Genomic DNA, 54475 nt, shown 5'->3' on the forward strand with positions numbered 1-54475 from the left:
TGCAGGTATTACTCAAATCAATGAAAGTGTAGCTCATATAGAAAGTGTAACTCAAGATAATGTGAAGATTGCTAATGATAGTTCTGTGATTTCTGATACGGTTAATAGTATTGCTAAGAATATTCTTGAAGATGCTCGGAAGAAGAAGTTTTGATATTAAAGCATAAGTAATTTTTATACTTTTAAATCAAACCTTAAACTTGAATTTGGGTTTAAGGTTTGGGTGTTTGGGGTGTTGTGTTTATTGTTTTACCTTGCTTTCAAGCATTGTTTTAAAATCTTTAATTGAATTTGTGATATTTGGGCTTATGCGAAGTAGGGTATGCACTTTTTCATAAACATATAAATTGTTATTTTTATAGGCTTTTGTGTGTTTTAAGATAGGATTTTGATCAACTAAAGCTTTTATATCAGTAGCTTGAAGCCCTATGATTAAAAGGTCTGGGTCCTTATCAAGTATATATTCGCCTGAGATCATCGGTCTTTGAATATCACTTTTTGGGGTAAGGTTTTCAATGCCTAAAAGTCTTAAGATATCAGCAATCATAGAATTATCTGAAAATGCCATTAAAGGATTGCTTGAGAAAAGAAAAATGGCATTTTTATGAAGCGGACTTTTGCTGAGTTCTTCAAGCTCTTTTTTGGTTTTAGCAATTAAAGCTTGTCCTTCTTTGACTTTGTTAAGATATTTGGCTAAAGTTTCTATGTTTTTATACATATCATCAAGCCTTGAAGCTTCCATATATAAGGTTTTTACGCCTAAATTCTTTAATCTTGGCTCCAAAGCTAAAGAATACGAGCTTAAGATAACTAGGCTTGGTTCAAGAGCAAGGATTTTTTCAACTGAAGGATTTGAAAAGCTTCCTACGCTTTCAAGTTTGCTTGTTTTTTCGGCTGGATAGATATTGCTGTGTTGAAGGCTTGCTATGCCTTTGATGCTTTCTTCAGCTCCTAGCATATAAATGATTTCTATGCTGGCTGGATCAAGTACAACTAAACGCTCTTCTTTGGCAAGTGCAAAGCTAAGCAAACATGTTAATATACAAAGTATTTTTTTCATCATTTTTCCTTTAAAGGTAAGATATAGGGTTGATTATTTTGAAGCAAAACTTCACAATTTAAATCATAAATTTCTTTTAAAATCTCTTTTGTAAAAAGTTCTTTTGTGCTACCTTTATAACGAAGCTTTCCTTCTTTTAAAAAGATAATTTCATCACAAAACATAGACGCAAGATTTAAATCATGCAAGATAGCCACCACAGTGATCTTTTGCTTTTTAAGCAAATTTTCACACAAGCTTAAAAGCTCGATAGCATAGTTCATATCAAGGGCTGAGGTTGGTTCATCTAAGAGTAAAATTTGAGGCTTTTTCAGCAAGGCTCTAGCTAAAAGCACCCTTTGAAACTCGCCACCGCTTAAAGAAAGTATATTTCTTGTAAGAAATTTTTCAATCCTTACTTGCTCGGCAACTTCTTGCATTTGCTCTAAATCCTGCTGAGTATAGCTTGCAAAAGCACTTTGTAAAGCAGAATAACGTCCCATAAGCAAGACATCTTGAACAAGTAAAGGCATCATGAGTTCTGATTTTTGTGGCACAAAGCCTATGATTTTTGCAAGCTCTTTTATACCATAATCTTGCACTTTTTTATCAAAAAAATAAATACTTCCACTACTTGGCTTTAAAATTCCAAGCATATTTTTCATCAAAGTGCTTTTACCAGAGCCATTTGGTCCTAAAATTCCAAAAAAAGCACCTTCTTCAATCTTAAAACTCAAGCTTTCAAGCAAGGGTTTATGCTCATAGGCAAAAGATAAATTTTCTATATTTATACTCATAAAAACCGCCTTGCTTTAAGAGCAAGCATTAAAAAAATCGGTGCTCCAAATAAAGAAGTGATAATGCCTATAGGGATTTCAACAGGAGCAAGAGCTGTCCTTGCTAAACAATCGCAAAAAAGCAAGAAAAGCCCACCAAGTAAGGTGCAAAGCGGTAAAACAAGGATATTGTTATAATTTTTAAGCATTAAACGCACGATATGAGGCACGATAAGCCCCACAAAGCCTATAAGTCCGCTAAAAGCTACGCCAAAAGCAACCGCTAAAGATGAAACAATGAGTAAATTTCTTTTCACTTTGCTTGCATCAACGCCTAAATTTCTTGCTTCATCATCACCGCTTAAGATAATGTTAAGTTCGTTTTTATGAGCGTAAAAATACAATAAACAAAAACACAAAGGCACAAGCAAAATAGCTATCTTATCCCAGCTTGCAAGCCCTAAATAACCCATAAGCCAAGCCATAACCTTAAAGCTGTTTTCGCCTATATAATACACAAAAAATGAAGTAAAAGCTCCTAAAAATGATGATACAGCTATACCGATGATGAGTAAAGTGGCTATGCTTGAGCGTTTAGACATTTTAAAGATAAGCAAAGCAAATAAACAACAGCACGCAAAACCAAAAAATCCATAATAATAATCAGGCACCTTAAGCATATAGGCTAAAACTGCCCCAAAAGTCGCAGCTGAAGCTATGCCGATGATATAAGGATCAGCGATTGGGTTTGAAAATATAGTCTGAGTTACTGCTCCAGAGCTTGCTAAGAGCATACCGATGAGTATAGCCATGACAAGACGGGGCATTCTGGATTCAAGGACTATTGTTCTTAGTTTTGAATCCTCATCAAAAAGCGCAGCGACAATCTCTGTAAAGCTGGCTTGTGATTCACCAATGTTTAAGGCAATAAGAAAAATGACTATATAAGCAAAGATAATGAAAATAAAGCTTATAAATAAACGCTTAGAAATCATAAAAACCATTCTTAGTTGTGATTTGTTTTATCAATTTAAAACAAAGTATTTATCAAAAATATCTTTCAAATACTTCGTTTTCTATCGAAATTTAAAGCCATATTCTAACCTTATTTTCTTTAAAATTTTCTTAGTATGATATTTAATCGCAATATATTTTTTAAGCAAAGATTTTTAAGCATATATTAAAGCAATACTAGCTATCATTTTTTGATAAATTTAATTTCTAAAAAGGAGAAAACAATGAGCGTTGAAAGCATTATTTCGCACATGAATGATCATCACAAAGAAAATCTTATTGATTTGTGTAAAAAATTTGGTGCTGTTGAAAAGGTAGAAGATATCAGCCTTAAAAGTGTGGATTTAGAAGGGCTTGATATAGTATATAATGGTGGTGAAAAACTTCGCATAGATTTTCCTGTTAAAGCAAAAGATGAAGAGGCTCTTAAAAATGCGATTATCGAGCTTTGCAAGAGTGTAAAATCAAGCGTTGATTATACAGCAGTGAAAAAAGAACTTGATGAGTTTAAGGCTGGTTTTGGCTCGATTTGCCTTGCAACTATCAATGCTAAGGGTGAGGTTGAGTGTTCTTATGCGCCGCTTATTCAAAGTCAAAAGGGCGATTATATCTATATCAGCGAAGTTGCTGAACACACTTCAAATATCAAAAACAATCCTAACAATGTTGAAGTGCTTTTTTTAGAAGATGAGTGTAAGGCAGCTTCTGTAATCTTAAGAAAAAGACTTCGTTATAGAGTAAAAACTGAATTTATCGAAAGAGGCGCGGACTTTGATATCATCTTTGATGAATTTGAAAAAAGAAATGGCAGTGGCGGTGGGATAAAAATTATCCGCGAAATGCTTGATTTTCATCTTGTGAAACTCACTTATCAAGAAGGAAGCTTTGTAAAAGGCTTTGGACAAGCTTATAAGATAGACACAAAAGGCGAGCTTATGCACCTTAGCGGTAAAACAGGTGTAAATCCTCATAGAAAAGCTCCACACGGAAGTAACCCACACACTCATAATCCACACAAATAAAATCAAAAGGCTCATCAAAGAGCCTTTTAAAAGCTTGTATAAACTTAGAGTTTTATTTATTTAAATTGTTTTTCTATTTTCCTATAAATTTCTTTGCTTTTTCCCATAAATTAATACCGAGTTTTTTGGCTTCTTGAGTGTTAAAGTCTTTATAACGCTCGCTTGTGAGTTGTTCTAAATCGCTAATTTCTTTTTTAAAGATATTGATTTTGCTTTGGGCGAGTTTGCCAAAATCGTTAATTTTAGGATTTTTCTTAAGATCATTAAGCATAAGCAAGAGTTGTTCTCTACTTTCGCTTGCAAGTCTTTTGAGTTTTGCAAACAAAGTATCAAGCTCATTTTCAAGTAAATTTTTGATAATGCTTTGCACCGGTTCATCGCTTTTCTTTGCTTCAAGCCTTAAAAGTGTGATAAAATCGTATTCTATATCGATAAGCTCTTTTTCTTTGTTGCTTAAATCCTCTTCAAGTGTGCAGTAATTAAAGCTAGTTTTAAATTTTTCTATACCTAAAGCTATGCCTTCTTGCGTGCCTTTAACCACGCCTATGCAAAGTTCTTTAGCATAGTTTTTAGATTCATTAGCTAACTCAAATGCTGTATTAAGCACGATTTGTGTGCTTTTTAAAATACGTTCTTTTTCAAATTCAAGCTCACAAATAGTTTTATAAACTAAATTTTTAGCAATTTCGCTTGATTCAAGTTCTATATCATCACCCTTTTCTAAAGTTGTTATAAAGGCACTTTCAGCTATTTCTCTTAAAATTCCAAGCATTTCAGCCTCAAATAAAAAAGCATCATTTAAACTTGTGGAAATTTCTTCTTTAAAGTCCGATTTTTCTATGCTTTGTTTAAGTTCATAAAAATTTTGACTGATGGTGTTTTTAATCACATTTTTTTGCTCTTCTATCTTTGCTCTAAGCACGCTCATTTCGTTTATATGCTGATATAGCTTTTCCTCTTCTTTTTTCACTTTAGCACGAATTAAGGCTTTGATTAAAGAGGTTGTATTTTCATTGTTTAAAAGCTCAAGCTTTTTCAGCACCTCTAAAAAATCAAACAAAAGCTCATCTACCTTTACTTTTTCATCGTTTAATTCTTTAAAAGTAAGATTATAACCCAAATCCTCGATAAGTTCATTTGCCTTATCCTTGTGTCCTGAAAGTGTGTTTTCAAATATAATTAAAGCATTTTTCATTTTTTTCCTTTTTATAGCACAAATTTAGCCCTTGCCTTTAAAGCTGCAAAAAGATCAAGCCTGTCTTTTTCACTATCAACAAAAACTCGTAGCAAAAAGCTATGATATGTATCATTTTTACTTGCGTGTGAAAATTTGCAGCTAAACTCTCTTTGCCCTAAAAGCTCTTGACAAATTGCATTTGCATTTACGCCTTTTTCAAAGATGATTTTATACTCCCAAAAAGTAGGATAATCAATCTCTGGCTTTTGATCACATGCGTTTAAATTCACCACTCTTGCCACCTTTTTTATACTCTAAAACAATATTTGAAATTTCCATACTCTTATCTATGGCTTTAAGCATATCATAAATGGTTAAAAGCCCTATACTTACGCCACTTAAGGCTTCCATTTCAACCCCTGTTTTACCTTCGCATTTTACGCTTACAAAAAGCTTAAAAGCACACGCTTTTTCATCTTCTTCTATATCTACTTCAACACCACTGATATTTAAAGGATGGCACATCGGGATAAGTTCGCTTGTCTTTTTTGCTCCCATAATCGCAGCAATGACAGCTGTTTCAAGCACAGCTCCTTTTTTAACAGCCTTTGCTTTTACTGCTTGAAAAGCTTCTTGACTTACTTTGATCACTCCACTTGCTCTAGCTAGCCTCGAGCTTATCTCTTTTTCAGCAACATTAACCATTTTTGGTCTGTTATTTTCATCTAAATGACTCAGCTGCACTCATAACCTTTTTTTTGAGATATTTTTAAAAAGATTATAGACAAATTGAGTAAAAATTTAGCTAAAATGAGCGAAATATTTTTCATAAAAAAGGGGAATTCAATGAGAGAATTTGAAGATGATGAATTTGAAGACTTAGATGATCAAGATATTTTATCGTATGAAGATGAAGATGATTATCTAAGAAGTGAGCATTCAAGAAATTATAATTACGATGAGGACGATTATAATTTTGACGATGAAGATTATGATGATAGTTATGAGATGGAATAAAGCTTAAATAAAGTTTGGCTTAGATATAATTCAAACTTAATTCTTTTTAAGAAAAAAAGAAAGGGCAAATTCCTATGAAAACAAAAACACTCAGCAAAAAAGAAATAAAAACATTAGGGCTTTCCTCGCTAGGAGGCACTTTGGAATTTTATGATTTTATAATTTTTGTCTTTTTTGCTTCTATTATTTCAGAACATTTTTTTCCACAAAGTCTAAGTGATACTTGGAAGATTATCAATACCTATGGTATATTTGCGGCTGGGTATTTAGCGCGTCCTTTGGGTGGCATTGTTATGGCTCATTTTGGCGATAAATTTGGGCGAAAAAATATGTTTATGCTTTCTATCTTGCTTATGGTTATTCCTACTTTTGCACTTGCTCTTGTGCCAACTTTTGAAACTATTGGTTATGCTGCACCTTTGTTTTTGATCTTTGTGCGAATTTGTCAAGGTATAGCTGTGGGTGGAGAATTGCCCGGTGCTTGGGTTTTCATACACGAACATGCTCCTGATAAACAAAAAAATACTTATCTTGGCTTTTTAACCGCTTCTGTAACGGCTGGAATTTTGCTTGGAAGTTTGGTGTATTTGCTTACTTATATGATTTTTGAAAAAGAAGCCATTGAAGAATGGGCTTGGCGTGTGCCTTTTGCTTTGGGTGGGGTTTTTGGTATCATCTCTGTATATTTGCGTCGTTTTTTAGAAGAAACACCTGTGTTTCAGCAGATGAAACAGGATAGTGCTTTAGTGACTTTCCCGCTTAAAGAAGTGTTTAAAAGCTCAAAATTTGGCGTTGTTGTGTCTATGCTTGTAACTTGGGTTTTAACCGGTTGTATTTTGGTTTTTATCTTGCTTATGCCAAATTTCATCAGCAAAATGCCGAGTTTTAATCTCGATGCTTTTGAAAAAACTTATTTTCAAATTTCTGGGCTTGTTTGTATAGTCAGCGGTATCATCTTAAGCGGAGTAATCTCTGATAAAATCAAACCATATAAGGTATGTATAGCCTTTAGTATCGCTTTTGGGGTGTTTAGCTTTTTGTTTTTTAAAGAGTTGTATTCAAGTTCGCCAAGTCAAGTCAGCACGATAGGGCTTTATTGCTTGACTTGTTTTAGTGCCGGGATTATGAACTTTTGCCCTGTGTTTATGAGTGATGTGTTTAAGCCTCACATTCGCTTTAGTGGAATTTCTTTTGCGTATAATATCGCTTATGCTATAGCAGGGGGCTTTACGCCTCAACTTGCCGCCTTTTTCCATGGCGTAGCTCTTAAAGATCCTGAAAGCTTGATGAGTTATGGTTTAAGTGCTTATGTGCTTGTGCTTGCTTTTGTTGCCTTTGGCACTTCGTTTTTAATGCGTAGGGTGTATGAAAAAGCTTAATAATACCCCACGCATAAACTTGAAGTGATTTTGATCTTTTTTTCAAGTGGAGTAGGGCTAAAAAAATGGCATTTTTCTATATAAATATAATGCTTATAATCAAGCCCTAAGAAGTCATAAAAGGCTTTGAGATTGACAAATTTAATCCCGCAAAGCTCTTTGATTTCAAGGAGCTGATAGATCGAAGAGTTATTTTTTGCTACTAAATGAGAGGGCGAAAGCGTAGTGAAAGAACAAAACGCACTTGCTAAGACAAAGCCATTTAAGTCATCACAAGCTTTTAACGCTTTGGTGTGTTTTTTGAGTATGCAAGATTTGTGTAAAAAAATCGTCCTTGTGCCTTGATACCTTGCTATGCTCGCATTTTTCCAGAATTTAAAAGCATTTTTTGAAATACCAGCTATTTTGTGAAATTGTGCATTAAGCACATATTCATCTAAAAAAGCATTTGGGGGCAGTATGAGGCTAGTCATTGCCCTTTTTTAATCAATAGGCTTATTTAAATTAGCTTTAGCAAAATCAGGAAGCTTGGCGATAAAATGTTCCATATTGAAATTTATACCTTGATTTTTAGCTTCTTTAATCAAATTTAAAGCCGCATTTACCCTATAAGGCGAGCCACCATTATAAGGTGCAAAGATGTTATTAGCAATAGCCAAAGCATACGCACTACGTTTGATCTCTCCATCAGCTGAATGAGGCGTATTAGCAAAACATACGCTTTCAATCAACGCTTCATCAAAATCCCAGCGGTGAAACAAAAAGCCCAAAAATGAGATATGATCAACACCTAAAAAATTATCTTCAACCACAACGATATTATGAAAATCGTTTTGTTTTAAGGCATTATAAAATTCTTTTTCTTTGTGGTTTTGGATTAAAAAATTTGCAAACACCATCATACCAAATCGCAAAAGCATAACACAAGGTACGAGCAGATATGAAAGTTTTTTATCTTCTTCTAAAAGCCAGCTTGAAACAAATTTAGCCTCTTCGTTACAATTTTGCAAGAATTTGTTTGTATCAAGCCCATAAGGACTCATATCAACTTTGAAATTCCCTTTGATAGAATCAGCAGTAACAATATTTTTAATATTTGTTACTCCAAGCAAATTCACAACTTGTTGAATAGTTGTAATCTCTCTTGAAAAGCCATAAAATGGCGAATTTGCAAGCTGTAAGAGTTTGGCAGTAACCAAAGGATCACCAGAAATTATCTCAGCTACCCTATCAATTTTCATATTTGAGCCAGCTTCATCTATATAGCGTTGCAAATCTCTAACCGTTTGTGGTAAAGGCGGTAAGTGTTCTACGCTTTCAAGCAAGGCTTGATTCATATCTTGAATTTGATCCATTAAACTTTATCCTTATAAAATATGGTGTGATGATAATTTTAAGCTTTTTTGCTAAATTATAGCTTAAAAAAGAGTGAGAATTTATAAAAAATATCAAGCTTTTTGATACTCTCATTAAAACATATAAAACAACTATGCTTCACACACTTTTTAAGCAAAAAATAAAAATATTTTTTTAAGCTTTTATATCTAAATTTGAGTTTGGTTTTTGCCAAGCCTCGATTTTAAATTTATTTTTATTTAAAGCCTTTTCAAGTAATTCTTCATTTATGCGTTTAATCTGTTCAAAAAGTATTTCTAAAGGATTGATCATACCCTTAGCCATTTCTTCTCTTTGCTTTTTTTCTTCTGCAAGCTGGGCAGTTCGCTTTTGCTCCCACTGGGCATATTTATTTTTAAGCTCAGTAAAATCGCTTGTATTATTTAAAATTTGAAAAGATTCACTATCTGAGATTGGATTAGTTAAATTAATCTGCTCGTGAAAAGCCCAAGCTTCTTTAACGCTTACATTTTTATCAAGACCTTCTATCTTACCCCAAATCGTCGTCTCACCTTCTCTTACCTCGCTGATATGATTAACTATGCCAACTAAAAGTCCGCCTTTGGTGATAGAGCCATCGCTATTGGTGTATTTATCTCCATTTGCGTTTATAAACACCCCTGCACCTTCTTGTCCGCCATTATTATTACCAAAAATATCAGTAGCAGGCCTGTCTTGATTGCTTTTATAAAAAAGCGAGGTGGTGGCTGTGGTGTATTCCCAGTAATATACTGGCTTTCTATTCATATCAGCAAATTTATAATCCTTGGAACTTTCATACACCTTAAGCACTTCAAGGCTTTGGCGATCAAAGTCTATGCCTTGAGGAAAACTAGCAATCTCATCAAGAGTAAAGCTATTTTTAGCATTAAACGCATCTTCACCTATAACTTGAGTTAAGAGTTTATAAGCATTAGCTATAGTTTTGGCTGGATCAACGCTTATAAAATCCCTAAAAGGAGCAGTTGTTTCACTTCTGTTTAAAGACTCCATAGTTGAAGAGTGGATTTTTATATCTTTTGGGATACCTGCTGCTTCATTAAATTCTTCAGTAAAATAACCATCTTTATCTACAGCATAGCCTAAAACTTCTTTAACACCGGTATTTTTAGAGGCTGAAACCTCTACTTTTACATCACTTGAACTTGTTTTATTAAGCGTGAGATTTGCTTTCACACCAGCAAGAGGGTTTGAGTTGTAAGAATGAAGCGAGTTAAGCATTATTATTCCTTTGTGAGTTTCTTCCTTAAAAACTACATCGGCATTTTGCAAAAGAAATGAATATAAAAGTGAAATTTTTACTTTAGCAATGAAGTGTTTTGAAAATTTACATTCAAATTTAAAGTAAAACTGAAGCTTAAATTATAATAAAAAGCAAAGCTTTGTTTAGCCTTGCTTTTTAACCACCTTTACTCGATCTATGGAATTTCCATCCATTTTTTTAACTTCATAATAACAAAACTCGTCCTCCAGCCTATCGCCCACCACAGGCAAACGCCCAAGCAAGTTAAATACATAGCCACCTATAGTAACTTGTTCTAAGTCCTCTGGATAAGTGATGAGTAGGAGTTCTTCAACTATTTCTATCTCGCATCTTCCTTTAAAATCATAAATTCCATCGTTAAGCTTTTTATACATTTCATCATCATGTTCGCTTTGTATATCGCCAAAGATTTCTTCCATGATATCTTCCATAGTGATAATTCCAGCTGTTCCGCCGTATTCATCAACAACTAAGGCTGTGTGATTTCTTTCTTGATTCATACGCGCAAGCACCTTTGAAATGCTGATATTTTCAGGCACAAGAAAGATAGGACGCACAAGCTCATTAAGGCTTTTTTTCTCCCCACAAAGCTCATTTTGCACCAAATCCCTAATGTGTATCATACCCAAAACATTATCTTTAGAGCCATCTATATAAGGAAATCTTGAATGCTTGCTTTCAACAATGATCTTCATATTTTCTTCATATGATTTACTCTTATTTAAACAAATCATATCTTTTCTAGGACTCATAATCTCTTTTGCTACCGTGTCGCTAAAATCGACTGCATTGCGTATGAGTTCGGTTTCAAACTCATCTAAAACCCCACCTTTTTGACTTTCACTGGCAATAATCTTAATCTCTTCTTCGCTGTGTGTAAGCTCGCTTTCACTAGCTGGACGAATTCCAAGCATTTTAAGACATACAGCAGCAAGAAAATCAAAAGTTTTAATAAAGGGCAAAAACACGCACCAAAAGATATGCAAAGGACGAGCCACCCAAAGCACGCTTTTATCAGCCACAGCTATAGCAACACTTTTTGGCACAAGCTCACCCACCACCACATGTAAAAGTGTGATAAAAGTAAAAGCGATTACAAAAGCGATAGTATGAAGCAAGGCACTTGGCAGATGAAAGACAGATAAATAATACTCAAGCAAGCTTGCAACAGCTGGCTCGCCTATCCATCCAAGCGCAAGCGAGCTTAAAGTAATGCCAAGCTGACAAGCACTTAAATAAGTATCAAGTTTTGAAGAAACTTCTAAAGCTTTTTTCGCATTTGGTTTTTTTTCTTTGACAAGTTCTTCTAGCTTTGAGCGGCGAACTTTAACAATGCTAAATTCAGAAAGCACAAAAAAACCATTTAAAAGCACGAGTAAAAATGCAACGAGAATCATAGTAGTAGAATAACCAAAATTTGGCACGAGATTTAAATTCTGACTGGGGTCCAAAAAAGCTCCTTAAAAAAATGATTTGTAAATTATAGCAAATTTAAAACAAATTTTGCTTAAAATCACAAATTTGCACTCAAACTTCAAGTATATTAAGAAAATCATCTTATACTTTTATGATAAATTAACTCAAGAAAGGAATAAAAATGCCAATAGTAACGATTAAACTCTCAAAACCAGAGTTAAGTAAAGAGGACAAAGAAAGCTTGATCGCTGATATAACAACGCTTTTAAGCACAAAATATTCAAAACCAAAAGAAAGAACTGTGGTGATGATAGAAGATATTGAGCCTTGTGATATAGGTTTTGGTGGTGAGAGTGTGGCAAAGATACGCTCAAAGGGCTAAAAATGAGCGAGTTAAAACTAGGCGATAAGGCTCCTGAGTTTAGTCTTGTTAATCAAGACGGCACTGAAATTTCGCTTAAAGATTTTAGTGGAAAAAAGGTAGTTTTGTATTTTTATCCTAAGGATAACACACCCGGTTGCACTACTGAAGCTTGCGAATTTAGTGAGCTTTTAGGAAATTTTGAGGATAAAAATGCTGTAATTATAGGCATAAGCCCTGATAATCCTAAATCCCATGAGAATTTTGTAAGTAAATTTAAACTGAAGCATATTTTGCTTTGCGATGAGGATAAAAGTGCAGCCAAAGCGTATGGGGCTTGGGGTTTAAAGAAAAATTATGGCAAAGAATATGAGGGCATTATACGTTCGACTTTTATTATAGACGAACAAGGTAAAGTCTTAGCTATTTATAAGAATGTGCGCGCAAAAGATCATGCGGCTAAGGTTTTAGCTGATTTAGCAAAGGCTTAAATGCTAGTTCATATCTGTTGTTCTGTGGATAGTCATTATTTTATGAGTGAGCTTCAAAAAGCCTATCCAGATGAAAAACTCATCGGTTTTTTTTATGATCCAAATATCCATCCCTACAGCGAATATGAGTTGCGTTTTTTAGATGTAAAAAGAAGCTGTGATAAGCTAGGTATCAAGCTTTTTAAGGGTGAGTATGATTATGAGGCTTGGCTAAAAGCAGTAAAGGGTTATGAAGATGAGCCTGAAAAGGGTGCAAGGTGTGAAATTTGCTTTGATAAGCGTATGCAAGAAAGCGTGAAATTTGCTGTAAAAATAGGCGAGAAAAAGCTTACAACCACGCTTTTGACAAGCCCAAAAAAAGACTTAGTTCAACTACAAAATGCTTTACAAAAACAATGTTCGCCCTTTGGTATAGAGTTTTTAGCCCCTGATTTTCGCAAAAATGGTGGCACACAAAGGCAGTTTGAGCTTGCTAAAAATGAAATGCTGTATCATCAAAATTATTGTGGTTGTTTATATGGGCTAAGCAAACAAAAGGAAAATAAGCCTTTTATCGATGAGCTTATGAGTCCTATCACAAAGCAGGTTTTACCAGCAAGCATAGAAGCAAGGATAAAGCTTTATAAAAAGGTGCAAAGCCTTGAAAAAAAAGGTGTGAAATTTAAACTTGAGCGAGAGAAATTTTTAAATTACCGCTTGTTAAAAGCTGGTATAAGACTTGATAAAAAGCCTTTACAAGCTCATTTTTTGTTTTATTCGCATTTTAAAAATGCTTATACAAGATTTTTACAAAATGAGGCTTTAAGCGGAACTTTTTCAAGTCCTAAAGATGAGCTTCATTTTTGGGATTTTAGCTTTTTTAATGCTCTTTGTAAGTATAAGTTTAAAAGTTTTGAAGACTTTTTAAAACATCCCTTAAGTATAGAAGCTGAGGTTAAAATTCGTACAAAAATACTAGGAAATTATAATCTTAGCCCCATTATCATCACAGAGCATTTGCCACAAGGTAGGATAGAATTGAGTGCAAAAAGCGAGATTTATTTTGATGTGCGAGAAAAAATTGTTTTGCTATGAGCTTGCATAAATTTAGTATTTTCTGTATTTTAAAAAGATTTGGTGCTTTTGCTAAGGGTATTTAAGACAAGAATTTTAGCTATTTTATAGTGATGATCCAGTCCATCTTTGCCCTTTAAACCGATAAAGTATTTATCACCTAAAGCAGAATACACTTTGACATGACCAAGTTCGATAAAGCCTTCTTCTTCCTTGCAGTATTGGAGTTTTTCACACTCAAAGCTTCCTTTGAGTCTAGGATCAACAAAAATCTTTAAGACTTCGAAATTTCCATATCCTGAAATCCTTGCAACCGTATTTTTAGCAAAGCATATCATAACAAGCAAACTTAACAAAGCTATAAAAATACCAAATTTAAACGCATTGATCTTTTCATACAATAAAGCTTGGATAAAAGAGCAAACAAAAGCTATGCCTAAAGCCAAAGCAAAAAATAAGGCTCCACTTAAGCCAAATACAAGCAAAAGCGGCATAAAAACAGTTTGTCCAAGACTTGGAACAAAAGAAAGCTGAAGTAAAAAATACGCATAGAAAAATAAAGCCCCTATAAGATGAGTGCTTAGTAAAAGAGCGCTCATAAAGCTCATAGGCTTTCTTTTAGCAAAATGTTTTATGCTTTTATAGTGTGTTTTGAGCTCTTCTGTATAGGCTAAAGCTCTTTTTTTATAGATATTCATACAAGCTCTACCCAAAAAGCTTCAAGGAGTTTAAAGGCTGCATTTTGCAAATCCTCATCAAAACTTGCTGTAGCATTTTTGTGTAAGACTAGCTTAGTATTTAATCCAGCATTAAAAGCTAAGATGATATTGTGAAAGACGCAAATATGTGAGACAAGTCCGCCAAATTCGATTTGTTCGTATTGCTCTTCTTTTAGAAATTGGGCAAGTTCTAAGGAGCCAAAAGTATGCTTTTCAAAGATTTTTTTTGCTCTTTGTTTAAAAGGCTCACAAAAACTTGGCACATCATGTCCTTGAGTGCCTTTTAAGCAGTGTTTTATAGGTAAATTTATACCTTCTTTTGTGTTAAGATAATTTTCATCGTGCGTATCAAGCGTGATGAGTATATCTCCATCAAAATTTTCAAGCAAACGCTTGATCTCATCTTTTAGCTTAGCTGCTTTTTCAAAGCCTAAAGCCCCGTCGATAAAGTCATTTTGATAATCCACTAAAACAAAGGCTTTTTTCATTTTTACTCCTTAGCCTGCCAAAAGCTTTGATAATGCACATTTTCAAAGGCTTTTTTAAGACTTACAAAAAGCTTAGGATTTTCTTGTTCAAGTTTTGCTAAAAGGGCTTTTGCTTCTTCTCTAGCGTGAGGGTATTTGACATTTTTTTCGCTAAGTTTTAAGCCCGGACAAAACTCATTACCTATGACTTGCAAATCATTTGCTGTGGCATTATCACGAAGTTGTCTTTCACGCACAAAAATCAAAGGACGGATCACACTAATACCTCTTTGAGCCTTGTAAATAGGACTAAGCGTCCTTAAAGCCCCATTATACATAAAGCTCATAAAAAAACTTTCAGCCGCATCATCAAGATGATGAGCAAGAGCAAGCTTATTAAAGCCTCTTTCTAAAGCATAAGTGTAAAGTGCGCCCCTACGCATACGTGAAAAATAACTACAAAAGCTTGAGTTTTTGCGTATGCTCTCGCCTGAAATTTCATAAATATTGCTTTCAATAATGCTGTGCTTGATGTCATGTTCTAAACAATGAGCGTGTAAATGTGAATAATCCTCACCCATACCATAGCTCAAAGTCGCTGTTTCAAACTCAAACTTAAAAGGAGCATGTTTTTGCATACGAGCTAAAAGATGAGCTAGAGCCAAAGAGTCCTTGCCTCCACTAAGTCCAAGTAAAACCTTATCGCCTTCCTCGATGAGCTTAAATTTAGCATTAGCTTGTCCGACTTGGCGAATGAGTCTTTTGCTAAGATTGATCATAATTTATCGCAGATTTTAAGCACGAACTCAGCTGAAGTTTGAGCTGATTTAACCACAAATTCATCAAAATCAAACTCAGCCTTTTCCCCAGCCTCATCACTCATCGCCCTTAAGATAAAGCAAGGTACTTTTAAAGCTTCACACACTAAAGCAACACTTGCTCCTTCCATCTCGCAAGCATCAGCATTGAAAATCTCTCTGATCTTGTTTTTTTTCACTTCATCGCAGATAAACTCATCCCCAGTGGCGATAATGCCCTCATGAAGCTTTATGCCAAGCTCTTTTGCTACTTCTTTGGCTAAGGCATTTAGTTTTGCATCGGTTTTTACAAAGACTTCATTACCCGGCACAAAGCCTAAAGGATGTCCAAAAGCTGTAATGTCAAGATCGTATTGACAAAGCTTGTTTGCAACGAGTAAATCGCCTATTTTAAGCTCAGGATTAAAAGCTCCTGCAACGCCTGTAAAAAGTAAGGTTTCAGCCTTAAATTTTTCTATCATCACACTTGCTGAAAGAGTGGAATTAACCTTGCCTATCTTTGAATACGCTAAAATGAGCTCATGGTTTTTGTATTGTGCAAGATAGTAGCTATTGTTTGCATAATCAATCTTTTCATAATTTTGAAGTTTTTCTAAAAGCGGACTAATCTCTTCTGGCATAGCCCCTAAAATAGCAATTTTCATTGTCCTATCACCTTTATGATTTCATCAAGTTCGTTTAAATTTGTAAAAGAATATGTCTCTTTACTTGTATTTTTTTTGTTTAAGCCTTTTAAAATAGCACTTGAAAACTCTATAAAAAAGTCCGTATTTGCCTCGACATTTTTTATACTTTGTTTATACAGCACCGGCTTTATAAGCTGCTCGCTCAGTAAAGTTAAAGCCTCATCTTTGCTTGTATAAGGCTTGGCATTTGCATTTGAAATTACTGGTTTAAAGCTTGATGAAAGGCTATTTTCAAGCAAGGCTTTAAATTTCACACTAGCTTCTTTTAAAAGCGGACAATGACTTGCCACGCTCATATTTAAAAGCATAGCCCTTTTTGCCCCAGCTTTTTTAAACTCAGCCTCATAAGCTTGTAAATGCGCTTTCATACCAGCTACGACGATTTGTCCGTCGCAATTGTAATTTGCTGCATAAATTTGCTTGTTTTTTGCCAAGGCATCTTGACAAAGCTCTTCGACTTTTTCATCACTCAGCCCTAAAACTACAAGCATACCAGCTTCTATCTTATCGCAATCTTCTTGCATAAATAAAGCTCTATTTCTTACCAAAGAAAGCGCGTCAAGAAAATTAATGCCGCCTTGAACGCTAAGGGCTGAAATTTCACCCAAAGAATGCCCCAAAGCACATTCACACTCTAAATCAAGTCTTTCTTTAAAAGCAAGATAAGCCATTAAAGAGCTTAAAACTATAGCTGGCTGGGTAAATTCGCTTTTATTTAAATCCTCATTTGGCTCAAAAAGCAAGTGTTTAAAATCAAGCTTACAATGATCGCTTGCATTTTGCAAAAGCTCTTTAGCTTGAGCGCAATTTTCATAAAAATCCTTAGCCATGCCAAGAGTTTGTGAGCCTTGTCCTGCAAAGATAAAAACAGCTTTCATCAAACTACCTCAGTGGCAACCGCAACCACCGCCATGTCCGCCGCAGCATCCTCCGCCACCATGATGATGATCATGATCATGTCCCCCACAACCACAACTTCCACTTCCTGCTATAATACCAGTTAAAATTTCATCTTCGCTAGCTTCACGTGCATCAAGTATATTAAGACTAAAAAGCAAATCCCTGCCTGCATAAGCGTGATTATAATCAATCACAACCTCATCATCTTTAATATCTTTTACTATAACCCGCACGGTGCCACCATCTTCGCTTTCGCCAAAAAGTTCCATACCTACTTTTAAATCAATACCAGCAAATTGCTCTTTTGGTAAGGTTTGCACTGCACTTTGATCATACTCGCCTAAAGCCTTATCTTTTTTAATGATAACATCAGCCTCACTAGGACAATCAAGCTTAGCAATTTCTTCTTCTAAGCCCTCTAAAATTTGCCCCTTTCCAAGTATAAAAGAAACAGGAGCTGAGTGTAAGTTTGACTCTAAAAGTTCTCCTGTGTTGGCGTCTTTAAGTTCATAAAACATTGAAACTACGCTATTTTTAGCTATTGACATTTTTTCTCCTTTTGATTTTATTTTCTATTTGGTGCGGCTTTAGCTTCTTTGCTTTGTGGATAGTCCTTTTTCAAAGCTTGATAAAAGCCATTTGCTGCTTTTGTATCGCCCACTTTATCAAGGCTAATGGCTGTATGATAAAGCAAGGTTGGCATATACTTTGCTTTTGAATATAACTGAGCACTTTTTTTATAATAATTTATCGCGTTTGCATAACGTTTTTTCTTGTATTCTATCTCGCCTATATGAAAATTTGATAAGGCCGGCTTGTAATTTTTTTCGATTAAATACTCAAATTTTACTTTTGAGTTTTCATAATTGTTTTTATTGTTAAATTCTTTTAAAGCAAGCTCTAAAAGCTCGTCTAATTCTTTTTTCTTCCAAGATTCATCATCTTGTTTTTTTTGTGTAGTTGGTATTACTTGTTTGCTTTTATTTTCATCTGTTGATGAAGTTATTTGCGGTGTTTGACTTAAATTTTGATCTTGTGTGTTTTGGTTGATATAAGTATCCATAAGCTGACTGAGTTCGCTTAGAACTTGTTTGATTTGCTTGTTATTTGCTTCTTGAATTTTTCGGCTTTCTTCAGCATAAACTCGAAGTTTTTGGAGTTCTTTGCTGAGATTTTGTTCAAGTTGAGTGATTTTGGTATTTGTTTTGCTGTATTGCGAGTTAATACCTTCTAGAGTGCTTTGGATGCCTTCTATTTGTTCATTGACTGAATTTATCCTTGCGTTGTTTTGCAGATAATTGTTATTGAGTGTATCAAGCTTGTCTTTTAGAATTTTTTCGTTTTGTGTAAGTCCATAGCCAGAATTATTATTAATGTTTCCTGCGTCAAAAGCTGAAGTTTCAGCTAAGGCAGCACTAAAAAGAGCTGCCAAAGTTAGTAGTATTTTTTTCATTGTAGTTTAAAGATTAGAGTCCAACTTTAATCTCTGCACGACGATTTAGTGCGTCACATTCTGCTGTTCTTTCAGTACAAACTGGGTTAGTTTCGCCATAGCTTTTTACTGCAATTTGTTTTGAATCAAGACCTAAAGTAACTAAAGCTCTTTTTACAGCATTTGCTCTTCTTAAACCAAGCGCTTGGTTGTATTCATCAGTTCCCCACTCATCGCAGTTTCCTTCAACTGTAATTTGAGCACCACCTGCTTGACCTTTAAGTAAATCAGCACCTGCATTTACAACAGCTTGCATATCTGATCTGATGTTGTATTTGTCAAAATCAAAATAGATTTTTCCAAGTCCGCTCGCAAGAGAACCAACACCACCAAAAGTATCGTTACCACCAGAAGCAGCACCGCTAGTACCTTGTGTGCTACCTGTTTGGGTAACTGAAGGTGATTTTTTAGTTGCTTGGCAACCACTAAGAATCATTGCAAAAACTGCAACTGAGATTAAGAGAATTTTCTTCATCTTTTACCTTTCATAAAGTTTTGTTAAGTGCGTTAATTATAACTAAAAAATATTAAATTTGAATAAAATTTACCAATCAATCGATTGAATTTTCCCAACCTTGAGTGGAAAATGAAAGGATTTATTGGCATTTACGCGGATTATCCCTAAAGCTGTTTGATTACCAAGATATTTGATAAACACTATACTTCCACCATCGCTTGAAAAACGAGGGAATAAATTCTTGCCATTTGCTGTAAGTTGGCGGATATAATCACTTTCTGTACTCATTAAATAGATATTAAACACGCCTCTTTGTTCCATCTCACGACTTGAATACACGATATAGTTTTTGTAGGTTGAAACAGCTGTATTGTTACGCCCGTGAAAAACAACTTGCTCGGCATTCGATCCGCCTATTTTTTGCATAAAAAGGTTTGGATAACCCAAACGATCGCTTACAAAAATTACTTTTTGATCATTTTCGATGAAATTTCCATTTACATCAACGCCTGAATAATTTGTGATTTTAATCAAACTCTTTTTTTTAAGATCGTAAAGATATACATCGGGCTGATCTTGTGGTGCCATAGTAACAAGGATTTTATTTTCATCTTCACTCACATCGCTTGCGACGATCATACCTCCGCTTGAAAGTATCCTTGTGGCTTTGTTTGTGTTAAGATCATAACGATAAAGTGTAGGGATATTATGATCATAAGCAGTGTAGTAAAATGCAGTTTGAGCTTTGTTTGCCCATTTTGGAAAGAGGTTTAATCCGCCTGCTACAACGACTTTTTGATAAGTAAGTGTATAATCAGCCATGATAATTTGGCTTCTTTTTGAGCTTGAAGTTTTAGCAATCAAAATTTTATGATCCATCCATTCAACCGGAGCTAAGCCTAAGGTATTAACCGAGTCTTTAATGCTTGTGTGAGCCAGGAAAGGATAGAGCTCAAGACTTGGCACTGAGTAGCTTTTGTTACTTTTTTCTGTGCCATCAGCTTTAATCTTTACTCTTAAATTTAAAGTATTGCCACCTTCTTTGTTTAGTTCGTATTCAAGCAGATAATTGCCTTGTTCATTACCTCTTTCAAGCACTTCAAAATTTGAGCTGATTTTTAAATCATTTAAGATGAGATTATAAAAATTTCTTTTTAAGCTTGTGTCACTAAGTGTTGAGTTATCTTTGATGATGATTTTTGGTAAAACAGTGCCTTTATTGACGATAGAAATAGAGGCTTCATCAGCTGCAAAAAGAGCTGATAAGATCAAAAAGAAAAGTCCAAAGATTTTTTTCATTTTTTCTCCTTAATGTTGCTGCATACTGATTTCATCGCTTATAGAAGCTGTATCTTCGTATCTTTTTGAATTTGGTGGATACGCGATAAACTTACCTTTTAAATCTTCTAAAAAAAGTTCAACTTTTGCGTCAAATTCAGCATTGCCACTTTTTGAAACTGAAGTATATCCAAAAATTCCGTTACTATCTATAAAAAAATGCACGATTACGCTAAAATTTCCGCTCCTTGGATAAAGCAACCAATTTTCTTGCATTCTTCTTGCAATCTTACCCAAAAACTCATCATATACTCCTGTCATCTGCTTTTGTGAGCTTTGTCCTATCTTATCGCTTTGATTGATGAGTGAGTCATTGAGTTGCTTTACGATATTTGAAGCGCTTGTGCTTGTGGTGGTTGTCTTGCTTTGGGATTTGCTAGATGATTGCACCTTAGAGCTTTGCTCTTCTTGATAATCTTTGACATTGCCAAACAAAGAGCTAATATCACTTGCTTTTTGGGTGTCTTCTTTTGTCTCAACGGCTTTATTTGTCGTTTCTTTAAGTTGTTCTTCTTCTATTTTGGCTTGTTTCTCGGGATTTGATTGTGTGTTTTGTGCGGGTGTAGCTTGGTATTCGCCAAGTTCTACATCAACAAAGCTATTTGCTATATCAGTGTATTTTACACTTTGTTTGGCTTCTTCACTGAGTTTAAAAGCGATAAAAAAAACAAGAGCCATATAAACGATTAAAGCGAGCAAAAAAGCGTTAAATGATCCTACACCATAATCTTTCAAAAGCTACTCCGTTTGTAAAGAAACCTTGTTAAAGCCTAAGTTTTTTACCACCCTTAAAACAAAAATCACATCATCATATTTAAGTTCTTTGTCAGCTCGTATAAAAACAGGCTCATCAAGTTTAAATTGTGGTTTGAGTATGGCTAGGTTATCTGCAAAACTTACAAAGTTAAATTTTTTTTCATTGATAAAAATTTCTCTTTTGCCATTTACAGCAATGATAAGACTTTTAAGCGTTGCTGTTGAATTTGTCTTTTGCGAGCCTTTTGGGAGATTGATGTTTTCTTCATAAGTAATACTTGGTGCAGTGACCATTAAAATGGCAAGTAAAACAAGCATAATATCAACCAAAGGTGTGATATTGAGTTCTGGTTTTTCATCAAGAAATGACAAAGTTATGCCTTTGCAAGAATTTTTATTTCGCTATCAATGACGCTCATAAGTTCAAATGCTTTTCTTTTTATGCTTAAGTGAAAGCTATAAGCTGGTATAGCCACGAGTATCCCACAACCTGTAGCAACGAGTGCTTCGCTTATTTTTGGAGCGATGATACTTAAAGAGTTTTGAGTGCCAAGTCCACCAAAGGTTTCAAGTATAGATACAACCGTTCCAAAAAGCCCTATAAAAGGAGAAGTTGAAGCGATGATAGAAAGCCAAGTTAGTCCTACACTTGCTCTTTTTTCAGCTAAATTTTTATAAATTTCAAGGCGATTTTTTTCATTTTCCGGGCATTTTCTGAGTATAGATTCGGTTTGAGAAATATCTTTGTTTCCCATAAGTAAGTATTCTAAACTTCCTTTTTCTTTATTGATCCAAACGCCTAAAAAAGTCGATCGAGCAAATAAAATAGCAAAGCTTAAAATAAAATAAAAAGAAAGCCAAATTAATACTATGTAAGTGATAAGGCTTGATTCATTAAAAAAATGTATGATGGACGCCGTATTGATCACTTACTTTACCCCTGCTTTGCTGTCTATGTTTGCAAAAGTAGAAGCTAGAGCCACGCTATCAGAACTTGCTGATCGAAGAAGTTCTTTAGCCGCATTTAAATTTTGTGCGATTTCGCTGTTTTCATCTGCATTAATGGCTACTGCACCTTTGGCTAAAACAGTGGTTTTAAACTCATTCACTTCTGCATAACCTGAATCAACAGCGATTAATTCATGCTTAGAATCAGCTTTTTCTATATCAATCACCCCAGCTTTTAAAGATGAAATGAGAGAAGCATGCCCTTTAAGCACGCCAAACTCACCCTCGCTTCCGGGCAAAACTACACAACGCACTTCACCCTCATAAATCATACCCATAGGTGTTACCACCTCTAAATGCATTAAATCACTCATGCTTAGCCTTTAGCTTTTTCAGCCTTTTCAATGGCTTCATTGATGTTACCTACCATGTAAAATGCATTTTCTGGCAGGTGATCGTATTTACCTTCTAAAATTCCTTTAAAGCCAGCTATAGTATCTTCAAGGCTGATATATTTACCAGGGCTACCTGTGAACACTTCAGCCACAAAGAAAGGTTGAGAAAGGAATTTTTCTATCTTTCTTGCTCTTTCAACCACAAGTTTATCTTCTTCGCTAAGCTCGTCCATACCTAAGATAGCGATGATATCTTGCAAGTCCTTATACTTTTGAAGCACAGATTGCACTCCACGAGCGACTTTATAATGTTCTTCGCCGATGATATGTGGATCAAGCACACGAGAAGTTGAATCAAGCGGATCAACAGCTGGATAAATTCCTTTTTCAGCTATAGCTCTATTAAGAACGGTTGTAGCATCAAGGTGAGCAAAAACGGTTGCTGGGGCTGGGTCAGTTAAGTCATCAGCTGGCACATAAACAGCTTGAACTGAAGTGATAGAGCCCTTTTTGGTTGAAGTAATTCTTTCTTGGAATTTACCCATTTCACTTGCTAAGGTTGGTTGATAACCCACAGCTGAAGGGATACGTCCAAGAAGCGCTGACATTTCAGAGCCTGATTGAGAAAATCTAAAGATATTATCGATAAACATAAGCACATCAAGTCCCATTTCATCTCTAAAATACTCCGCCATAGTAAGCCCTGTTAAAGCGATACGATTTCTAGCTCCTGGTGGTTCATTCATTTGTCCGTAGCAAAGGGCAACCTTATCTAAAACATTACTTTCTTTCATTTCATTATAAAGGTCATTTCCCTCACGAGTTCGCTCACCCACGCCTGCAAATACTGAATATCCGCTGTGCTTAAACGCAACATTATGGATAAGCTCCATGATAATAACGGTCTTTCCAACACCAGCACCACCAAAAAGTCCGACTTTTCCACCCTTAGCATAAGGAGCGAGCAAATCCACAACCTTAATGCCTGTTTCAAAAATTTCACTTTTTGTGCTTTGTTCTTCAAAAGGAGGTGGGTCTCTATGTATGCTCCAATGCTTATCAAAGCTTAATTCTTCGCCCTCATCTATAAGATCACCAGTTACATTGAAAATTCTGCCTAAAACTTTTTCACCAACTGGCACGCTAATAGGTGCTCCTGTAGCTTCTACTTCAAGTCCTCTTACAAGTCCTTCTGTCATATCCATAGCGATAGTTCTTACCCTTTCATCGCCAAGATGAGCAGCGACTTCTAAGACGAGTTTGTGTTTTTTGCCACCTAAGTCATAATTTACAATCAAAGCTTCATTAAGCTGTGGCAGATAATCACTAAAATCAACATCAACCACCGGTCCTAAAATTTGTGAAATCAATCCTTGCTTACTCATTCATTTCTCCTTATTTCATTGATTCAACACCACTGATAATTTCTATAAGTTCAGTAGTGATACTTTCTTGTCTTGCTTTATTATAGGCTAAATTTAAGTTTTTAACCATTTCTTTGGCATTTTTACTCGCATTATCCATAGCCTGCATTCTTGCACTATGCTCGGCTGCTAAAGAGTCAATTAAGGCAAAATACATATTGTATTCAAAATAGGTTTTCATCAACTCTTGCATTAATTCATCACCTTCTGGCTCAAGCTCTAGAGCTGAGTTTGAAATTTGACTTTCATCTTGCACTTTTAAAGGCTCAACCGGAAGCAAATGAAGCTCTTTAAGCTCTTGAGAGATCATATTTTTATAGCCATTATGTATGATGATGACTTGATCAGTTTCTTTGTTTAAGAAGTCATTTACTACTTCATTAATCACCTCACAAGCCCTTTCATAGCTTGGATTTGAGCTTAAATGTTCATAAGTTTTTAAAAGCTCGATACCTTGAAAGCGAAAAAATTCAACGCCTGTTTTTCCAACGGCTCGCAAACGAACTTCTATACCTTTACTGCGGTATTCTTTCATCAGCTCATTAACACTTTTAATGGTTCTTGAGTTAAAGCCACCACAAAGCCCTTTATCTGCTGTGATAAAGATAATATCTAGCTTTTTCACAGCCCTTTCTTGAAAGAATACAAAGCGTTCATCATCTTTTGAAATTTTGCTGATATTTAAAGAAATTTCAGCTAAAACTTCATCGATTTTTTGTGCATAAAACTTACTGCGTCTAGCCGCTTCTTCTGCTCTTTTAAGCTTAGCTGAAGAAACAAGCTTCATCGCTTTAGTTGTTTTTTGCGTGTTATTGACGCTTTTTATCTTTCTTTTTATCTCTTTAAGACTAGCCATAAAATGCCTTTATATATGACTTGATTTATATTCATTAAGCGCTGTGCTAATCTTTTCTTCAAGTTCTTTATCCAAAGCTTTTTTAGAGCGAATTTGCTCAAAAATTTCTGGATATTTTGCTTCGATGAAAGAATAAAGCCCAGCTTCAAATTCATTGATTTTATTTACCGGGATAGAATCAAGTATGCCTCTTGTTCCAGCAAAAATAAGCACTACTTGTTTTTCAACAGCCAAAGGAGAATACGGAGCTTGCTTAAGAATTTCAACCATTCTTTGCCCTCTTTCAAGCTGTTTGCGGCTTGATTCATCCAAATCACTTGCAAACTGAGCAAAAGCTTGAAGCTCTCTGTATTGAGCTAGATCAAGTCTTAAGGTTCCTGCAACTTGCTTGATAGCCTTAATCTGAGCTGCCCCACCCACACGAGAAACTGATAAGCCTACATTTATCGCCGGACGTACACCTGAATTAAAGAGGTCTGTTTCAAGGAAAATTTGTCCATCAGTGATTGAAATAACATTGGTAGGAATATAAGCTGAAACATCTCCAGCTTGAGTTTCAATGATAGGTAAAGCTGTTAAACTGCCAGCACCAAGTGCGTCACTAAGCTTTGAAGCCCTTTCAAGCAATCTTGAATGTAGGTAAAAAACATCGCCTGGATACGCCTCACGACCTGGAGGACGGCGTAAAATCAAAGACATTTCACGATAAGCCACAGCGTGTTTTGAAAGATCATCATAAATGATTAAAGCATGACGAGCATTATCTCTAAAATACTCACCCATAGTCACACCAGCATAAGGAGCGATGTATTGTAAAGCCGCAGAATCAGAAGCACCAGCACTTACAACTATAGTATAATCCATTGCCCCATGTTCTTCAAGCCTTTTGACTACTTGAGCAACATTGCTTTGTTTTTGTCCTATAGCAACATAAATACAAATAACATCTTGTCCTTTTTGATTGATAATAGTATCAATTGCAACGGTTGTTTTTCCAGTTTGTCTATCGCCGATGATAAGCTCTCTTTGTCCTCTACCGATTGGCACAAGAGCATCTATGGCTTTAAGTCCAGTTTGTAAAGGCTCATGAACGCTTTTTCTTGCCATGATACCTTTGGCTTTTTCTTCGATAAAGCGAAACTCACTTGCCCCAATCGCACCTTTTGCGTCTATTGGCTCACCTAAAGCATTAACCACGCGTCCTATCATCGCATCACCAACTGGCACGCTCAAGAGCTTTTTGAGGCGTTTAACTGAAGAGCCTTCTTTTAAGCCCTCGCCCTTACCAAGTATAACCACACCAACACTTGCTTCTTCAAGGTTAAGTGCCATACCTTTTTCGCCATTTTCAAATTCAACCATTTCGCTTGCCATGACATTTTTAAGTCCATATACTTTTGCCACACCATCGGCTATTGAAATGATCTTACCTGTTTCTTCAATCTCAAGATTTAAATCAAAATTCTCAATCTTTTCTTTGATGATAGAGCTAATTTCATCAGCTTTAAGTTTCATACACATTCTCCTTTATAGTGTTTTGAGTATATAATCACTCATTTTTGTTTGCAAACTCTGTATAGAAAAAGAAATTTCATATCCTAATTCTTCAAGACTTATTTTTATCCCTTGAGTTTTAGTGATTTGATTTTCTAGTTTTATACTTACCTTAAATTTTTCGCTTAATTTTTTTTCCAAATCGTTAATTTTGTTTTGTTCTAAAGCTTGTTCAGAATACACTATGCCCGTATAAATTTGAGCTTTTAAAGCTTCTTGCTTTCGTAGTTCTTCAACTATTTTTGGGATAAGTGTAAGTCTTGAATTTTGCGTTAAAAGGCGGATAAAATTTTCAAAACTTGGTTTCACGCTTTGAAAAAAAGACATTATAATTTCTAGCTTTTGACCTTTTTTGTATTCGCTTGATTCTAAAATCATTTTAAATTTAGGTAGAGCAAAAGCTGGACTAAGCTGTGATAAAAGCTCGTAAAATTCCTTAGAATCTTTTCGTTCTAATATGGCTTTGGCGTATTTTTTTGCAATTAGATTTTCCATTGTTAAGACACCTTTTTAAGCATGATATCTAAAATTTCATCTTGCTTTAGTTTGCATTCGCTAAACATTTGATTTAAAGTTTTAGCAATAACTTCTTTTTGCATTCTTCTTTGCTCATACACTTTTTGTTCTTCAAAATGCTTTTCAAGCAAAGCTATATCATTTTTTGTATCATTTTTTAGTTTGATTGCTAAAAGTTCAGCTTCTTTTTTAGCTGTGTTAATAGCCACAATAGCTTCTTTTTTTGCATCTTCAAGTTTTTTGATCGTTTCAAGCTTTTTGTTTTTACTTTCTAGAACTTTGTTTTGAATTTCTTCTAGTCTTGTTGCGATTTTAGAGATTCTATTGTTATAAAATTCTTTTGCTGGGCGAGCGAGAAAATAAAATAAAATAGCCGCAAAGATCAAAAAGTTAATTGTTCGAGGAATTATATCATATTCCCCACTTCCGCTTGGTGCAGCAAAAAGGGCAAGGGGTAAAAAAGCCAATGCAAAACCTATCTTTTTCATCATTTTTCCTTAGTGTTTATATATTTTTTAAATTATTCTTCAAAGCTTCTTGCCATGCTGGAAGACTAATTTTTAATTCTTGTTCGAAATTTGCTCTATCTTGAGCAAGCTGAGCGTAAAAAATTTGCATTTTTTGTTCAAGTTCTTGCTTTTTATTTTCAAGTTCTTTTTCAGCTTCTTGCTTTGCTTCATTGAGTGCTTTTTGTTTTATAGCATTAATTTCTTCTCGTGTGCTTTGTTTGATTTTATCAAATTCATCGTTGAAATTTGACATTTCTTCTGAGTTTTGCTTGACTTTTTTTTCATCGCTTTCTATAGACTTGTTTCTTTGATCAATAAATTCAAGCAAAGGCTTATAAAGCAGGCTGTTGAGTATTATAATCATAGCCAAAAAAATGATAAAAGTAGCGAGCATTATGGATAAACGAACATCATCAAACATCTTTTGCCTTTTTAAAAATTTTGAGTTAATTTCAATATTGTATCTAAAAAATATTAAATCTTATGTAAATTTATTGTAATAATTTGTTTAATTGTTTAATTTTTTCAAGATCGCTTAAATAAAGTGTGATTTGTTCGTGCTTTGCTTTGTGTGAGATATTTAGCTTTTTAAGTTTGATTTTGAATTTTTCAAGTTCTTGGTTAAGCTCTTGATCTATTTCGTGATTTGTTTCATTTTTTTTCATTTTTTGTGCTATTTTTTCAGCATCTCTTACGCTTAACTTTTGTCCTAAAATTGTATCAATAAGCAGTTTTTCATCTTTGTTGTCAAGTCCAACCATGATTTTGGCATGTCCTTGAGAAATTTTGCCTTCAGCGATAAGCTTTTGAGTATCTTTACTAAGCTGAAGCAATCTCAAAGTGTTTGTGATCTGTGAGCGTGATTTATGCACCTTATTTGAAAGCTCTTCTTGGGTGATCTTATAATGTTCGATTAAGTCTTTGTAAGAATTCGCGAGTTCTATAGGATTTAAATCTTCTCTTTGTATGTTTTCGATTAAGGCAAGTTCTCTTAATTTTTCTTCTTCTACTTCAGCAACCAAAGCCTTAATTGTAGGCATTTTTAGTCTTTGACATGCCCTAAAACGGCGCTCTCCAGCGATTAAAACATAGTTTTCGTTTTCTTTTTTAAAAACGATGATGGGTTGAAGCAGCCCATAAGTTTGTATGGATTTAGCTAAATCATCTAAGGCATCTTCATCAAAATGCTTTCTTGGCTGGTAAGGATTTGCACTGATAAGTTCAAGGCTGATTTCTTCAACTCTGCTACGATCAAGTCCGAGTTCTTTGCTATAAGCTTCATCAACATCACCTAAAATACTGCTTAAACCTCTACCTAAAGCACTTCTTTTTGCCATTTTTTATCCTAATATAGAATACGCTAAGTTTTGATACGCAAGCGAGCCGGGTGATTTGATATCATAAAGTATGATAGGTTTGCCAAAACTTGGGCTTTCAGCTAATTTAACATTGCGTGGAATGATGATAAAATCATTCTCATCACCATTAATCGTAAAAAGCTGCTCTTTGAAATTTTGTTTTAAGTCCTCAACTGTATCCTTAGAAAGGTTGTTTTGAGAGCTATACATAGTCGGTAAAAAGCCTCTGATTTTAAGCTTTGGATTGATACTTTTTTTGATGATTTTAATGGTATTAAGCACCATAGCTACGCCCTCAAGAGCATAAAATTCACATTGTATAGGTATGATCACGCTATCACTTGCTGCAAAAGCATTCACGGTGATGCTTCCAAGTGCTGGGGGAGAGTCAATGATGATAAAATCATACGCATCAATGACTTCTTTAAGTTGATTTTTAAGCACGATTTTACGTTCTATGCTTTCATCTTTGGCAAGCTCTTGTTCTATGCCTACAAGTCCTATATTTGAAGGAGCTAGATCAAGTTTTGGAAGTTCAGTTTTTAAGATAATATCACTGATTTTTTTGCGTCCTGTAAAAACATGATAAATATTGTATTCGTAATTATTTCTATTAAATCCAAGTCCTGTTGTAGCATTTGCTTGAGGATCAACATCAACTAAAAGCACCTTTTTTTCGGCTACTGCTAAACTTGCTGCTAAATTTATCGCTGTTGTGGTTTTGCCTACGCCACCTTTTTGATTGGCTATGGTAATGATCTCACTCATCTTAAACTATATATCCTTTTATTGTCAAGTAAAATGCTTCCGTCTTCATAAAGCAAAGCCTCTTTTAAAGGGAGTTTTTTGCCTTCATGATGAACGCTAAATGGTTTTGATTTTTCAAATTCTATCACATACTTGCTAAAAATTTGCTTCCATAAAATTTTTTTTTGAATTTCTTTGATAAAAAGTTCTACAAAGTCCTTTAAATCAATATCTATATCCAAAAGTCCAGCCCCAGCTGGAGCAGTTTTGATGTTTATACCCACACCAACAACGATGAAGTCTTTTATCCTTGCACTCATCATACCGCCGATTTTTTTATCAGCTATATAAAGATCATTGGGCCACTTCAGCCAAATTTTTGAGCCTTGCTCACTTAAAAGCTCTTTTAAAATAAAGCTAAAATAAATACTTACTGAAGATAAAGGCAAATCCTGAGGTAAATCCTCTAAACTCAAGCAAAAATTTAAGTGCAAATTGCCTTTTGTGCTATGCCATTCATTTTCCCTGCTGCCTATGCCTCCGGTTTGCTCTAAAGCATAAAGGGCTAAGTTTTTATTGATTGTAGCATTTCGCACCGCTTCGCACATATAAAGATGTGTTGAAGCTATACTTTCAATACAAATAATCTCCACTTTTCAACCTTTTTCCATTAAGATAAGTTCTTGCATCAAGCACTTTTTTACCAGCTTCTTGAAGTTTTTTTATCCTTAAAACTCCATTTTTACATGCTAATAAAAAAGCATCTTTTTCTAGACTTAAAATTTGAGCGCTTTGGTGCTTTTCATCTTCGCTAACAAGCTCTATTTCAACGAGCTTTAAGCCATTGTTTAAAAAAATTTGAGGCCAGTTATAAAAGGCAAGATATTGTTGATAAATATCCCTTGCTGTTTGCTCTTTTATATCAATAAGCCCATCTTCTTTTTTGATTTTCGTGCAAAAGCTAGCCTTGCTTTCATCTTGAATTTGTGGGTGAAGGCTTTGAAATTCATTTAAGGTTTTTACACAAAGCTTTGCGGCAAGTTCGCCTAGCTCTTCAAAGACAAGCAAGGCATTTTTATCTTTAATATCACATTCAAAGCTTTGTAAAATAGCACCTGTATCAAGTCCTTCGTCCATAAGCATAGTGCAAACCCCGCTTTTTTCATCGCCGTTTAAAATTGCACTTTGTATAGGACTTGCCCCGCGGTATTTTGGTAAAAGCGAGGCGTGTAGATTGATACAAGGTGCAAGCTCTAAAATGCTTTTTGGCAAGATTTTTCCATATGCAGCCACAACGATAAAATCAATATCTAAGCTTCTTAACACCTCTTGAAAAATCTTATCTTTAAGACTTTTTGGGGTTAAAACCTTTAAATTATGCTTTAAAGCAAGTGTTTTTACCGCACTTTGAGTAAGAATTTGCTTTCTGCCTACAGCCTTATCTTGCTGAGTAATGACAGCTAATATATTAAAGCTAGTTTGAATAAGTTCTTCTAAAATCCTTGCTGCATACTCTGGAGTTCCCATAAATACTATGTCTTTACTCATTTTTTTCCTTTATAATCCACACCCCAAATTCGCATCGCTTCAATGATAGGTTCAAGCGATAAACCAAGTTCAGTAAGCTTGTATTCAACCTTTGGTGGAATTTGAGCATAAATTTTTCTTGTGATGAGTTTATCTTTTTCTAAGTCTCTAAGTTGCAAGGTTAAGGTTCTGTGCGTAACACTTGGCATTAGGCGTTTGAGTTCATTAAAACGTTTTTTTCCTCCAAAAAGATAAAAAAGTATCACGGCTTTATATTTTCCACTGATTAAGCTTAAAGTTGTCTCAATAGGGCAGGTTAAAGTATCGCATAATAATTCTGTGTTTTTCATCATTTTCTTTGACATTTTTAGCCTTTTTTTAAAAGAGTTTATTTTAGCATAAGTTCCTTAAAATAAGCCTTTAATAAGATATAAATTTTATACCTAAATAAAATTTATATCCTTGTGTATCTTTTTTGTGCGTTCTTGTTTTTTATATCTTGGCTTGCTATAATTAAAAACTTAAAATATTTAGTTTCACAAAGGAGAAATAATGCGTTTTTTAGACAATGAAAAAATCATTGAGTTTTCAAATTTTCGCCACGCATGCAATAGCAACGGCTTTGATGGCACAAAAAAACTCAGTGAAAAAGATTTAAACACTCTTTTAGAGGTGGCTCGTTTAAGTCCGAGTTCTTTTGGTTTTGAGCCTTGGAAATTTCTTGTGATTAAAGATAAGGCTTTAAGAGAAAAGCTTGAACCTATAGTTTGGGGTGGGGTTGATGCCTTAAAAAATGCAAGTGATTTTATCATTATCTTAGCACGAAAAAATATCGATATGAAGCCAGATGGCGAGCATGTTAGACATATGATGCAAGATGTGCAAAAATTACCTGATGAAATTCAAAAGATTAAAAGCGAATTTTACACGAATTTCCAAAAAAATAATTTTCGTATCTTTGGTAATGAAAAGGCGGTGTTTGATTGGGCATGCAAACAATGTTATATCGCACTTGGTAATGTAATGAGTGCAGCAGCTTTGCTTGGGCTTGATAGCCTTGCCATAGAGGGCTTTGATCAAGAAGGCGTTGAAAAGCTTTTAGCTGATGAAAAGCTCATTGATAGCACACATTTTGGGGTAGCTGTTTGCCTTGCTTTAGGTTATAGGGCAAATCCTCCAAAACGAGCAAAAACAAGACAAGATTTTGAGGCTGTCGTGCAGTTTATTTAAGTAAGACTTGAAATTCAAAGAAGTTTTTTCGGCTTCTTTGAATTTTGCTTTAAAAAGTTTAAATTTATGATATGAATCCACTTGCAAGAACCCTGTCTTTATCGTAAAAAACAGCCATTTGTCCGCTTGCAAGCCCATATACTTCTTCTTTGAGTTCTATTTTTGCACTGCCATCATCTGCTATTTTTACCACACAAGGCGTGGCTTTACTTCGGTAGCGGATTTTTACTTCACAATCAAGCTCTTTTGCGTCTAAGAAAAGATTGATTTTATCAAGCTCAAATTCCTTGACTTTAAGCTCTTCTTTCTTGCCGACTACGATTTGATTTTTATCTGCGTTGATTTTTAAGACAAAGTGTGGCTCATGCGCGCCCTTTACTTCAAAACCACGTCTTTTGCCTATAGTATAGTGCATATAGCCTTCATGCTTGCCTACGACTTTACCGCTGCTATCAAGTACTTCGCCGGGAATTTTGGTATCCATGAATTGCTCTAAAACTTGCACATAAGTATCCTCAACAAAGCAAATTTCAGCACTTTCTTTTTGTGTCGCAAAGCTTTGAAGCTCTTTTATGCTTGCTGCATAAGCTTTAACTTGTTCTTTTCTTTGCTCTCCTAAAGGAAAGATAAGATAAGGCAGGGCGTCTTTATCAGCTGAAGCAAGAAAATAACTTTGATCTTTGCTCTCATCAACAGCTACTTTTATAAAACCATCTTCAATACGCGCATAATGTCCTGTAGCAAGTTTTTCACAGCCTAAGCTTTTTGCAAATTCTAAAAGCTTACCAAGCTTGATAAAGCGGTTACACCACGCACAAGGATTAGGTGTTTTACCTTCTTTATAGGTATTAACAAAGGGCATATATACAGCCTTTTTAAAGTCTTCTTGCAAGTCTAAAATGTGGTGTTTTATACCTAAAAATTTTGCTACTCTTTCGACTTTGGCGATATTTTCTTCATGATAACCGGGCTTGCCATGCAACTTCATATAACAGCCCTCAACCTCATGCCCTTGTTTAAGAAGTGTGTAAGCGGTTATGGTGCTATCAACTCCTCCGCTCATGGCGACTAAAATTTTCATCATTTTCCTTTAATTTTTTGATAATCAAATCCAAGTCGTCAAGTATCTCATACTGAAAAATATCATCATTTGAAATCATTTCGTTTTTAAGCAAAGAATGCCTGACAAACTCATCAAAACCCTGCCAAAATTCTTTCCCAACAACAAAAATAGGAACTTCTTTAAAACCAAGTTGCTTTAAGGTTAGCACTTCAAGAAGCTCATCAAGTGTTCCATAGCCGCCGGGGAAGATCACAAAAGCAATGCTCTTTTCAATAAGAGCCATTTTGCGAATGGCTAAGCTTTTAAAAGTCATATTATATCCTAAAAAGTCGTTTAACTTTTGCTCAAATGGTAAAAAAATATTAAAACCTATGGATTTTTCGCCTTCTAAGCCAAGTTTGTTTTTAGCATAAAATGCCCCTTCATTGGCACCCATCATTATGCCACCACCTCCTCCGGTAATGACACTAAAACCTTCTTCAACACATTTAAAAGCTAAATTTTTAGCCTGCTCGTAGTAAAAACTGCCTTTTTTCAGACGCGCTGAACCAAAGAAAGTTATGGGCTTGTGAAGTTTTATGATAGAGTTGAATTGCTCTAAATCATCATTGATATAATCTGTCATTTTTTACCTCTTGCGTTAAAAAATAAGCGTTGATTGTAGCTAAAAATTTATAAAAAATCATTAAAGGGCTTTTTGAATTTTAAAATAAAAATTTATAAGTAAGAAAACAAATCTTTAAGTTTTAATCATTTAATATTTATTTATAAGTTATTTTTTAAGTTTAATTGTCTATAATCTACATTTTAAATTTTTCACAATAAAGGCGATAAATAATGCTTTGGGCGATATTTAGGGCAAATTCAAGAGTTCTAAAAGCTATTTTTGAGTTTTACAAACAAGGTTTTGCAAACCTTACTCTTGGAAAAATTTTGTGGAAAATCATTTTTGTCAAGCTTTTTGTTATCTTTTTTGTCTTTGAAATGTTTGTCTTTGATGATAATTTCAAAGCTTTGTATAAAAGCGATGAGGAAAAAACACATTTTGTGCTTAAAAATTTACTGCAAGAGGAGTAGTGATGGCTGAATTATCAAGTGTGGATTGGAGTAGGGCTCAGTTTGCTCTTACTGCTTTATATCATTTCATCTTTGTGCCTTTGACTTTGGGGCTAAGCTTTATTTTAGCGATTATGGAGACTATTTATGTTAAAACGAGTGATGAAAAATGGAAAAAAATCACTCAATTTTGGATGGCTTTATTTGCCATAAATTTTGCTATAGGCGTGGCTACTGGCATTATTATGGAGTTTGAGTTTGGCACGAACTGGGCAAATTATAGCTGGTTTGTGGGCGATATTTTTGGTGCGCCTTTGGCAGTTGAGGGCATAATGGCCTTTTTCTTAGAGGCGACTTTTTTTGCGGTGATGTTTTTTGGCTGGAACAAGGTTTCAAAGGGCTTTCACTTGCTTTCTACTTGGTGCGTGGCTATAGGTTCAAATTTATCAGCCTTTTGGATACTTGTGGCAAATGGCTGGATGCAATACCCTGTAGGCATGGCTTTTAATCCAGATACAGCAAGAAATGAAATGCAAAATTTCTTTGAAGTGGCTTTAAGTCCAGTTGCTATAGCTAAGTTTTTACACACTATAGGCAGTGGTTTTGTCATCGCTGCTTTGTTTGTTATGGGTGTTTCTGCGTGGTTTTTGCTTAAAAAACGTTTTATAAGCGAGGCTAAAAAAAGCCTTGTAGTAGGGGCTAGCTTTGGTTTTGTGTGTTCTATATTTTTATTTTTTAGCGGCGATGAGAGTGCGTATAGGGTGACTCAAACTCAGCCTATGAAGCTTGCGGCTATGGAAGGTATTTATAAGGGCGAGCACAGAGCTGGGCTTGTGCCTTTTGGGATTTTAAATCCAAACAAAACATTGGGCGATAATGAAAATGTCTTTTTGTTTGGCTTAGAAATCCCTTATGCACTTTCCATCTTAGGAAATCGTGATCCAAATTCTTTTGTGCCGGGTATTGAAGACTTAGTTTATGGCAATAGTGAAAAAGGCGTGGTGCCTATGCAAGAGCGAATTGATAATGGCAAGCTTGCTTTAAATGCTCTTAAAAATTATCAGCTTGCTAAAGAAAATAACGATACTAAGGCTATGAGTGAGCATAGAAGTATTTTAGAAAAGAATTTTAAAGACTTTGGCTATGGCTATTTTGATGATGCTAAAGAACTTGTGCCTCCTGTGACACTTACCTTTTATAGTTTTCACTTAATGGTAGCTTTAGGAAGCTTATTTTTCTTGCTTTTTATCGTAGTGCTTTATCTTTCAATGGCAAATAATATAGAAAAATTCCGCAAGATTTTATGGGTTTGCGTGTTTTTTGTTCCGCTTGGCTTTGTTGCAGCTGAGGCTGGCTGGATAGTCGCTGAAGTAGGACGTCAGCCTTGGGCTATACAAGATCTCATGCCAGTTGGCGTTGCGGCTACAAATTTGGGTGCTGTAAATGTGCAAATTTCATTTTGGCTTTTTGCTGTGCTTTTCACAGCCTTGCTTGTGGCTGAACTTAAAATCATGCTTACTTATATCAAAAAGGGGTTTTAAATGTTTTTTGGCTTAGAACTTAGCGGACTTCAGATGTATTGGTGGCTTATAGTAAGCTTGCTTGGTGGGCTTTTGGTGTTTATGTTTTTTGTGCAAGGTGGGCAAACTTTGATTGATAGCTTGTCAAAAAGTGAACTTGAAAAAACTATGCTTGTGAATTCTTTGGGGCGTAAATGGGAGCTTGGTTTTACTACCTTAGTCATGTTTGGTGGGGCTTGTTTTGCAGCTTTTCCGCTTTTTTATAGCACGAGTTTTGGTGGGGCGTATTGGGCTTGGCTGGCGATTTTGTTTTGCTTTATTTTACAAGCTGTAAGTTACGAATACCGCAAAAAAGCAGGCAATGTCTATGGCTCAAAAACTTATGAAATTTTCCTTAAAATTAATGGCTTTTTAGGCGTTTTTCTCATAGGTATAGCCCTTTCTAGTTTTTATAGTGGTTCGCATTTTAGCTTAAATGAACACAATTTCGTGCAGTGGCAAAGCCCTTTTAGAGGACTTGAATTGCTTTTAAATCCTTATAATTATCTCTTAGCTTTAGCTTTGGTATTTTTAAGTAGAGTTTTAGGGGCAAGTTATTTTATGAATAATATCTTAGATGAAGAGTTAAAACTTAGAGCAAGTAAGGCTGTGCTTGTGAATGCTCTGCCTTTTTTGCTTTTTTTTGTGGCTTTTTTGGGCTGGATTTTTACTAAAGATGCTTTTTTTATGGCTGAAAATAATGAGATTGTGATGAAGCCTTTTGGGTATTTTTTAAGCTTTATCTCATGCTATGGGCTTTTTGTGCTGTTATTTTTAGTAGGACTTGTTTTTGTCGTGCTTGGGCTTTGGCTTAATATCTTTATCAAAGCAAGATGTGGGGTGTGGAATTTAGGTATAGGCGTGGTTTTAGTTGTTTTTGCACTTTTAGCTAGTCTTGGAATGCAAAATGCCTTTTATCCATCCTTAAGCGAGCTTCAAAGCTCGCTAAACATTAAAAATGCAAGCTCAAGTTATTATACACTTAGCGTTATGGCTTATGTGTCTTTGCTTGTGCCTTTTGTTTTAGCTTATATCTTTTATGTGTGGCGCGCTATGGATAGGGTGAAAATCACAAAAGAAGAGATCGCAAACGATCATCATACGTATTGAAAGGAAAAATTATGGAAGGCTTATTTTTACTAGCTTGGCCCCTTGTGATATATCTAAGTTATAAATTCATAAGGCTTAATTTAAATCAACTAGATAAAATGGAAAAGCTTGAAGAGCTTGAAAACAAAAAAGAGGCTTGAAAATATCTATTTTCAAGCTTTGACTTAGGGTTTGATTTGATATTTGATTGATTTATGCAATTTAAGCTTTACTTGTGTAGAGCTTAAATTTTTGTTTATATTTTTTTGATCTTATCTTACACTCCTTCAAAAAATTCTTGTATATCAACTTCTAAAATTCTGGCGATTTTAAGCAAATGTTCTATATTAAAATGCTGATTTTTATGATAAATCTCAGCACAAGAAACAACGCTAACTGATTTATGCCCCATTGCAAGACTGAGTTCAAGCTGAGTTAAACCCTTAGCAATTCTCGCTTTTTTAACATTTGCTCCTATGATTTTATGGGCTGAGGCTATGTAATCATCTTTTAAATTTGTGATTTTATTGCTTTTTAAATCTTGCATATTCTAACTTGTTATTATAAGTTTTTTTTAATTTTATTTTGATATGATTTCAATTTCAACTTGTTATAACAAGTTAAATTTTTAAAAGGATTTATAGATGGTTAAAAAAATTCAGTTTTTTGTTTTTGTTTATGCAGCTATAGGGTTGTGTTTGTCTTATTATTGGTATTCTTATGAGCCTATGTTTCTAGCAAGCACCGGTGATTTTCGAGATTTTAATGATGTGATGACAAAGGTGGCATTATTGTGGCCTATGTATTTGTTTGAGTATATTGGTTCATAAATATGTTTAAAAAGAACATTATAGTTTCAAGTGCAATTTTATTTTTTATTGCTTGTGGTGAAAAAGATGCACTAAAAACAGATATGATTAAGTATTGCGAAATTCAATTTGTGTTGAAGCCTTTTTGTAAATGTTTAGTTGATGAAAAAATGGCAAGAATGAGTATAGATGAGCTCAATAAAGCTAGAAAAAGCAAAAACATAAGCTATGAAGCAAAAAGACTTTTTGATAAGTATGGCATGCGTGATGAAGAATTATACAAATGCACTAAAAACATTAAAGGTTTTTCATGATGGTTTATAAAGCAAGAAAAATTATTTTGCCTATGATTATTGGGCTTATACTTACTGCTTGTAGCGATCCTAAGGCAGATTTTGTTAAGGAATTTACAGAAGGATGTAAATTTGGCGTCAATGCTGGAGAAAACGCAGAGGCAGTTTGCAGTTGTTCAGCCGAATTTTTAGCTTCTCTTTTTGAGGAAAAAGACTTTGAGCTTATGCAGAAATATCAAAAAAGAATGCATATACCGCAATCAGAAGAAGAGCTTGCTGAAAAGTCTTATATTATGCAAAAAATGGATTATATAATATACACCAAAAATCCTCCACCAGGGCTTAAAAAGAAACTTGAACAATTTTTAAAAAAGTGTGTTGCTGAAAAAAATAAAATATCATAAAAAGTAAAATTGGAGAAAGCTATGAAAAATTTAAGCGAATATTTTGATCCATTTATTAAAATGGACAAAATCTATATAAAGCCTAATATTCCTCAAAAAAAGCTTATAAACGCTATTAATTCTTATGCAAATGGAGTGAATCCTGATGAGATTGAAATTTTGATTGACGATAATGTTTTTGGAAGTGCTAAAAATGGTGCTGTTATAAGCAATGCTGAATTATATGTTAAAGCTAGCTTTGAAGAAGCTACAAAAGCCAAACTTTCTCAAATTCAATTTTTTGAAATAAAATCAAGCTGGGCTGGAAATGATCTTTATATCAATAATAAAAAAGTAGCTGAATTTGTTCAAGCCTCAAAAAAAGACTTAATTGAAACTTTTAGAATAATAAATTTATATCTTAAAGATTATCATAAGTCTGAACAATTGGATCAAAATTTAAGTTTTGCAGATAAAAAATTTCAGCAAAACACTACACAACAAACCCATAGCTTTCAAAAAGCAAATTCTTTGTTTAAAACCTATCATGATGATAGGGCAATAACAAATGCTTTATTGCAAACAGATCATTTATTTATAAAAGGTTTGGATTTATTTATAAATCCTAGCACTCAATCTGAAAAGCTTAGAATGAACACAAGGACTTTTATAGAAAAATCTTTTGTTCATATTTATAAAAATTACTTAGAAAAGCAAAATAAAATCGAATTAATGAATGATGGGGCAACTCTTGAAATTGTGCAGTATATATGCGTGATTTTGCGTTTGGAGCTTTTAAGAAAAAATTGCAATGTAGAAAATGTTGATGTGGTAATATTAGAGGCGCTGAAAGAAGTTTATAAAGATGAGGAGTTTGCAAATTTTAGTTTGTGTATTATACAAAATTATATGGAGTGCGAAGAATATCAATTTAATAACGATCTAAAAGAAATGTTTATAACATTTATTTTTCGTATGTTCTTCACAAATTTATTTCAAGATGTGGCTTATACATTAGAAGAAGTCTATGAGAGAGAGGAATTTATTCAATTTTATACTGCTCGTTATGGTGAAAATTTTGATATAAAGATTTTGTTAGCAGAGATAAGAGCTTATATACCTGACTTTACCTTTGATACAAAGATTAGAACAGATTTAAAATATCTTTGTGATGAAATAGCTGATATTTTATTATATTCTAATGCTCGCAATTTCTAAGTAAAAATTTTCAAAGGTAGCAAAAACCACCTTTGAATTTTTTAATTTCAGTGCAAGGCTTCATTGAGCTTTACAGCTTTTTTGTTTAAAGCGACTATAATCTGTCCTGTTTGAGAGTTCATTCTAAAATGAAGCCCGTTAAGATTGGCTAGCTCTAAGCCTTTGTAAAGTTCTTTATCAAAGCTAAAATTTGGGTTGAGTTTGGCAAGCTCATCTTTATCTTTTAGGGCGATTTTTGTGCCTTCAAGCACGGCTATGCCAGCATCGACTATACAATTATCCCCCAAAGGTATGCCTGTAACTGAGTTTGCTCCAAGCAAGCACGCTTTTCCTACGCTGATAGCATTGCCACTTGTGCCACTTAGCACGCCTAAGATAGAGGCTCCACCGCCCACATCAGAGCCTTCGCCCACAACTACGCTTGAGCTAATGCGTCCTTCAACCATGCACGCTCCTGTAGTGCCAGCGTTAAAATTCACATAAGCAGCTCCGGGCATTATAGTCGTGCCAGCTGCTAAACTTGCTCCCATTCTAACCTTGGCTGTATCAAGCACTCTAGTGTTATCCTCTGGGATAATATGAGCTAAAAATCTTGGGAATTTATCCACAAAATCGATCTTTGGATAAGTTTTGCTAAATTTCAACTCAAGTTCGTTTTTGCGCAAATACTCAAGCTCTATAGGCTTATCATCGCTCCACGCTACATTAGCTAAAAGTCCAAAAGCTCCGTTTAAATTTAAGCTTCTTAAAGGAGCTTTTTTGCTAGAAAGCAAATAAAGCTTTAAATACACGCTTTCAACACTGCGAGGCTCTTTATCCTCAAACAAGCACACAAAAGCAAATTCATTGGCTTTGAAATGCTTTTTTGCAGCTTTAAGCACATCGATATTTAAATGCCCTTCCTCGTCCTTAAAAGGCTCAAAGCAAGCTAGAGCAAAGTCAATATCCTTTTCCTCAAGCACGCCTACAAATTCACTTGAGTTAAAGTCTATTTCTTGTCCTTTTTGCATAAAGCTTTCAAGCAAAATCGCAGCTGAACCGTAATTTTGCTCAAAATTTATATGTGCAAAGCGAGCTTGCAAGGTTTTTTCAGTATTAAGCTGTCCCTTATCAAGCACGGCTACACCAAAGGCTATAGGCTTTTTATAGCCTTTTTTTTGTTCGATTTGTTTGATGAATTGCAAGAAATCATCTTTTGTTTTTATATCCATGTTTTTTCCTTTTTTTGAAGTTATTGCGAGCAAGCAGGTGCTGCATTTGGCACGGGTTGCACGGCAGCATTATCTGCTAAGCCTTCTTTTTGCACCTTTTCTAAAAAGTCCCAAAGCTTATGAGCTGCCTCATCGTAACGTTTTGCACTTAAACTATCGCTTTGATAAAAGCTTACTGGTTTGCCCTCGTCTCCGCCTTGTCTTACGCTCATTTCAAGTGGAATTTGAGCTAAAATTTCACAATTATGCTCTTTAGCAAGTGCTTGTGTGCCTCCTTTGCCAAAAATTTCATAAATTTTGCCATTATCAGGGCATAAAAAGCCACTCATATTTTCGATGATACCAGCTATAGGAATATGAAGCTTTTCAAACATATCTAAGGTTCTTTTACTATCATCAATAGAAACAAGCTGAGGCGTAGAAACACAAATCCCAGCACTAACAGGCACGCTTTGAGCGAGGCTGATTTGCGCATCGCCAGTTCCGGGTGGCATATCAAATAAAAGCACATCAAGCTCGCCCCAAAGCACATCGGTTAAAAGTTGCTCCACTGCCTTCATAATCATCGCTCCACGCCAGATAAGTCCTTGTTCTTTAGCAACAAGCACTCCCATACTCATCATTTCTATCCCATAAGCAAGTATAGGTTTTATTTTATTACCCACAAGTTCTACTTTTGCGTTATCTTGCCCCATCATTCTAGGGATATTTGGACCATAAATATCAAGATCAAGCAAGCCTACTTTTTTACCCATTTTAGCTAGATTGATGGCTAAATTTAAAGTCGTGGTTGATTTGCCAACTCCACCTTTTCCGCTTGAAATCATCACGAAATTTTGAATTTGCGGGGCTATGTTTTTGCCACTTTGGGTGTTTGACTTTTCTTTAGGTGGTGCTGGGTGCTTGATCTCAAGTTTAAGCTCTTTTAAGTTTAAGTCTTTTAAGGCTGCCTTGATATTTGTGTCAAGTTCTTTGATAAAGTCTTCATTAGCTGAAAAAATTTCTACTATAAGGTTTAAAATGCCATCTTCATAGTCGATTTTTTTTACACAATTAAACGCTAAAATATCCTTAGAAAAACCCGGATATTTCACGCTTTTAAGTTTTTCTTTGATTTTTTCTATCATTTTTTTCTCCTCATTTTGCATTTGAAATTTTACTCAAAAAAAATAAAATTTAGCTTTGTAATAGTGTATAATATAGTAACATTAAATTTTTATTCAAGGACAAAGTGTGTTAGAACTTTCTTTGATAATGCTTGCTGCTGGGGATTCTACGAGGTTTAATCTCCCTACAAAAAAGCAATTTTTACGCATAAAAAGTGATCCTTTGTGGCTGTATGCTACAAAAAAACTCAGCTCTTTTTATACTTTTAAACATATAATTGTTACTTCTGGTAATATTTCTTATATGAAAAAGTTTGCTCCTCATTATGACTTTGTTCAAGGTGGAGCAACAAGAGCGCAGTCTTTAAAAAATGCACTTGAAAAAGTGCAAACACCTTGGGTTATGGTTAGTGATGTCGCAAGGGTTGATATACCACAAAGTCTTTTTTTAAGGCTTATTGAAAATGCTTTACACGCTGATTGTATCACACCTGCTTTAAAGGTGGCTGATACAGCTTTGTATGCAAATGATGAGGCTTTGCAAAGAGAAAAGATTAAGCTCATACAAACTCCGCAACTCTCACGCACAAGTTTGCTTCAAAAGGCTTTAAATTTAAACGCAGATTTTAGTGATGATAGCACAGCTATGAGTGCTGTGGGTGCTAAGGTTTGGTTTGTTGAGGGTGATGAGAGGGCAAAAAAACTTACTTTTAAAGAGGATTTAGCTAGCTTTAACCTCCCTGCGCCTAGTGCTGAAGTTTTCAGTGGAAATGGCTTTGATGTGCATGAATTTGGCGAAAATAGGGCTTTGATCTTAGGCGGGATAAAAGTGCATGAGAGTATGGGCTTAAAAGCACATTCAGATGGCGATGCTATCGCTCATGCTTTAACGGACGCTTTGCTTGGTGGGGCAAGTTTAGGCGATATAGGAGAACATTTTCCAGATACAGATGAGGCGTATAAAAATGCTGATTCTATGCAGCTTTTAAGCAAGGTTTATACCCTTGTTAAACAATACGGCTTTGAGCTTGTAAATGCTGATATTAGCGTCATCGCTCAAGCCCCAAAACTAGGTAAATTTAAAGAACTTATAGCAAAAAATATCGCCTCTTGCTTGGGCGTGAGCGAGTTTAGAGTAAATGTCAAAGCCACTACCACAGAAGGGCTTGGCTTTGTAGGGCGAAAAGAAGGAATCGCCGTTTTAGCAAGTGTGAATTTAAAATATTTTGATTGGACGCAACTATGAAAGTTTTGATTGTTGAAAATGAGCTTTATCTAGCTCAAAGTATCTCAAATAAGTTAAGTGATATAGGTTATATTTGTGATATCATCACTCAAATAAAACAAGTAGATACAAATACACATTATGATGTGATCTTACTCTCCACAAATATAGATGAATTTGAAAAAATAATTACGCATTTTAAACAAAGTGTGATTGTGTTGCTGATCTCTTATATCAGCGTAGATACGGTTATAAGTCCTTTGAAAGCTGGGGCGAGTGATTATATACAAAAGCCCTTTATGATAGAAGAGCTGATTCGAAAGATTAAACATCATCAAGAATACAAAGCCTTGCAACTTTTAAACAAGTCCTTTTTAACTTATATCCAAACGCACTTAAAGAAAGCGAAAATCAAAAGTTTTGATTATAAAAAGCTTCAACTGCCTTTGATTTTAAAAACTTTTAAGCAAGTTAATGCTGATGCTTTTGTGTTTCACTACCTTAAAACGCACCAGCTTAAATTTTCTTGTATTGATTTAAGTGAAGTAAGTGGTGTGGATAAAATTCTTAAACATGCCAATGATAAAAATTTGCTCTTTTTGGTGAATTTTCAAAGCCTCAAAGCTGATGAAAAAGAAAAATTACTCGCTGAATGTAAAAATAAAAAAGTGATTATCTACACCAATTCTGAACTTGATCTTGATACAAGTATTCATACTATAGATCTTAATGATGGGGAAAAAAGCTTAGCAAATAATGAGATTTTAACCATAGACGAATATGTAAAATTTATCATCACTCAGTATCAAAATACCTTTCCGGATACTGATTTGTCAAAGAGATTAGGTATTTCAAGAAAATCCCTTTGGGAAAAAAGGAAAAAATATGGGCTTGCAAAGAAAAAGTAAAAACCTTGTGCTGACAAAAAGCGAATATGAAATTTTTTGTCTTATTAAAGCTGGAATGCTCGGCTCTTGCACGCATTTAATGAATGAAAACGAAAGAGATGAGCTTATCAAAACAGGTGGCGTAAAGGGTGAAAAATTTCCTTATGCACTGACTTTTTCTTCAGCTAAAAACGATCAAATACTTCAGCAAGTTCAAATAGGGCAAGTGCTTGATTTGTATTGTGAAAAAAAGCTCGTAGGACAGATTAAGGTTGAAAGCAAATTTAAAAATGATAAAAGCTTAAATAATATTTTCTCATCAAATACTTGCTCACTTGAGGATTTGGGTGAAATTTGCATAGGTGGAGAATTTGAGCTTTTTGAATCAAAAATAGAACAATCAAAACAAGAATTTCTTCATATTAAAAAAACCTTAAATGCTAGAAGTATTACTGCCATAGTCTCAAGTTTTGATCCTCTACACAGAGGACATGAACGCATTTTTCGCTGGACTATAGACAAAGCAGATTTGGTTGTGGTGTTTTTGATCGAATCTTACGAAGAAAATGGGCTTGATTTTGAACTTAAACATAAATTTGTGCAAAGCTTTATCCAGCAATATATACCAAAAGAACGCGTTTTTGTTTTCCCTTTAAAGGATATTGCGATCTTTCACGCACACTTAAATCCCAAGCTTGAAGGTATCATCGCAAAAAGTTTAAATTGCACCAAAATCGTCGTGGGGCAAAATCATACCGGGCTTGGAATGTTTTTTGATAATAATATCCCAAGAACTATGCTTGATGAATTTGCAAAAGATTATGGTATCGAAGTTGTTGTGTTGCCTGAATTTGTGTTTTGCGAAAAATGCAAAGTCGCAGTAAGCATAAAATCCTGCCCGCACGGCTCTCATCATCATATTAAATTCAATACCACCTCGCTTAAAACTTTGCTTAGGCTTGGCATTATCCCACCGCCTGTTTTTATGAGACGTGAAATTTCTTTTATTATTCTAGCTCATCTTTTTCCAAATCGCTTTAAGCATATGCAAAAGCTGTATAATGATCTTTTTGCGACACAAGGCATTATTGAAGAGCGAAAAGACGAGGAGTTTTACGCTCAACTTTTAAAACTCTATCAAATCACTTATATGGTGTAATGTATGCAAAAATGTTTTTTAACTTTTTTTTATGTAGGTTTAATCAATTTTGCACCCGGCACTTTTGGGACTTTGGCTGCTTTGGTGCCTGTTTTTTTGATTTTAAGATACTTAAGCGTTGAGACTTTGTTTTTGCTTTCTTGGCTCATTTTTTTTGTTTCTATAAATATCATTAATGATTATGAAAAAAAAACCAATACTCACGATTCAAAGCATATAGTCATCGATGAGGTAGCTGGGGTATTTTTAGCAGCTTCTCTTGCTGCTTGGGCTGAAAATTCACTTTTTAGCCTTTGCTTAGCCTTTGTGTTGTTTCGCTTTTTTGATATCACTAAGCCTTCTGTGATAGGCAAGCTTGATAAAAATGTCAAAGGCGGGCTTGGCGTGATGAGTGATGATATGCTTGCTGGGCTTTTTGCTGGGCTTTTAAGTGCCGTGATTTATGGCTTTGGTTTGAAATTTGAGCTTTTAAGCTGGGATATAGCTTTAAATGAAATTTTTTAGATAAAAAGCATTTTTCTTTTGTTTTTTAATGAAAAATTCAATTTAAATAATGTAAAATAAAAGTTTTAATTTTTAGAAAGGACAAAAATAAATGGCAAATCACAAATCAGCCGAAAAAAGAGCAAGACAAACCATCAAAAGAACAGAAAGAAATAGATACTACCGAACAAGGCTTAAAAATATTACAAGAGCCGTAAGAGAAGCAGCTGAACAAAACGATAAAAATGCAGCTAATGAAGCTTTGAAAATAGCCAATAAAAGTATTCATTCTATGGTAAGTAGAGGCTTTTTGAAAAAACAAACTGCTTCACGCCGTGTAAGCAGACTTACCCTTTTAGTGAATAAAATCGCTTAAGTTTTTATGCTCGCAAGCAAACTTCAACCCTTTCTTAAACGCTATGAAGAGCTTCAAAGCCTTCTTAGCGATGCAAGTGTGATGAATGATATCACTAAGGTAACAACTCTTTCAAAAGAGCAAAAGGGTATTCAAGCTCTTGTTTTCAAAGCCAAAGAATACCTTGATACACTTAAAAATATAGATGAAAACAAAAATTTACTAAGTGACAATGAGCTTGGCGAACTTGCCAAAGAAGAACTTAAAAGCTTAGAACCTCTAAAAATCAAGCTTGAAGAAGAGCTTAAAATCTTACTTTTACCAAAAGATAAAAATGATGAAAAAAATATCTTTTTAGAAATCAGAGCTGGCACAGGTGGAGATGAAGCGGCTTTGTTTGTGGGGGATTTGATTAAAGCGTATGCAAGATATGCTGAGCTAAGAGGCTATAAAATGGAAATTGTTAGCTCAAGCGAAGGAAGCGTTGGAGGCTTTAAAGAAATTATCGTCTTAATCAAAGGCGAAGGAGCTTTTTCTCGCCTTAAATACGAAGGTGGCACGCATAGAGTGCAAAGAGTGCCACAAACTGAGTCTCAAGGTAGAGTGCATACCTCAGCCATAACCGTAGCTGTTATGCCAGAACTTGATGAAATAGAGATTGAAATCAACGAAAAAGACTTAAAAATCGATGTTATGCGAAGTAGTGGGCATGGAGGACAAAGCGTAAATACTACAGATAGCGCGGTGCGTATCACGCATTTGCCAACAGGTTTGGTTGTGGTAAATCAAGACGGCAAATCCCAGCACAAAAACAAAGAAGCCGCGATGAAAGTCCTAAGAGCGAGGCTTTATGAGCTTCACGAGCAAGAAAGACTTGCAAAAGAAAGCCAAGACAGAAAATCTCAAGTTGGTAGCGGAGATAGAAGCGAACGCATACGAACTTATAATTTTCCGCAAAATAGAATCAGCGATCATCGTATCAATCTTACTCTTTATAGGCTTGATCAAATTATGGAAAATGGGACATTTGATGAGATCATAGAGCCTTTAATCACGCATTTTCAAGCTCTTGCTTTAGAAGAAAACGGACTTTAATCACAAAAAAGCATAAAAACTTAAATTTATTGAGCTTTTTTTCAACTATTGACTAAATAAATGTTATGATTAAAGCCAAGGAGTTTAAAATGAAAGTATTTTTAAGTGTAGTAAGTTTTATTTTCTTTTTTATAGCTTGCTCAGGCGAGAAAAACGCAGAACAAAGCGCCTTTACAAATCCTTTTACTCTTGAAAAAAATCAAGGAATTTTTTATTTTATGCAAGGTAAATTAGGCGAAAGGGAGCAAAAACTCTATTTGAGTATAGAGCAAAAAACTGAGGGAAATTTAAGCGTAAATGCTTCTTTGCTTGGCGAAAAGGAATTGTATTTTTCAGGCTTTTTAAATGATGATAATACAAGTTTTGTGTTGCACGCTCAAAACGCACAAGAAAAAGACATCATCGAGGGACAAATCAGCTTTGATACGCTTTTTATCCCTACAATAGAGGCGAATATAACCCGAGCAAAACAGCAAACCCCAGCTCATTTTATACTCGCTCAAAATAAAGTCAATGTTTTGGATTTTGTTGAGAATGTAGCTCAAGAAAAAAAGAGTGTTGATGGGGCAAGTTTTACGAGCACTTTAAGCGATGAGGGCTTTTTAATTCCTTCAAATTCAAAACTCAGCCTTGAAGCAAGTGCAAGAATCAATCAAAAAATAGGCTTAAGCGCTCAAAGTATCAAAGAACTTCAAACAAAACTTATGAAAGTCCAGCAAGAAAAATTTGCCAAGGAAGAAAAATTTTCTTTTTATACCGAGCATATTAATTCGCTAAGTCCTTATTATATAGATGATGAAATTTTGGTATTTAGCTCTTTAGAATATGTGTATTTAGGCGGTGCCCATGGTATGCCTTATTTGAGTTCTTTAATCTTTTCTTTGCAAGATGGGAGCGAAATTTCAGGAAAAAGTAAGGATTTGTTTGAGAATGTTAATGATGAAGCTCTTTTAAATCTTGTGCTTGAGGCTTTAAGCGTATATAATGAAACAAGCTCTTTTAAAGACACACAAGGTGCAAAACGTTTTATAGAGTGGGACGATACAAACAAAAATGGTTTTGTAGCCTTACCAGAAAACTTTTTCATTACCGAAAAAGGCGTTGAGTTTGTGTACCAGCCTTATGAGATCGCTTCTTTCGCAGAAGGACACATCAGCATTTATATAGCTTTTGACAAACTTGCTCCTTTTGTGAAAAAAAGCTCGCCTTTGGCATATCTTTTTAAACAAAAAAGTTAAATTTTAAGCTTATTTGAAAACAAATTCGCCTTTATCAAATAAGCTTTTATCTTGCTTCAAGCTGGTTCGAGCTTAGCAAAAGGCTACTTAAAAGCTCTTTGCTAAAACTTAAAGCTTGAGCATTGAGCTTGTTTAAAAGCTTATCTAGTGCATCAGGTTCCTTCCAGCTTGGATTTTGCACTCCTGCTAGCTCTTCTACTCTTTTTTTGGCTTTTTCAAGATTGCCTAGCTCATCGATTAAACCTAATTCTGCAGCTTTGGCTGATAAAAACACCCTTGCATTTGCCCATTTGTCTTTTTCTTCAAGCTTTAAATTTCGCTCTTTGGCTACAAATTCGGTAAAAAGGTCATAGCTTTGGGCGATAAGTTCTTGCAAATACACCTTTTCTTGCTCGTTCCAAGCCCTTGTAAAAGTGCCTGCTTCTTTGTATTCGCCAGCCTTTATCACTTGAGGTTTTATGCCAAGTTTGTTTGCAAGCTCGCTTAAATCAGCGCCTTGCATGATAACGCCTATAGAGCCTATAAAAGAAGCAGGATTTGCGATGATCTCATCTGCACCAACGCCAGCTAGATAGCTTCCACTTGCCATAGTCCCACTTGCATACACCACTACAGGCTTTTTGGCTTGCAAGTCTTTTACTGCTAGAGCCAGTTCCATACTTGGAGCAAAAAGCCCACCCGGACTATCAATGATAAAAAGCACACCTTTGATACTCTCATCATCTTTGAGCTTATTAAGTGCCTCAAGAGTGGCATTTACATTAAAAATCTCGCCATTTAGCTCGACTTTAGCAAGATTGCTTAATGAGCTTTTTGAATCAGAGCTTGGCATAAGGATAAGCGCAATGATAAATAAAAACACAAAGGTTTTAAAATAGGTATTTATATATCTTATACACGCACCAAATGCCCTAAAAATAGACTTTAAAAACTGCATTCTTTTCCTTTAATAAAAATTTTTTCAACCTTTTTTGCATTTAAGATAAACTGCAAAGGAAGCTGTTTTAAATCACATTCTTCCACCTTAAACACGCTTATATCAGCTATCTTGCCTGCTTTAAGCTCGCCAAGCTCTAAATTTAAGGCTTTAGCTGGTTTTGAAGTCGCCATTAAAAGCAATTCTTTAGCCAAATCTTGAGGCTTAAAGTCTTGATGTATGAGTAAATTTGCCCTCATTTCATCAAGCATAGACAAAGAATTATTTGAGCTCAGCCCATCAGTGCCAAGATGCACGCTCATACCAGCTTTTAAAGCTTTTTTAAGAGGAAATCTTGCCTTGCTTAGCAAGCGATTTGAAACAGCACAATGCGTAATAAAATGCGAGTTTTTATCAAAATGATTAAAGTCTTTCACATACACACAATGCGTAAAAAGCGTTCTTACGCCCTTAAACAGCTCTAAAAAACTTTGAGGGCTAAATTTAGGCTTTGGATTTGGCTCAAAAAAACGCAACCATTTTTCAAAGCCCTTGCCTTTGTGATGAAGCCATTTAAACTCATGATCGCTTTCTAAAAAATGCGTGCTTACAAGCAAGTCGTGCTTTTTGGCTATTTCAAGAGCAAAAAGGGCTAAGTCTTTGTTTAAGGAGTAGGGCGAATGTAAAGAAATAGCTGGTATAAAATTCTCACTTTTATACTTTAAACTTGAGTAAAATCGTTTCAAAAAATCTTGCTTTTTGACTTCATTTGCATTTTCATTGACACCTAAAATTTCATTGAAAAACACCACGCGCATAGGGCTTTTTACGCAAGCTACAAGATCGCTTGCAAAGCTTGAAATTTCGCCAATCGTTGCTGTGCCACTTTTAAGCATAGAACGCATGGTATTTAAGATGAGTTTTTCTTTAGCTTTTTGGCTTAAATTTGAGCGAGCATTAATCACGCTTTTAAGCCATACCAAAAAGTCTCCATAATGCAAAGTATAAGAATTTGCGCTAAATTCTAAATGTGTGTGTGGGTTGATAAAAGCAGGCAGGATAAGTGAATTTGGCGGGATTTGAATGAGCTTTGCTTGAGGGTATTTTAAGGCTAATTTTTCAAATTCGCCCAGCTCAACGATATTTTCATCAAAGCATAAAGTCTTATTTTCAAGTATAGTAAAATCTTCATCACAAACAAATATATATCTTGCTTTTATTAAAAACATTATTTAACCTTAATTTAAAAGTTAAATTCTAGCAAAAATTTGGTTTTCTTTTGCTATAATATAGACTAAAATTTTACAAATGATGAGGTAAATTTATGAAAATCATGGTGATTCAAGGTCCAAATCTTAATATGCTAGGGCTTCGTGAAACAGCGATTTATGGCGCGATGAAAATGGAAGAAATTCACGAGCAAATGAAAATCGCTGCTTCGCAAAATGGTGTAGAGATAGACTTTTTTCAAAGCAATTTTGAAGGCGAGATTGTTGATAAAATTCAAGAATGCCTAGGCACATTTGATGGTATAGTTTTAAATGCAGGCGCTTATACTCACACTTCAGTGGCTATTCGTGATGCGATTTCAGCGGTGGCTTTGCCTGTGATTGAGGTGCATATTTCAAATATTTATCGCAGAGAGGAATTTCGTCACAAAAGCTTAATTGCTCCTGTTTGTGCTGGCTCTATAGTGGGTTTTGGTGCTTTTGGTTATCATTTGGCTTTAATGGGCGTTTTGCAAATTTGCGATCAGCTTGAAAAGCTTAAAGCTGCAAATAATAACTAAAAAATGCTTAAGCTAAAGGGCGCAAAAAGTCTGCAAACAAGCACTTTTTTCCCTTTTAACTCAAAAGAAAGATCAGGATATGGGAGGTATTTTGCTCTTGTTGGTTTAGGGGCAAATATAAGCGATGAAAAAAAGCGTTTTGATCGTCTTTTTCGCCTTTTGATGAATGATAAAAGGATACGAGTTCTTCAAAGCTCATCGTTGCTGATTAATAAAGCTTTTGGTTTTGAGGCACAAAAGGATTTTACAAATGCTGTGATGCTGGTGCAAACGCCACTTCACGCAAAGGCTTTGTTAAAAATTTTGTTGTATTATGAGTTTAAATTTAAACGAAAAAGAACTTTTAAAAACGCTCCTCGCACGCTTGATTTGGATTTGTTATATTTTAGCCAAAAAGTAGGAGCTAATGAGCGTTGCGTAGTGCCTCATAAAGGCGTGAAAGAAAGATTAAGCGTAATCTTGCCCTTGGGCGAATTAAACGAAAGGAGAGTTTGTGGGACAACTCATTCATACTTTTACCGTTGAAGATACTGATGAGATCATACCTAAGGTAAAACAAGACTTTGGCGATGAAGCGATGATCGTAACACATAAGCAAATCAAAGCCAAAACTTTAACTCAAAAGCCTTTGTATGAAGTTGTCGTAGCTGTTGATGAAAAAGACTATGAAGAACACCTTAAAAAACTTGGTAAAACGCCAGTTAAAAAAAGCCCAAGCGGAGCAAGCTCAAGCACCAAGTCTGCTGAAGTTAAACAAGAAAAGAATTTCAAACAACCAAAACTCGATGATGATGTGATTTTAGACTTTTCAAATAAAGCAGAATTGATGAAAAATAAAGCTTATACCGCTGCTTATAATGCTCCACAAAATAATAAAAACAAGCTTGAAAGCTTTAAAGAAAGACTTTCTGAGGTTAGCTCTGAAATTTCAAAAGTTGCAAATGTAGATGAGATACTAAAGCCAAGTTTTGATGCAAATTATGATAAAAAAATTCAAAGTTTTGAAAAGCAGATTAATAAACTCAGCGAAAAAGTAAGTCTCATCATCGATATGATGTGGGAAGATAAAGCTCAACTGCATAATAATATCATCATTCCACCTGAGTTTGCAAGCATTTATAAGCAAGCCAAAGAAAGTGGTATGAAAGAAGAGCATGTAGAAGCGATTATGAAAGCAACGGTTGAAAATATGCCAGCTTCGATGAAAACAAATCCAGAAGCCGTTTCAAGGTATTTTTACTCTTTGCTTAGAAATATGCTTCCGGTGCGTGCTGAAAAGGAGATTAAAAAGCAAAAGATTATGATGCTTGTAGGACCAACTGGGGTTGGTAAAACGACGACTTTAGCAAAACTTGCTTTTCGTTATGCGTATGGAGATAAACGTTATAAAACAGGCATTATCACGCTTGATACTTATAGGATAGGCGCTGTAGAGCAGCTTTTTCAATATGCAAAGATGATGAAGCTGCCTATCATTGATAGCATAGAGCCAAAAGATTTAGATGAAGCGATTAAGAGCTTAAATTATTGCGAAGTGATTTTGGTAGATACCATAGGCAATTCACAATACGATCAAAGTAAGCTTGCTAAAACAAAAGAGTTTTTATCACATTCTAATGCTGATATAGATGTAAATTTAGTTATCTCAGCTAATACCAAGCTTGAGGATTTAATGGAAGTGTATAAAAACTTCTCAGAGTCTTTAAATGTCGATACGCTCATCATTACTAAATTTGATGAAACAAAAGTCTTTGGAAATATCTTTTCACTCATTTATGATACCAATATCCCAATGAGCTTTTTTTCAATAGGACAAGAAGTGCCCGATGATTTAGAGCCTGCAAGTGGGGAGTTTTTGGTAAAATGTGTTTTAGAAGGTTTTAAAAGGAAAAGCGATGAATAATCAAGCTGATAAATTAAAAAATTTGATGAATGAAAACAAATCCCAAAAGCACAAAGGCACGCATTTTATAGCCATAACAAGTGGCAAGGGTGGAGTTGGAAAAAGCACAATCAGTGCAAATTTGGCTAATGTTTTGAGTAAAAATGGCTATAAAGTAGGACTTTTTGATGCTGATATAGGTTTGGCGAATTTAGATGTGATTTTAAATGTTAGAGTAAGTAAAAATCTTCTTCATGTATTAAGAGGTGAATGCTCGCTTGAGGATATACTCATAGAAGTCAAACCAAATTTATGGCTTATACCGGGTGAAAGTGGCGATGAAATTTTAAAATACAATGATAAAAATATCTATGAAAGATTTTTAAATCAAGCTAGCATTTTAGATAGCCTTGACTTTCTTATCATCGATACGGGTGCTGGTATAGGTGGGACTATACAGCACTTTTTAGAAATGGCTGATGAAGTTATAGTCGTAACCGTACCTGATCCAGCTGCTATCACAGATGCATACGCGACGATAAAAGCCACTTCAAAAACCAAAGAAAATTTACTCATGCTTTTTAATTCTGTCAAAAATGAAAATGAGGCTTTAAGGGTGTTTGAAAATATCAAAAAAGTAGCGGATTTAAATATCAAAAACCCTCTTAATTTAGAATTTATAGGCTCTTTAAATGCAAGTAAAGATGTGAGTAATAGTATTAAAAAAAGAACGCTTTTTACTGATGAAAATTCACTAGCTAGTGATGAGTTTAAAGCCCTAGCTTCTAAGCTTTTGTATAGGTTGGAACAAAAAGTGCTTGATAACACGCAAAATAGAAGTTTTTCAAATTTCTTTAAGAGGATAATTGAAAGATTTTGAGCTAAGATTGAAGGAAGACAATTATGAGACCAATGCCTGAGAATTTCGTAGCCTTTTTTACCGTTTGTGGATTTTTTATAGGACTTGCTTTTAGTGTAGTGAGTATTGAAGGGGCTTTTGAGATTGTTATCTTTACTTGTTTGATTACTTTTGCTTTTTATGTGCTTGTGCATATTTCTATTATGAATTTTATCGATGTTACAAAAATAGGCGGCAGGGTTTTTAACAAAGCTCAATACGAAGAGACAAGCAATACTATCATCAACGATCTTGCCATTCGTGAAAAGAAAATGGAACACTTGCTTGAAAAGCTTAATGAAGAACGTGTAGAGCTTAAGAAAAACGAAGCCAAAGAAAGACGCAAGAATGCTAAAAAACGCCCAGCCTAATCCTTATGCTGCTTTGCTGAAAAAAGAGCAAGATGAGCTTGTCGTAGCGTATATGCCAGCTCTTCGTGCTATGGCGTTTCGTCTTAAAGAACGTTTGCCAAGCAGTATTGATGTGAATGATCTTATTAGCATAGGCGTTGAAGAGATGATTAAGCTTTCGCGTCGCTATGACAAAGATCAAAACGACAGCTTTTGGGGCTATGTTAAAAAACGCGTGAATGGGGCTATGCTTGATTATCTAAGAAGTCTTGATGTGATGAGTCGTAATAACCGCAAGATTATTAAGGAA

Annotated in this window: 69 protein-coding genes and 1 pseudogene (1 of these 70 cut by a window edge); 29 read left to right on the plus strand and 41 right to left on the minus strand. The window is 34.8% G+C overall.

What is annotated here, in order from left to right; genetic code table 11:
* A pseudogene (locus tag CQA38_RS09385) lies at positions 1–154 on the plus strand (chemotaxis protein); the annotation flags it as partial.
* An 87-nt stretch (positions 155–241) separates the two neighbouring features.
* Here CQA38_RS09385 and CQA38_RS07260 read toward each other — a convergent pair.
* From CQA38_RS07260 to CQA38_RS07270, 3 genes are read right to left on the minus strand one after another with little or no spacing between them, the layout of a single operon-like run.
* Positions 242–1060, minus strand: coding sequence for an ABC transporter substrate-binding protein (locus CQA38_RS07260; RefSeq protein WP_137633337.1), 819 nt, complete (start codon positions 1058–1060; stop codon positions 242–244).
* Positions 1060–1836, minus strand: coding sequence for an ABC transporter ATP-binding protein (locus CQA38_RS07265; RefSeq protein WP_137633338.1), 777 nt, complete (start codon positions 1834–1836; stop codon positions 1060–1062). The genes CQA38_RS07260 and CQA38_RS07265 overlap by 1 nt, the downstream gene beginning before the upstream one ends.
* Positions 1833–2819, minus strand: a complete 987-nt coding sequence (locus CQA38_RS07270; protein WP_137633339.1) for an iron ABC transporter permease — start codon at positions 2817–2819, stop codon at positions 1833–1835. Before CQA38_RS07270 ends, CQA38_RS07265 begins: the two co-directional genes overlap by 4 nt.
* A 234-nt stretch (positions 2820–3053) precedes the next feature.
* Here CQA38_RS07270 and CQA38_RS07275 point away from each other — a divergent pair, with 234 nt between their 5' ends.
* Positions 3054–3851, plus strand: coding sequence for a HugZ family heme oxygenase (locus CQA38_RS07275; protein ID WP_137633340.1), 798 nt, complete (start codon positions 3054–3056; stop codon positions 3849–3851).
* A gap of 73 nt (positions 3852–3924) precedes the next feature.
* On the opposite strand, the gene CQA38_RS07280 is transcribed toward CQA38_RS07275, so the two are convergent.
* Genes CQA38_RS07280 through moaC form a run of 3 tightly spaced genes read right to left on the minus strand, consistent with a single transcriptional unit; the run spans position 3925 to position 5772 of the window.
* Positions 3925–5046, minus strand: a complete 1122-nt coding sequence (locus CQA38_RS07280) for a hypothetical protein (protein ID WP_137633341.1) — start codon at positions 5044–5046, stop codon at positions 3925–3927.
* An 11-nt stretch (positions 5047–5057) separates the two neighbouring features.
* Positions 5058–5321 carry a DUF493 domain-containing protein gene (locus CQA38_RS07285; RefSeq protein WP_137633342.1) on the minus strand — a complete coding sequence of 88 codons (264 nt, stop codon included), beginning with the start codon at positions 5319–5321 and terminating at the stop codon, positions 5058–5060.
* Entirely contained in the window at positions 5299–5772 is a 474-nt protein-coding gene (gene moaC, locus CQA38_RS07290) for a cyclic pyranopterin monophosphate synthase MoaC (protein ID WP_137633343.1), read from the minus strand. Before moaC ends, CQA38_RS07285 begins: the two co-directional genes overlap by 23 nt.
* A 102-nt stretch (positions 5773–5874) precedes the next feature.
* Here moaC and CQA38_RS07295 point away from each other — a divergent pair, with 102 nt between their 5' ends.
* Together CQA38_RS07295 and CQA38_RS07300 are read left to right on the plus strand one after the other, a co-directional pair.
* Entirely contained in the window at positions 5875–6045 is a 171-nt protein-coding gene (locus CQA38_RS07295) for a highly acidic protein (RefSeq protein WP_137633344.1), read from the plus strand.
* Between the two features lie 74 nt (positions 6046–6119).
* Complete coding sequence (locus CQA38_RS07300) at positions 6120–7424, plus strand: MFS transporter (RefSeq protein WP_137633345.1); 1305 nt, start codon at positions 6120–6122, stop codon at positions 7422–7424.
* Here CQA38_RS07300 and CQA38_RS07305 read toward each other — a convergent pair.
* From CQA38_RS07305 to CQA38_RS07320, 4 genes are all read right to left on the minus strand, one after another.
* The gene (locus CQA38_RS07305; RefSeq protein WP_137633346.1) at positions 7421–7897 is read right to left on the minus strand and encodes a cysteine permease; all 477 of its coding nucleotides are present in this window, start codon (positions 7895–7897) and stop codon (positions 7421–7423) included. The two genes, CQA38_RS07300 and CQA38_RS07305, sit on opposite strands and share 4 nt — an antisense overlap.
* A 9-nt stretch (positions 7898–7906) precedes the next feature.
* The gene (locus tag CQA38_RS07310; RefSeq protein ID WP_137633347.1) at positions 7907–8779 is read right to left on the minus strand and encodes an HDOD domain-containing protein; all 873 of its coding nucleotides are present in this window, start codon (positions 8777–8779) and stop codon (positions 7907–7909) included.
* A 175-nt stretch (positions 8780–8954) separates the two neighbouring features.
* Positions 8955–10040, minus strand: a complete 1086-nt coding sequence (locus CQA38_RS07315) for a Cj0814 family flagellar-dependent secreted protein (RefSeq protein ID WP_137633348.1) — start codon at positions 10038–10040, stop codon at positions 8955–8957.
* 165 nt (positions 10041–10205) lie between these two features.
* Positions 10206–11534, minus strand: a complete 1329-nt coding sequence (locus CQA38_RS07320; RefSeq protein ID WP_137633349.1) for a hemolysin family protein — start codon at positions 11532–11534, stop codon at positions 10206–10208.
* Between the two features lie 146 nt (positions 11535–11680).
* Here CQA38_RS07320 and CQA38_RS07325 point away from each other — a divergent pair, with 146 nt between their 5' ends.
* Genes CQA38_RS07325 through CQA38_RS07335 form a run of 3 tightly spaced genes read left to right on the plus strand, consistent with a single transcriptional unit; the run spans position 11681 to position 13425 of the window.
* Positions 11681–11881, plus strand: coding sequence for a 4-oxalocrotonate tautomerase family protein (locus CQA38_RS07325; RefSeq protein WP_137633350.1), 201 nt, complete (start codon positions 11681–11683; stop codon positions 11879–11881).
* A gap of 2 nt (positions 11882–11883) precedes the next feature.
* Positions 11884–12351, plus strand: coding sequence for a thioredoxin-dependent thiol peroxidase (bcp, locus tag CQA38_RS07330; RefSeq protein WP_137633351.1), 468 nt, complete (start codon positions 11884–11886; stop codon positions 12349–12351).
* Positions 12352–13425 carry an epoxyqueuosine reductase QueH gene (locus CQA38_RS07335; RefSeq protein WP_137633352.1) on the plus strand — a complete coding sequence of 358 codons (1074 nt, stop codon included), beginning with the start codon at positions 12352–12354 and terminating at the stop codon, positions 13423–13425.
* A gap of 29 nt (positions 13426–13454) precedes the next feature.
* Here the strand turns inward: CQA38_RS07335 and CQA38_RS07340 are convergent, their stop codons facing one another.
* From CQA38_RS07340 to CQA38_RS07455, 24 genes are all read right to left on the minus strand, one after another.
* Entirely contained in the window at positions 13455–14102 is a 648-nt protein-coding gene (locus CQA38_RS07340; RefSeq protein WP_137633353.1) for a hypothetical protein, read from the minus strand.
* Positions 14099–14611: an isochorismatase family cysteine hydrolase gene (locus tag CQA38_RS07345; protein ID WP_137633354.1), complete on the minus strand. Its 513-nt coding sequence runs from the start codon at positions 14609–14611 to the stop codon at positions 14099–14101. The genes CQA38_RS07340 and CQA38_RS07345 overlap by 4 nt, the downstream gene beginning before the upstream one ends.
* A 2-nt stretch (positions 14612–14613) precedes the next feature.
* The gene (locus CQA38_RS07350) at positions 14614–15369 is read right to left on the minus strand and encodes a tRNA 2-thiocytidine biosynthesis TtcA family protein (RefSeq protein ID WP_137633355.1); all 756 of its coding nucleotides are present in this window, start codon (positions 15367–15369) and stop codon (positions 14614–14616) included.
* A complete protein-coding gene (locus tag CQA38_RS07355) occupies positions 15366–16052 on the minus strand; it encodes a 5'-methylthioadenosine/adenosylhomocysteine nucleosidase (protein WP_137633356.1) in 687 nt (228 codons plus the stop codon). Before CQA38_RS07355 ends, CQA38_RS07350 begins: the two co-directional genes overlap by 4 nt.
* Complete coding sequence (gene fabD / locus CQA38_RS07360) at positions 16049–16972, minus strand: ACP S-malonyltransferase (RefSeq protein ID WP_137633357.1); 924 nt, start codon at positions 16970–16972, stop codon at positions 16049–16051. The genes CQA38_RS07355 and fabD overlap by 4 nt, the downstream gene beginning before the upstream one ends.
* Before the next feature lie 9 nt (positions 16973–16981).
* Positions 16982–17542, minus strand: a complete 561-nt coding sequence (locus CQA38_RS07365; protein WP_137633358.1) for a peptidylprolyl isomerase — start codon at positions 17540–17542, stop codon at positions 16982–16984.
* Positions 17543–17559: 17 nt separating this feature from the next.
* Positions 17560–18447: a tetratricopeptide repeat protein gene (locus CQA38_RS07370; RefSeq protein WP_137633359.1), complete on the minus strand. Its 888-nt coding sequence runs from the start codon at positions 18445–18447 to the stop codon at positions 17560–17562.
* Positions 18448–18460: 13 nt separating this feature from the next.
* Entirely contained in the window at positions 18461–18961 is a 501-nt protein-coding gene (locus CQA38_RS07375) for an OmpA family protein (protein WP_137633360.1), read from the minus strand.
* 69 nt (positions 18962–19030) lie between these two features.
* Positions 19031–20242 carry a Tol-Pal system protein TolB gene (tolB, locus tag CQA38_RS07380; RefSeq protein WP_137633361.1) on the minus strand — a complete coding sequence of 404 codons (1212 nt, stop codon included), beginning with the start codon at positions 20240–20242 and terminating at the stop codon, positions 19031–19033.
* 9 nt (positions 20243–20251) lie between these two features.
* Positions 20252–21016: a TonB C-terminal domain-containing protein gene (locus CQA38_RS07385; RefSeq protein ID WP_137633362.1), complete on the minus strand. Its 765-nt coding sequence runs from the start codon at positions 21014–21016 to the stop codon at positions 20252–20254.
* Between the two features lie 3 nt (positions 21017–21019).
* Positions 21020–21409, minus strand: a complete 390-nt coding sequence (locus CQA38_RS07390) for an ExbD/TolR family protein (RefSeq protein WP_137633363.1) — start codon at positions 21407–21409, stop codon at positions 21020–21022.
* 2 nt (positions 21410–21411) lie between these two features.
* Positions 21412–21963: a MotA/TolQ/ExbB proton channel family protein gene (locus tag CQA38_RS07395; protein WP_137633417.1), complete on the minus strand. Its 552-nt coding sequence runs from the start codon at positions 21961–21963 to the stop codon at positions 21412–21414.
* A gap of 3 nt (positions 21964–21966) precedes the next feature.
* A complete protein-coding gene (atpC, locus tag CQA38_RS07400) occupies positions 21967–22359 on the minus strand; it encodes an ATP synthase F1 subunit epsilon (protein ID WP_137633364.1) in 393 nt (130 codons plus the stop codon).
* Between the two features lie 2 nt (positions 22360–22361).
* Positions 22362–23765 carry a F0F1 ATP synthase subunit beta gene (gene atpD, locus CQA38_RS07405; protein WP_137633365.1) on the minus strand — a complete coding sequence of 468 codons (1404 nt, stop codon included), beginning with the start codon at positions 23763–23765 and terminating at the stop codon, positions 22362–22364.
* A 10-nt stretch (positions 23766–23775) separates the two neighbouring features.
* Positions 23776–24660 carry an ATP synthase F1 subunit gamma gene (atpG, locus tag CQA38_RS07410; RefSeq protein WP_137633366.1) on the minus strand — a complete coding sequence of 295 codons (885 nt, stop codon included), beginning with the start codon at positions 24658–24660 and terminating at the stop codon, positions 23776–23778.
* A 9-nt stretch (positions 24661–24669) separates the two neighbouring features.
* The gene (gene atpA / locus CQA38_RS07415) at positions 24670–26175 is read right to left on the minus strand and encodes a F0F1 ATP synthase subunit alpha (RefSeq protein WP_137633367.1); all 1506 of its coding nucleotides are present in this window, start codon (positions 26173–26175) and stop codon (positions 24670–24672) included.
* Positions 26176–26187: 12 nt separating this feature from the next.
* Positions 26188–26709, minus strand: a complete 522-nt coding sequence (locus tag CQA38_RS07420) for a F0F1 ATP synthase subunit delta (RefSeq protein ID WP_137633368.1) — start codon at positions 26707–26709, stop codon at positions 26188–26190.
* A 2-nt stretch (positions 26710–26711) separates the two neighbouring features.
* Positions 26712–27218 (minus strand): F0F1 ATP synthase subunit B, encoded by a 507-nt coding sequence (locus CQA38_RS07425; protein WP_137633369.1) that lies wholly within the window; start codon positions 27216–27218, stop codon positions 26712–26714.
* Between the two features lie 16 nt (positions 27219–27234).
* Positions 27235–27660, minus strand: a complete 426-nt coding sequence (locus CQA38_RS07430; RefSeq protein WP_137633370.1) for a F0F1 ATP synthase subunit B' — start codon at positions 27658–27660, stop codon at positions 27235–27237.
* A gap of 70 nt (positions 27661–27730) precedes the next feature.
* The gene (locus CQA38_RS07435) at positions 27731–28576 is read right to left on the minus strand and encodes a ParB/RepB/Spo0J family partition protein (RefSeq protein ID WP_137633371.1); all 846 of its coding nucleotides are present in this window, start codon (positions 28574–28576) and stop codon (positions 27731–27733) included.
* A gap of 3 nt (positions 28577–28579) precedes the next feature.
* A complete protein-coding gene (locus tag CQA38_RS07440; RefSeq protein WP_137633372.1) occupies positions 28580–29365 on the minus strand; it encodes an AAA family ATPase in 786 nt (261 codons plus the stop codon).
* Positions 29362–29997 (minus strand): biotin--[acetyl-CoA-carboxylase] ligase, encoded by a 636-nt coding sequence (locus tag CQA38_RS07445; RefSeq protein WP_137633373.1) that lies wholly within the window; start codon positions 29995–29997, stop codon positions 29362–29364. Before CQA38_RS07445 ends, CQA38_RS07440 begins: the two co-directional genes overlap by 4 nt.
* Positions 29978–30892: a methionyl-tRNA formyltransferase gene (fmt, locus tag CQA38_RS07450; protein WP_249355244.1), complete on the minus strand. Its 915-nt coding sequence runs from the start codon at positions 30890–30892 to the stop codon at positions 29978–29980. The genes CQA38_RS07445 and fmt overlap by 20 nt, the downstream gene beginning before the upstream one ends.
* Entirely contained in the window at positions 30889–31236 is a 348-nt protein-coding gene (locus CQA38_RS07455) for a helix-turn-helix domain-containing protein (RefSeq protein ID WP_137633374.1), read from the minus strand. The genes fmt and CQA38_RS07455 overlap by 4 nt, the downstream gene beginning before the upstream one ends.
* A 187-nt stretch (positions 31237–31423) precedes the next feature.
* On the opposite strand from CQA38_RS07455, the gene CQA38_RS07460 reads away from it, so the two are divergent.
* Positions 31424–32101: an NAD(P)H-dependent oxidoreductase gene (locus tag CQA38_RS07460; RefSeq protein ID WP_137633375.1), complete on the plus strand. Its 678-nt coding sequence runs from the start codon at positions 31424–31426 to the stop codon at positions 32099–32101.
* Positions 32102–32165: 64 nt separating this feature from the next.
* Here CQA38_RS07460 and mnmA read toward each other — a convergent pair whose 3' ends face one another.
* A complete protein-coding gene (gene mnmA, locus CQA38_RS07465; protein WP_137633376.1) occupies positions 32166–33182 on the minus strand; it encodes a tRNA 2-thiouridine(34) synthase MnmA in 1017 nt (338 codons plus the stop codon).
* A complete protein-coding gene (locus CQA38_RS07470; protein WP_137633377.1) occupies positions 33148–33789 on the minus strand; it encodes a TIGR00730 family Rossman fold protein in 642 nt (213 codons plus the stop codon). Before CQA38_RS07470 ends, mnmA begins: the two co-directional genes overlap by 35 nt.
* 212 nt (positions 33790–34001) lie before the next feature.
* Here CQA38_RS07470 and CQA38_RS07475 point away from each other — a divergent pair, with 212 nt between their 5' ends.
* The 4 genes from CQA38_RS07475 to CQA38_RS09435 are packed head-to-tail and all read left to right on the plus strand — an operon-like array spanning position 34002 to position 37029.
* Complete coding sequence (locus CQA38_RS07475; RefSeq protein WP_137633378.1) at positions 34002–34241, plus strand: DUF4492 domain-containing protein; 240 nt, start codon at positions 34002–34004, stop codon at positions 34239–34241.
* Between the two features lie 2 nt (positions 34242–34243).
* Positions 34244–35761 (plus strand): cytochrome ubiquinol oxidase subunit I, encoded by a 1518-nt coding sequence (locus CQA38_RS07480; RefSeq protein WP_137633379.1) that lies wholly within the window; start codon positions 34244–34246, stop codon positions 35759–35761.
* Positions 35762–36889, plus strand: coding sequence for a cytochrome d ubiquinol oxidase subunit II (locus tag CQA38_RS07485; RefSeq protein WP_137633380.1), 1128 nt, complete (start codon positions 35762–35764; stop codon positions 36887–36889). It begins immediately after the preceding gene.
* An 11-nt stretch (positions 36890–36900) separates the two neighbouring features.
* On the plus strand, positions 36901–37029 hold the full coding sequence (locus tag CQA38_RS09435) for a hypothetical protein (RefSeq protein ID WP_283202097.1): 129 nt from the start codon (positions 36901–36903) through the stop codon (positions 37027–37029).
* 116 nt (positions 37030–37145) lie between these two features.
* Here CQA38_RS09435 and CQA38_RS07490 read toward each other — a convergent pair whose 3' ends face one another.
* Positions 37146–37415 carry a helix-turn-helix transcriptional regulator gene (locus tag CQA38_RS07490; RefSeq protein WP_137633381.1) on the minus strand — a complete coding sequence of 90 codons (270 nt, stop codon included), beginning with the start codon at positions 37413–37415 and terminating at the stop codon, positions 37146–37148.
* A gap of 97 nt (positions 37416–37512) precedes the next feature.
* On the opposite strand from CQA38_RS07490, the gene CQA38_RS07495 reads away from it, so the two are divergent.
* The 4 genes from CQA38_RS07495 to CQA38_RS07510 all read left to right on the plus strand — a co-directional run bounded on the left by CQA38_RS07495 (position 37513) and on the right by CQA38_RS07510 (position 39571).
* A complete protein-coding gene (locus CQA38_RS07495; RefSeq protein WP_137633382.1) occupies positions 37513–37698 on the plus strand; it encodes a hypothetical protein in 186 nt (61 codons plus the stop codon).
* A gap of 83 nt (positions 37699–37781) precedes the next feature.
* Positions 37782–37991, plus strand: coding sequence for a hypothetical protein (locus tag CQA38_RS07500; RefSeq protein ID WP_170999490.1), 210 nt, complete (start codon positions 37782–37784; stop codon positions 37989–37991).
* Entirely contained in the window at positions 37988–38374 is a 387-nt protein-coding gene (locus CQA38_RS07505; RefSeq protein WP_137633384.1) for a hypothetical protein, read from the plus strand. The genes CQA38_RS07500 and CQA38_RS07505 overlap by 4 nt, the downstream gene beginning before the upstream one ends.
* Before the next feature lie 21 nt (positions 38375–38395).
* A complete protein-coding gene (locus tag CQA38_RS07510; protein WP_137633385.1) occupies positions 38396–39571 on the plus strand; it encodes a hypothetical protein in 1176 nt (391 codons plus the stop codon).
* 47 nt (positions 39572–39618) lie between these two features.
* Here the strand turns inward: CQA38_RS07510 and CQA38_RS07515 are convergent, their stop codons facing one another.
* Together CQA38_RS07515 and CQA38_RS07520 are read right to left on the minus strand one after the other, a co-directional pair.
* Positions 39619–40782: a tetrahydrodipicolinate N-succinyltransferase N-terminal domain-containing protein gene (locus CQA38_RS07515; protein WP_137633386.1), complete on the minus strand. Its 1164-nt coding sequence runs from the start codon at positions 40780–40782 to the stop codon at positions 39619–39621.
* 20 nt (positions 40783–40802) lie between these two features.
* Positions 40803–41909, minus strand: coding sequence for an Mrp/NBP35 family ATP-binding protein (locus CQA38_RS07520; protein ID WP_137633387.1), 1107 nt, complete (start codon positions 41907–41909; stop codon positions 40803–40805).
* Between the two features lie 106 nt (positions 41910–42015).
* On the opposite strand from CQA38_RS07520, the gene CQA38_RS07525 reads away from it, so the two are divergent.
* The 7 genes from CQA38_RS07525 (at position 42016) to CQA38_RS07555 (ending at position 48330) form a co-directional block, all read left to right on the plus strand.
* Complete coding sequence (locus CQA38_RS07525; protein ID WP_137633388.1) at positions 42016–43134, plus strand: bifunctional 2-C-methyl-D-erythritol 4-phosphate cytidylyltransferase/2-C-methyl-D-erythritol 2,4-cyclodiphosphate synthase; 1119 nt, start codon at positions 42016–42018, stop codon at positions 43132–43134.
* Entirely contained in the window at positions 43131–44021 is an 891-nt protein-coding gene (locus CQA38_RS07530) for a response regulator (RefSeq protein WP_137633389.1), read from the plus strand. Before CQA38_RS07525 ends, CQA38_RS07530 begins: the two co-directional genes overlap by 4 nt.
* A complete protein-coding gene (locus tag CQA38_RS07535) occupies positions 43999–45159 on the plus strand; it encodes a sulfate adenylyltransferase (protein ID WP_137633390.1) in 1161 nt (386 codons plus the stop codon). The genes CQA38_RS07530 and CQA38_RS07535 overlap by 23 nt, the downstream gene beginning before the upstream one ends.
* Positions 45160–45162: 3 nt before the next feature.
* Complete coding sequence (locus tag CQA38_RS07540) at positions 45163–45663, plus strand: phosphatidylglycerophosphatase A (RefSeq protein WP_137633391.1); 501 nt, start codon at positions 45163–45165, stop codon at positions 45661–45663.
* Positions 45664–45754: 91 nt separating this feature from the next.
* Positions 45755–46018, plus strand: coding sequence for a 30S ribosomal protein S20 (gene rpsT / locus CQA38_RS07545; protein WP_137633392.1), 264 nt, complete (start codon positions 45755–45757; stop codon positions 46016–46018).
* 6 nt (positions 46019–46024) lie between these two features.
* Entirely contained in the window at positions 46025–47092 is a 1068-nt protein-coding gene (gene prfA, locus CQA38_RS07550; RefSeq protein ID WP_137633393.1) for a peptide chain release factor 1, read from the plus strand.
* Positions 47093–47181: 89 nt separating this feature from the next.
* On the plus strand, positions 47182–48330 hold the full coding sequence (locus tag CQA38_RS07555; RefSeq protein ID WP_170999491.1) for a DUF3298 and DUF4163 domain-containing protein: 1149 nt from the start codon (positions 47182–47184) through the stop codon (positions 48328–48330).
* Positions 48331–48376: 46 nt separating this feature from the next.
* Here CQA38_RS07555 and sppA read toward each other — a convergent pair whose 3' ends face one another.
* Both sppA and CQA38_RS07565 read right to left on the minus strand, forming a co-directional pair.
* The gene (gene sppA / locus CQA38_RS07560) at positions 48377–49267 is read right to left on the minus strand and encodes a signal peptide peptidase SppA (RefSeq protein ID WP_137633395.1); all 891 of its coding nucleotides are present in this window, start codon (positions 49265–49267) and stop codon (positions 48377–48379) included.
* A complete protein-coding gene (locus tag CQA38_RS07565) occupies positions 49255–50475 on the minus strand; it encodes a metal-dependent hydrolase (RefSeq protein WP_137633396.1) in 1221 nt (406 codons plus the stop codon). The genes sppA and CQA38_RS07565 overlap by 13 nt, the downstream gene beginning before the upstream one ends.
* 95 nt (positions 50476–50570) lie before the next feature.
* Here CQA38_RS07565 and aroQ point away from each other — a divergent pair, with 95 nt between their 5' ends.
* The 6 genes in view from aroQ to CQA38_RS07595 are tightly spaced (at most 23 nt apart) and all read left to right on the plus strand, a layout consistent with a single transcriptional unit that may run on beyond the window.
* Entirely contained in the window at positions 50571–51035 is a 465-nt protein-coding gene (aroQ, locus tag CQA38_RS07570; RefSeq protein WP_137633397.1) for a type II 3-dehydroquinate dehydratase, read from the plus strand.
* Between the two features lie 3 nt (positions 51036–51038).
* Entirely contained in the window at positions 51039–51560 is a 522-nt protein-coding gene (gene folK / locus CQA38_RS07575; RefSeq protein ID WP_137633398.1) for a 2-amino-4-hydroxy-6-hydroxymethyldihydropteridine diphosphokinase, read from the plus strand.
* On the plus strand, positions 51529–52938 hold the full coding sequence (gene flhF, locus CQA38_RS07580) for a flagellar biosynthesis protein FlhF (protein ID WP_137633399.1): 1410 nt from the start codon (positions 51529–51531) through the stop codon (positions 52936–52938). Before folK ends, flhF begins: the two co-directional genes overlap by 32 nt.
* Positions 52931–53797, plus strand: a complete 867-nt coding sequence (flhG, locus tag CQA38_RS07585) for a flagella biosynthesis ATPase FlhG (RefSeq protein WP_137633400.1) — start codon at positions 52931–52933, stop codon at positions 53795–53797. Before flhF ends, flhG begins: the two co-directional genes overlap by 8 nt.
* A 23-nt stretch (positions 53798–53820) precedes the next feature.
* Positions 53821–54186, plus strand: a complete 366-nt coding sequence (locus CQA38_RS07590; protein ID WP_137633401.1) for a hypothetical protein — start codon at positions 53821–53823, stop codon at positions 54184–54186.
* Positions 54164–54475 carry the 5' portion of an RNA polymerase sigma factor FliA gene (locus CQA38_RS07595; protein WP_137633402.1) on the plus strand. Its footprint extends 390 nt past the window's final position, so 312 of the gene's 702 nt are visible here — the first part of the coding sequence; the start codon lies at positions 54164–54166; its stop codon lies off the right edge, out of view. The genes CQA38_RS07590 and CQA38_RS07595 overlap by 23 nt, the downstream gene beginning before the upstream one ends.

The sequence above is a fragment of the Campylobacter sp. MIT 12-5580 genome, assembly GCF_005406235.1.
In the GTDB taxonomy this organism is placed as follows: domain Bacteria; phylum Campylobacterota; class Campylobacteria; order Campylobacterales; family Campylobacteraceae; genus Campylobacter_D.

Excerpts from the sequence above, each read along its gene's own strand:
- CQA38_RS07280 (WP_137633341.1), bottom strand. The coding sequence starts at position 5,046 with ATGAAAAATGCTTTAATTATATTTGAAAACACACTTTCAGGACACAAG.
- CQA38_RS07425 (WP_137633369.1), bottom strand. The coding sequence starts at position 27,218 with ATGAAAAAGATAGGTTTTGCATTGGCTTTTTTACCCCTTGCCCTTTTT.
- CQA38_RS07305 (WP_137633346.1), bottom strand. The coding sequence starts at position 7,897 with ATGACTAGCCTCATACTGCCCCCAAATGCTTTTTTAGATGAATATGTG.
- atpD (WP_137633365.1), bottom strand. The coding sequence starts at position 23,765 with ATGAGTAAGCAAGGATTGATTTCACAAATTTTAGGACCGGTGGTTGAT.
- CQA38_RS07555 (WP_170999491.1), top strand. The coding sequence starts at position 47,182 with ATGAAAGTATTTTTAAGTGTAGTAAGTTTTATTTTCTTTTTTATAGCT.
- CQA38_RS07440 (WP_137633372.1), bottom strand. The coding sequence starts at position 29,365 with ATGAGTGAGATCATTACCATAGCCAATCAAAAAGGTGGCGTAGGCAAA.
- fmt (WP_249355244.1), bottom strand. The coding sequence starts at position 30,892 with ATGAGTAAAGACATAGTATTTATGGGAACTCCAGAGTATGCAGCAAGG.
- CQA38_RS07265 (WP_137633338.1), bottom strand. The coding sequence starts at position 1,836 with ATGAGTATAAATATAGAAAATTTATCTTTTGCCTATGAGCATAAACCC.
- CQA38_RS07295 (WP_137633344.1), top strand. The coding sequence starts at position 5,875 with ATGAGAGAATTTGAAGATGATGAATTTGAAGACTTAGATGATCAAGAT.
- CQA38_RS07315 (WP_137633348.1), bottom strand. The coding sequence starts at position 10,040 with ATGCTTAACTCGCTTCATTCTTACAACTCAAACCCTCTTGCTGGTGTG.
- CQA38_RS07370 (WP_137633359.1), bottom strand. The coding sequence starts at position 18,447 with ATGAAAAAAATACTACTAACTTTGGCAGCTCTTTTTAGTGCTGCCTTA.
- atpC (WP_137633364.1), bottom strand. The coding sequence starts at position 22,359 with ATGAGTGATTTAATGCATTTAGAGGTGGTAACACCTATGGGTATGATT.
- CQA38_RS07325 (WP_137633350.1), top strand. The coding sequence starts at position 11,681 with ATGCCAATAGTAACGATTAAACTCTCAAAACCAGAGTTAAGTAAAGAG.
- atpG (WP_137633366.1), bottom strand. The coding sequence starts at position 24,660 with ATGGCTAGTCTTAAAGAGATAAAAAGAAAGATAAAAAGCGTCAATAAC.
- CQA38_RS07355 (WP_137633356.1), bottom strand. The coding sequence starts at position 16,052 with ATGAAAATTGCTATTTTAGGGGCTATGCCAGAAGAGATTAGTCCGCTT.
- CQA38_RS07475 (WP_137633378.1), top strand. The coding sequence starts at position 34,002 with ATGCTTTGGGCGATATTTAGGGCAAATTCAAGAGTTCTAAAAGCTATT.
- CQA38_RS07535 (WP_137633390.1), top strand. The coding sequence starts at position 43,999 with ATGGGCTTGCAAAGAAAAAGTAAAAACCTTGTGCTGACAAAAAGCGAA.
- CQA38_RS07485 (WP_137633380.1), top strand. The coding sequence starts at position 35,762 with ATGTTTTTTGGCTTAGAACTTAGCGGACTTCAGATGTATTGGTGGCTT.
- prfA (WP_137633393.1), top strand. The coding sequence starts at position 46,025 with ATGCTCGCAAGCAAACTTCAACCCTTTCTTAAACGCTATGAAGAGCTT.
- rpsT (WP_137633392.1), top strand. The coding sequence starts at position 45,755 with ATGGCAAATCACAAATCAGCCGAAAAAAGAGCAAGACAAACCATCAAA.
- CQA38_RS07375 (WP_137633360.1), bottom strand. The coding sequence starts at position 18,961 with ATGAAGAAAATTCTCTTAATCTCAGTTGCAGTTTTTGCAATGATTCTT.
- CQA38_RS07565 (WP_137633396.1), bottom strand. The coding sequence starts at position 50,475 with ATGTTTTTAATAAAAGCAAGATATATATTTGTTTGTGATGAAGATTTT.
- folK (WP_137633398.1), top strand. The coding sequence starts at position 51,039 with ATGCTTAAGCTAAAGGGCGCAAAAAGTCTGCAAACAAGCACTTTTTTC.
- CQA38_RS07430 (WP_137633370.1), bottom strand. The coding sequence starts at position 27,660 with ATGTTTGATGATGTTCGTTTATCCATAATGCTCGCTACTTTTATCATT.
- CQA38_RS07520 (WP_137633387.1), bottom strand. The coding sequence starts at position 41,909 with ATGATAGAAAAAATCAAAGAAAAACTTAAAAGCGTGAAATATCCGGGT.
- CQA38_RS07365 (WP_137633358.1), bottom strand. The coding sequence starts at position 17,542 with ATGTCAATAGCTAAAAATAGCGTAGTTTCAATGTTTTATGAACTTAAA.
- CQA38_RS07505 (WP_137633384.1), top strand. The coding sequence starts at position 37,988 with ATGATGGTTTATAAAGCAAGAAAAATTATTTTGCCTATGATTATTGGG.
- CQA38_RS07435 (WP_137633371.1), bottom strand. The coding sequence starts at position 28,576 with ATGGCAAAAAGAAGTGCTTTAGGTAGAGGTTTAAGCAGTATTTTAGGT.
- CQA38_RS07540 (WP_137633391.1), top strand. The coding sequence starts at position 45,163 with ATGCAAAAATGTTTTTTAACTTTTTTTTATGTAGGTTTAATCAATTTT.
- aroQ (WP_137633397.1), top strand. The coding sequence starts at position 50,571 with ATGAAAATCATGGTGATTCAAGGTCCAAATCTTAATATGCTAGGGCTT.
- CQA38_RS07335 (WP_137633352.1), top strand. The coding sequence starts at position 12,352 with ATGCTAGTTCATATCTGTTGTTCTGTGGATAGTCATTATTTTATGAGT.
- CQA38_RS07470 (WP_137633377.1), bottom strand. The coding sequence starts at position 33,789 with ATGACAGATTATATCAATGATGATTTAGAGCAATTCAACTCTATCATA.
- CQA38_RS07495 (WP_137633382.1), top strand. The coding sequence starts at position 37,513 with ATGGTTAAAAAAATTCAGTTTTTTGTTTTTGTTTATGCAGCTATAGGG.
- CQA38_RS07500 (WP_170999490.1), top strand. The coding sequence starts at position 37,782 with ATGATTAAGTATTGCGAAATTCAATTTGTGTTGAAGCCTTTTTGTAAA.
- CQA38_RS07260 (WP_137633337.1), bottom strand. The coding sequence starts at position 1,060 with ATGAAAAAAATACTTTGTATATTAACATGTTTGCTTAGCTTTGCACTT.
- CQA38_RS07460 (WP_137633375.1), top strand. The coding sequence starts at position 31,424 with ATGCGTTTTTTAGACAATGAAAAAATCATTGAGTTTTCAAATTTTCGC.
- atpA (WP_137633367.1), bottom strand. The coding sequence starts at position 26,175 with ATGAAACTTAAAGCTGATGAAATTAGCTCTATCATCAAAGAAAAGATT.
- mnmA (WP_137633376.1), bottom strand. The coding sequence starts at position 33,182 with ATGAAAATTTTAGTCGCCATGAGCGGAGGAGTTGATAGCACCATAACC.
- CQA38_RS07340 (WP_137633353.1), bottom strand. The coding sequence starts at position 14,102 with ATGAATATCTATAAAAAAAGAGCTTTAGCCTATACAGAAGAGCTCAAA.
- CQA38_RS07350 (WP_137633355.1), bottom strand. The coding sequence starts at position 15,369 with ATGATCAATCTTAGCAAAAGACTCATTCGCCAAGTCGGACAAGCTAAT.
- CQA38_RS07270 (WP_137633339.1), bottom strand. The coding sequence starts at position 2,819 with ATGGTTTTTATGATTTCTAAGCGTTTATTTATAAGCTTTATTTTCATT.
- fabD (WP_137633357.1), bottom strand. The coding sequence starts at position 16,972 with ATGAAAGCTGTTTTTATCTTTGCAGGACAAGGCTCACAAACTCTTGGC.
- CQA38_RS07530 (WP_137633389.1), top strand. The coding sequence starts at position 43,131 with ATGAAAGTTTTGATTGTTGAAAATGAGCTTTATCTAGCTCAAAGTATC.
- CQA38_RS07490 (WP_137633381.1), bottom strand. The coding sequence starts at position 37,415 with ATGCAAGATTTAAAAAGCAATAAAATCACAAATTTAAAAGATGATTAC.
- CQA38_RS07590 (WP_137633401.1), top strand. The coding sequence starts at position 53,821 with ATGAGACCAATGCCTGAGAATTTCGTAGCCTTTTTTACCGTTTGTGGA.
- CQA38_RS07455 (WP_137633374.1), bottom strand. The coding sequence starts at position 31,236 with ATGTCAAAGAAAATGATGAAAAACACAGAATTATTATGCGATACTTTA.
- CQA38_RS07310 (WP_137633347.1), bottom strand. The coding sequence starts at position 8,779 with ATGGATCAAATTCAAGATATGAATCAAGCCTTGCTTGAAAGCGTAGAA.
- CQA38_RS07510 (WP_137633385.1), top strand. The coding sequence starts at position 38,396 with ATGAAAAATTTAAGCGAATATTTTGATCCATTTATTAAAATGGACAAA.
- CQA38_RS07515 (WP_137633386.1), bottom strand. The coding sequence starts at position 40,782 with ATGGATATAAAAACAAAAGATGATTTCTTGCAATTCATCAAACAAATC.
- tolB (WP_137633361.1), bottom strand. The coding sequence starts at position 20,242 with ATGAAAAAAATCTTTGGACTTTTCTTTTTGATCTTATCAGCTCTTTTT.
- CQA38_RS07300 (WP_137633345.1), top strand. The coding sequence starts at position 6,120 with ATGAAAACAAAAACACTCAGCAAAAAAGAAATAAAAACATTAGGGCTT.
- CQA38_RS07480 (WP_137633379.1), top strand. The coding sequence starts at position 34,244 with ATGGCTGAATTATCAAGTGTGGATTGGAGTAGGGCTCAGTTTGCTCTT.
- CQA38_RS07345 (WP_137633354.1), bottom strand. The coding sequence starts at position 14,611 with ATGAAAAAAGCCTTTGTTTTAGTGGATTATCAAAATGACTTTATCGAC.
- CQA38_RS09435 (WP_283202097.1), top strand. The coding sequence starts at position 36,901 with ATGGAAGGCTTATTTTTACTAGCTTGGCCCCTTGTGATATATCTAAGT.
- sppA (WP_137633395.1), bottom strand. The coding sequence starts at position 49,267 with ATGCAGTTTTTAAAGTCTATTTTTAGGGCATTTGGTGCGTGTATAAGA.
- CQA38_RS07275 (WP_137633340.1), top strand. The coding sequence starts at position 3,054 with ATGAGCGTTGAAAGCATTATTTCGCACATGAATGATCATCACAAAGAA.
- flhG (WP_137633400.1), top strand. The coding sequence starts at position 52,931 with ATGAATAATCAAGCTGATAAATTAAAAAATTTGATGAATGAAAACAAA.
- CQA38_RS07420 (WP_137633368.1), bottom strand. The coding sequence starts at position 26,709 with ATGGAAAATCTAATTGCAAAAAAATACGCCAAAGCCATATTAGAACGA.
- bcp (WP_137633351.1), top strand. The coding sequence starts at position 11,884 with ATGAGCGAGTTAAAACTAGGCGATAAGGCTCCTGAGTTTAGTCTTGTT.